This is a genomic window from Nonomuraea sp. CX421 (assembly GCF_059358955.1).
This window is the reverse complement of record NZ_JCADBK010000004.1, coordinates 453389-510517: the sequence shown is the minus strand read 5'-3', so window position 1 is coordinate 510517 and position 57129 is coordinate 453389. Positions and strand designations below refer to the sequence as shown.

General features: G+C 70.7%; 52 protein-coding genes (2 of these 52 only partly in view). 33 read left to right on the top strand and 19 right to left on the bottom strand.

Going from position 1 to position 57129, the window contains the following annotated elements:
• The 3 genes from AC5L3X_RS11085 to AC5L3X_RS11075 form a co-directional block, all read right to left on the bottom strand.
• On the bottom strand, positions 1–587 hold the 5' portion of the coding sequence (locus tag AC5L3X_RS11085; RefSeq protein WP_494856765.1) for a GNAT family N-acetyltransferase. The gene continues 244 nt to the left of window position 1, outside the view; the window shows 587 of its 831 coding nt (coding positions 1–587); the start codon lies at positions 585–587; the stop codon falls past the left edge of the window.
• Positions 588–697: 110 nt separating this feature from the next.
• Positions 698–1045: an STAS domain-containing protein gene (locus AC5L3X_RS11080; protein WP_494856763.1), complete on the bottom strand. Its 348-nt coding sequence runs from the start codon at positions 1043–1045 to the stop codon at positions 698–700.
• A gap of 34 nt (positions 1046–1079) precedes the next feature.
• Positions 1080–2531 carry an LCP family protein gene (locus tag AC5L3X_RS11075; protein ID WP_189126788.1) on the bottom strand — a complete coding sequence of 484 codons (1452 nt, stop codon included), beginning with the start codon at positions 2529–2531 and terminating at the stop codon, positions 1080–1082.
• Between the two features lie 80 nt (positions 2532–2611).
• Between AC5L3X_RS11075 and AC5L3X_RS11070 the strand changes: the two genes are divergently transcribed.
• Positions 2612–3631, top strand: a complete 1020-nt coding sequence (locus AC5L3X_RS11070; protein WP_494856761.1) for a glycosyltransferase family 2 protein — start codon at positions 2612–2614, stop codon at positions 3629–3631.
• A 16-nt stretch (positions 3632–3647) separates the two neighbouring features.
• Here AC5L3X_RS11070 and AC5L3X_RS11065 read toward each other — a convergent pair whose 3' ends face one another.
• Positions 3648–4922 carry an SDR family oxidoreductase gene (locus tag AC5L3X_RS11065; protein ID WP_494856760.1) on the bottom strand — a complete coding sequence of 425 codons (1275 nt, stop codon included), beginning with the start codon at positions 4920–4922 and terminating at the stop codon, positions 3648–3650.
• Between the two features lie 106 nt (positions 4923–5028).
• Between AC5L3X_RS11065 and AC5L3X_RS11060 the strand changes: the two genes are divergently transcribed.
• The 8 genes from AC5L3X_RS11060 (at position 5029) to AC5L3X_RS11025 (ending at position 13078) form a co-directional block, all read left to right on the top strand.
• The gene (locus AC5L3X_RS11060; protein WP_494856759.1) at positions 5029–6471 is read left to right on the top strand and encodes a CDP-alcohol phosphatidyltransferase family protein; all 1443 of its coding nucleotides are present in this window, start codon (positions 5029–5031) and stop codon (positions 6469–6471) included.
• Entirely contained in the window at positions 6468–7091 is a 624-nt protein-coding gene (locus tag AC5L3X_RS11055; RefSeq protein ID WP_494856757.1) for a DUF5941 domain-containing protein, read from the top strand. Before AC5L3X_RS11060 ends, AC5L3X_RS11055 begins: the two co-directional genes overlap by 4 nt.
• Positions 7092–7165: 74 nt before the next feature.
• Positions 7166–7744, top strand: a complete 579-nt coding sequence (locus tag AC5L3X_RS11050; RefSeq protein WP_189126783.1) for an IS607 family transposase — start codon at positions 7166–7168, stop codon at positions 7742–7744.
• Positions 7737–9398 (top strand): nuclease/transposase family protein, encoded by a 1662-nt coding sequence (locus tag AC5L3X_RS11045; RefSeq protein WP_494856755.1) that lies wholly within the window; start codon positions 7737–7739, stop codon positions 9396–9398. Before AC5L3X_RS11050 ends, AC5L3X_RS11045 begins: the two co-directional genes overlap by 8 nt.
• 61 nt (positions 9399–9459) lie before the next feature.
• Positions 9460–10194 carry a phosphocholine cytidylyltransferase family protein gene (locus tag AC5L3X_RS11040; protein ID WP_494856753.1) on the top strand — a complete coding sequence of 245 codons (735 nt, stop codon included), beginning with the start codon at positions 9460–9462 and terminating at the stop codon, positions 10192–10194.
• 27 nt (positions 10195–10221) lie between these two features.
• The gene (locus AC5L3X_RS11035) at positions 10222–11262 is read left to right on the top strand and encodes an iron-containing alcohol dehydrogenase family protein (protein WP_494856824.1); all 1041 of its coding nucleotides are present in this window, start codon (positions 10222–10224) and stop codon (positions 11260–11262) included.
• Positions 11240–12007 carry a CDP-alcohol phosphatidyltransferase family protein gene (locus tag AC5L3X_RS11030; protein ID WP_189126780.1) on the top strand — a complete coding sequence of 256 codons (768 nt, stop codon included), beginning with the start codon at positions 11240–11242 and terminating at the stop codon, positions 12005–12007. The genes AC5L3X_RS11035 and AC5L3X_RS11030 overlap by 23 nt, the downstream gene beginning before the upstream one ends.
• A gap of 186 nt (positions 12008–12193) precedes the next feature.
• Positions 12194–13078, top strand: a complete 885-nt coding sequence (locus AC5L3X_RS11025) for a glycosyltransferase family 2 protein (RefSeq protein WP_494856751.1) — start codon at positions 12194–12196, stop codon at positions 13076–13078.
• Between the two features lie 120 nt (positions 13079–13198).
• Here AC5L3X_RS11025 and AC5L3X_RS11020 read toward each other — a convergent pair whose 3' ends face one another.
• The gene (locus AC5L3X_RS11020; protein WP_494856750.1) at positions 13199–13864 is read right to left on the bottom strand and encodes an acetoacetate decarboxylase family protein; all 666 of its coding nucleotides are present in this window, start codon (positions 13862–13864) and stop codon (positions 13199–13201) included.
• Between the two features lie 140 nt (positions 13865–14004).
• Between AC5L3X_RS11020 and AC5L3X_RS11015 the strand changes: the two genes are divergently transcribed.
• Positions 14005–14460: an RNA polymerase sigma factor gene (locus tag AC5L3X_RS11015; RefSeq protein WP_308425870.1), complete on the top strand. Its 456-nt coding sequence runs from the start codon at positions 14005–14007 to the stop codon at positions 14458–14460.
• Positions 14457–15377 (top strand): hypothetical protein, encoded by a 921-nt coding sequence (locus AC5L3X_RS11010; RefSeq protein WP_494856748.1) that lies wholly within the window; start codon positions 14457–14459, stop codon positions 15375–15377. The genes AC5L3X_RS11015 and AC5L3X_RS11010 overlap by 4 nt, the downstream gene beginning before the upstream one ends.
• On the opposite strand, the gene AC5L3X_RS11005 is transcribed toward AC5L3X_RS11010, so the two are convergent.
• From AC5L3X_RS11005 to AC5L3X_RS10990, 4 genes are all read right to left on the bottom strand, one after another.
• Positions 15374–16342: a glycosyltransferase gene (locus AC5L3X_RS11005; RefSeq protein WP_494856747.1), complete on the bottom strand. Its 969-nt coding sequence runs from the start codon at positions 16340–16342 to the stop codon at positions 15374–15376. The two genes, AC5L3X_RS11010 and AC5L3X_RS11005, sit on opposite strands and share 4 nt — an antisense overlap.
• Positions 16343–16391: 49 nt before the next feature.
• Complete coding sequence (locus AC5L3X_RS11000) at positions 16392–17507, bottom strand: acyltransferase family protein (RefSeq protein ID WP_189126775.1); 1116 nt, start codon at positions 17505–17507, stop codon at positions 16392–16394.
• Between the two features lie 275 nt (positions 17508–17782).
• Complete coding sequence (locus AC5L3X_RS10995) at positions 17783–19396, bottom strand: LCP family protein (protein WP_494856746.1); 1614 nt, start codon at positions 19394–19396, stop codon at positions 17783–17785.
• Positions 19397–19534: 138 nt separating this feature from the next.
• Positions 19535–21082: a hypothetical protein gene (locus AC5L3X_RS10990; RefSeq protein WP_494856745.1), complete on the bottom strand. Its 1548-nt coding sequence runs from the start codon at positions 21080–21082 to the stop codon at positions 19535–19537.
• Positions 21083–21167: 85 nt separating this feature from the next.
• Here AC5L3X_RS10990 and AC5L3X_RS10985 point away from each other — a divergent pair, with 85 nt between their 5' ends.
• The 3 genes from AC5L3X_RS10985 (at position 21168) to AC5L3X_RS10975 (ending at position 25232) form a co-directional block, all read left to right on the top strand.
• Complete coding sequence (locus tag AC5L3X_RS10985) at positions 21168–23180, top strand: hypothetical protein (RefSeq protein ID WP_494856744.1); 2013 nt, start codon at positions 21168–21170, stop codon at positions 23178–23180.
• Positions 23181–23275: 95 nt separating this feature from the next.
• Complete coding sequence (locus tag AC5L3X_RS10980; RefSeq protein ID WP_225262682.1) at positions 23276–24169, top strand: glycosyltransferase family 2 protein; 894 nt, start codon at positions 23276–23278, stop codon at positions 24167–24169.
• Between the two features lies 1 nt (position 24170).
• The gene (locus tag AC5L3X_RS10975) at positions 24171–25232 is read left to right on the top strand and encodes a glycosyltransferase family 4 protein (protein WP_494856743.1); all 1062 of its coding nucleotides are present in this window, start codon (positions 24171–24173) and stop codon (positions 25230–25232) included.
• On the opposite strand, the gene AC5L3X_RS10970 is transcribed toward AC5L3X_RS10975, so the two are convergent.
• A complete protein-coding gene (locus AC5L3X_RS10970; RefSeq protein WP_494856742.1) occupies positions 25133–26092 on the bottom strand; it encodes a lysylphosphatidylglycerol synthase domain-containing protein in 960 nt (319 codons plus the stop codon). The two genes, AC5L3X_RS10975 and AC5L3X_RS10970, sit on opposite strands and share 100 nt — an antisense overlap.
• A gap of 1177 nt (positions 26093–27269) precedes the next feature.
• On the opposite strand from AC5L3X_RS10970, the gene AC5L3X_RS10965 reads away from it, so the two are divergent.
• The 8 genes from AC5L3X_RS10965 to AC5L3X_RS10930 all read left to right on the top strand — a co-directional run bounded on the left by AC5L3X_RS10965 (position 27270) and on the right by AC5L3X_RS10930 (position 37332).
• Positions 27270–27662 (top strand): hypothetical protein, encoded by a 393-nt coding sequence (locus tag AC5L3X_RS10965; protein ID WP_494856740.1) that lies wholly within the window; start codon positions 27270–27272, stop codon positions 27660–27662.
• Positions 27663–27737: 75 nt separating this feature from the next.
• Complete coding sequence (locus AC5L3X_RS10960; RefSeq protein WP_494856738.1) at positions 27738–28565, top strand: class I SAM-dependent methyltransferase; 828 nt, start codon at positions 27738–27740, stop codon at positions 28563–28565.
• Between the two features lie 32 nt (positions 28566–28597).
• On the top strand, positions 28598–29512 hold the full coding sequence (locus tag AC5L3X_RS10955) for a lysylphosphatidylglycerol synthase transmembrane domain-containing protein (protein WP_494856736.1): 915 nt from the start codon (positions 28598–28600) through the stop codon (positions 29510–29512).
• A 94-nt stretch (positions 29513–29606) separates the two neighbouring features.
• Positions 29607–30725 carry a glycosyltransferase family 4 protein gene (locus tag AC5L3X_RS10950; protein ID WP_494856734.1) on the top strand — a complete coding sequence of 373 codons (1119 nt, stop codon included), beginning with the start codon at positions 29607–29609 and terminating at the stop codon, positions 30723–30725.
• Positions 30726–30743: 18 nt separating this feature from the next.
• Positions 30744–31838: a mannose-1-phosphate guanylyltransferase gene (gene manB, locus AC5L3X_RS10945; RefSeq protein ID WP_494856732.1), complete on the top strand. Its 1095-nt coding sequence runs from the start codon at positions 30744–30746 to the stop codon at positions 31836–31838.
• A gap of 148 nt (positions 31839–31986) precedes the next feature.
• Positions 31987–32880, top strand: a complete 894-nt coding sequence (locus AC5L3X_RS10940; RefSeq protein ID WP_494856822.1) for a DNA-3-methyladenine glycosylase family protein — start codon at positions 31987–31989, stop codon at positions 32878–32880.
• Between the two features lie 53 nt (positions 32881–32933).
• Complete coding sequence (locus AC5L3X_RS10935) at positions 32934–35501, top strand: bifunctional FO biosynthesis protein CofGH (RefSeq protein WP_494856729.1); 2568 nt, start codon at positions 32934–32936, stop codon at positions 35499–35501.
• A 151-nt stretch (positions 35502–35652) separates the two neighbouring features.
• Positions 35653–37332, top strand: coding sequence for a substrate-binding and VWA domain-containing protein (locus tag AC5L3X_RS10930; protein WP_189126817.1), 1680 nt, complete (start codon positions 35653–35655; stop codon positions 37330–37332).
• A gap of 31 nt (positions 37333–37363) precedes the next feature.
• Here the strand turns inward: AC5L3X_RS10930 and AC5L3X_RS10925 are convergent, their stop codons facing one another.
• Complete coding sequence (locus tag AC5L3X_RS10925; protein WP_494856728.1) at positions 37364–38140, bottom strand: ABC transporter permease; 777 nt, start codon at positions 38138–38140, stop codon at positions 37364–37366.
• Positions 38137–39087: an ATP-binding cassette domain-containing protein gene (locus AC5L3X_RS10920; protein ID WP_494856726.1), complete on the bottom strand. Its 951-nt coding sequence runs from the start codon at positions 39085–39087 to the stop codon at positions 38137–38139. Before AC5L3X_RS10920 ends, AC5L3X_RS10925 begins: the two co-directional genes overlap by 4 nt.
• Positions 39088–39136: 49 nt before the next feature.
• On the opposite strand from AC5L3X_RS10920, the gene AC5L3X_RS10915 reads away from it, so the two are divergent.
• The gene (locus AC5L3X_RS10915) at positions 39137–39919 is read left to right on the top strand and encodes a TetR/AcrR family transcriptional regulator (RefSeq protein ID WP_189126763.1); all 783 of its coding nucleotides are present in this window, start codon (positions 39137–39139) and stop codon (positions 39917–39919) included.
• Positions 39920–39995: 76 nt separating this feature from the next.
• Here AC5L3X_RS10915 and AC5L3X_RS10910 read toward each other — a convergent pair whose 3' ends face one another.
• The 3 genes from AC5L3X_RS10910 to cofD form a co-directional block, all read right to left on the bottom strand.
• The gene (locus tag AC5L3X_RS10910; protein WP_494856725.1) at positions 39996–40727 is read right to left on the bottom strand and encodes a lytic polysaccharide monooxygenase; all 732 of its coding nucleotides are present in this window, start codon (positions 40725–40727) and stop codon (positions 39996–39998) included.
• Positions 40728–40818: 91 nt separating this feature from the next.
• Positions 40819–42276 (bottom strand): coenzyme F420-0:L-glutamate ligase, encoded by a 1458-nt coding sequence (locus AC5L3X_RS10905; protein ID WP_494856724.1) that lies wholly within the window; start codon positions 42274–42276, stop codon positions 40819–40821.
• On the bottom strand, positions 42273–43211 hold the full coding sequence (cofD, locus tag AC5L3X_RS10900) for a 2-phospho-L-lactate transferase (RefSeq protein ID WP_189126761.1): 939 nt from the start codon (positions 43209–43211) through the stop codon (positions 42273–42275). Before cofD ends, AC5L3X_RS10905 begins: the two co-directional genes overlap by 4 nt.
• 180 nt (positions 43212–43391) lie before the next feature.
• On the opposite strand from cofD, the gene AC5L3X_RS10895 reads away from it, so the two are divergent.
• Together AC5L3X_RS10895 and AC5L3X_RS10890 are read left to right on the top strand one after the other, a co-directional pair.
• Complete coding sequence (locus AC5L3X_RS10895; protein ID WP_494856722.1) at positions 43392–45860, top strand: hypothetical protein; 2469 nt, start codon at positions 43392–43394, stop codon at positions 45858–45860.
• Positions 45861–46179: 319 nt separating this feature from the next.
• Entirely contained in the window at positions 46180–46440 is a 261-nt protein-coding gene (locus AC5L3X_RS10890; protein ID WP_049564653.1) for a WhiB family transcriptional regulator, read from the top strand.
• 98 nt (positions 46441–46538) lie between these two features.
• Here the strand turns inward: AC5L3X_RS10890 and AC5L3X_RS10885 are convergent, their stop codons facing one another.
• Positions 46539–46979 carry a metallopeptidase family protein gene (locus AC5L3X_RS10885; protein ID WP_189126759.1) on the bottom strand — a complete coding sequence of 147 codons (441 nt, stop codon included), beginning with the start codon at positions 46977–46979 and terminating at the stop codon, positions 46539–46541.
• A gap of 135 nt (positions 46980–47114) precedes the next feature.
• Here AC5L3X_RS10885 and AC5L3X_RS10880 point away from each other — a divergent pair, with 135 nt between their 5' ends.
• The 5 genes from AC5L3X_RS10880 to AC5L3X_RS10860 are packed head-to-tail and all read left to right on the top strand — an operon-like array spanning position 47115 to position 51101.
• Entirely contained in the window at positions 47115–47483 is a 369-nt protein-coding gene (locus tag AC5L3X_RS10880) for a DUF3499 domain-containing protein (RefSeq protein ID WP_189126758.1), read from the top strand.
• Positions 47484–47523: 40 nt separating this feature from the next.
• Positions 47524–48873, top strand: a complete 1350-nt coding sequence (locus tag AC5L3X_RS10875; protein ID WP_189126757.1) for a phosphomannomutase/phosphoglucomutase — start codon at positions 47524–47526, stop codon at positions 48871–48873.
• Complete coding sequence (locus AC5L3X_RS10870) at positions 48870–49031, top strand: Trm112 family protein (protein WP_189126756.1); 162 nt, start codon at positions 48870–48872, stop codon at positions 49029–49031. Before AC5L3X_RS10875 ends, AC5L3X_RS10870 begins: the two co-directional genes overlap by 4 nt.
• Positions 49028–50134, top strand: coding sequence for an SIS domain-containing protein (locus AC5L3X_RS10865; protein WP_189126755.1), 1107 nt, complete (start codon positions 49028–49030; stop codon positions 50132–50134). Before AC5L3X_RS10870 ends, AC5L3X_RS10865 begins: the two co-directional genes overlap by 4 nt.
• Before the next feature lie 43 nt (positions 50135–50177).
• Complete coding sequence (locus AC5L3X_RS10860) at positions 50178–51101, top strand: cation diffusion facilitator family transporter (protein ID WP_189126754.1); 924 nt, start codon at positions 50178–50180, stop codon at positions 51099–51101.
• A gap of 40 nt (positions 51102–51141) precedes the next feature.
• Here AC5L3X_RS10860 and AC5L3X_RS10855 read toward each other — a convergent pair whose 3' ends face one another.
• Positions 51142–51612 carry a GerMN domain-containing protein gene (locus tag AC5L3X_RS10855; protein WP_494856720.1) on the bottom strand — a complete coding sequence of 157 codons (471 nt, stop codon included), beginning with the start codon at positions 51610–51612 and terminating at the stop codon, positions 51142–51144.
• Positions 51609–51968 carry a MerR family transcriptional regulator gene (locus AC5L3X_RS10850; RefSeq protein ID WP_189126752.1) on the bottom strand — a complete coding sequence of 120 codons (360 nt, stop codon included), beginning with the start codon at positions 51966–51968 and terminating at the stop codon, positions 51609–51611. The genes AC5L3X_RS10855 and AC5L3X_RS10850 overlap by 4 nt, the downstream gene beginning before the upstream one ends.
• Positions 51969–52069: 101 nt before the next feature.
• Here AC5L3X_RS10850 and ahcY point away from each other — a divergent pair, with 101 nt between their 5' ends.
• The gene (gene ahcY / locus AC5L3X_RS10845; RefSeq protein ID WP_189126751.1) at positions 52070–53497 is read left to right on the top strand and encodes an adenosylhomocysteinase; all 1428 of its coding nucleotides are present in this window, start codon (positions 52070–52072) and stop codon (positions 53495–53497) included.
• A 193-nt stretch (positions 53498–53690) separates the two neighbouring features.
• Positions 53691–54926 (top strand): adenosylhomocysteinase, encoded by a 1236-nt coding sequence (locus tag AC5L3X_RS10840; protein ID WP_189126750.1) that lies wholly within the window; start codon positions 53691–53693, stop codon positions 54924–54926.
• A gap of 36 nt (positions 54927–54962) precedes the next feature.
• Here AC5L3X_RS10840 and AC5L3X_RS10835 read toward each other — a convergent pair whose 3' ends face one another.
• Entirely contained in the window at positions 54963–55595 is a 633-nt protein-coding gene (locus AC5L3X_RS10835) for a DUF305 domain-containing protein (protein WP_494856719.1), read from the bottom strand.
• Between the two features lie 163 nt (positions 55596–55758).
• Here AC5L3X_RS10835 and AC5L3X_RS10830 point away from each other — a divergent pair, with 163 nt between their 5' ends.
• On the top strand, positions 55759–57129 hold the 5' portion of the coding sequence (locus tag AC5L3X_RS10830; RefSeq protein WP_494856718.1) for an LVIVD repeat-containing protein. The gene runs 54 nt beyond the window's last position; the window shows 1371 of its 1425 coding nt (coding positions 1–1371); its start codon is at positions 55759–55761; its stop codon lies beyond the right edge, outside the window.

The following is a 57129-nucleotide window of genomic DNA, read 5'->3' as shown; positions in this document are numbered from 1 at the left end:
GAGTCGCCGAGGTAGCCGATGACGAACCAGCTGGGCTTGGCCTTGCGGTTGACCAGGTCGTCATACATCCACCGGGCCTCGTGCTCGGCCCCCTCGGTCGCCACCTCGACTCGCGTGTCGTAGTCGAGTGAGCCGTGCGAGATGCGTACCAGCAGGTCGAGCACCTCGGCCGGGTCCAGTCGCCGGGCGGCGACGTATCGCAGCCTGCCCGGATCCTCTGGCAGGTCACTGCCGGCCTGCCATTCGAGCATCAGCCGCTCGACCTCCATCACGAACCCGGCCGCCGTCAGGGCCTCGTGCTCGACGGCCCGGTCGACGGTGGGGATCAGCCCAGGAGGAAGGGCGATGTCATGGATGATCTTGTTGAGCCGCATCGCCGCGAGGCTGTCCCGCAGCAGCCGGGCGGCCGTCTCCGGATCGGGGCCGGGGTCGAACTGCCAGGTGATCACCGGTGGCGCGTCGCGGAAGGGCGCCCAGAACGCGAGCCGCGCCTGGCCTTCCGTGAAGCACCACTCGGGCCGGGTCCTGCCCTCTTCGTACGCGGCGACCAGCTGGGATCGGGCAGGCTCGGGGAACTGATCGAACAACGTGAAAGCCTCCACCTGAAGGGCTCTCCCGGGCTCTACACGGCCGGAGGGAGGTGCGCACCGACTGACGTGACCATCGTCTCGCACGCCGCCGTCTTCTCGCGCGGGGCCTAGGCAGCCTCGCCGAGCGCCGTGCGCGCGTCGTCCATCGACGCGCTCGTCTCAAAGTGCCGGTCGAGGTTGGTGATCGTCAGCAGGTGGCTGATCATGCCGGGGGCCAGCACCAGGATCATCCGGCCGTGCCGGCGCTGGACGTGGTTGAGGCCGGCGACCAGCACGCCGAGCCCCACGGAGTCGCAGAACGGAACCTCGGTCAGATCGAGGACGAGATGAAGGGGATGGGGGACGGCGAGGGCCTGATCGAGCTCCGCCCGCAGACGGGGCGCGCCCGCCGCGTCGAGGTCTCCGACCACGCGGAGCACAGTGCAGGGATCCTCTCGCCAGCAGCTGACCACCATGGGTGTGACGTGCCCGTAGGCGGGATCATTATGCCTACTTTTTACATATGTTCTGGGTTGCCGTCTTGGTTTCCGGTGTAGCGCCGGTGGACGGCTTTGCGGTCGGCGTGGACGTCACCGAGACTTTCTTGATCTTCGGCTGGTCGCTGCCGAGGATCACCTCGATCCCCTTCGTGTCGACCTCGCGCAACTCGGCCCCCGGGATGGCGGCGGCGACCGTGCGGGCGGAGTCCTCGCGATCGGGTCCGTAGCGGATGAGCGTCTTCTTGTGGTCCTTACGCGTGGTGTTGCCCGGCTCGCCGGGCACCGCGAACCCGGCCGCGACCAGCGCCGCCTTGCTGCGCGCGCCGAGCCCGGTGATGAGCGTGCCGTTCTTGACCACGAGCGAGATGCGCTCCGGCGGGATCGTGAGGGCGGTCGGCTTGGCGGAGGCCGAGGCGCTGGGCGAGGGAGTGGGCTCGGCCAGGTCCTCGTCGGCGGCGATCCGGGCGAACATGTCGCGCGCCGCGTCCTTGTCCCACAGCACCGCGGACTCGCCGGTCGGGGTCTTGAAGTCGACGTTGGACAGCGGCACGTCGGCGAACTTCACGTCGTTCAGGGAGACGTCCCTGAGCTGGGTGGCGAGCCCCATCAGCCCGTCGTCGGGGTCAACCTTGACGGTGCGCAGCGTGGAGTTGACGAACGAGGCCAGCCGGGCCGGGTTGGCCAGCGTGCCGGCGCTCAGCGCGCGGTCGAGCATCGCCGAGATGACCTGCTGCTGCCGGTCGATGCGGTCGAGGTCGGAGCGGGCCGTGGCGCGGGTGCGGGCGTAGCCGAGGGCCTGCGCCCCGCGCAGCTCGTGGGTGCCGGCGGCGAGGGTGAGCCCGGTCTTGGGGTCGTTGATCGGCACCGGGGTGCACACCGTCACCCCGCCGAGCGAGTCGACGACGTCGATGAAGCCGAGGACGTTGACCTCGATGTAGCGGTTGATCCGCAGCCCGGTGGCGTGCTGCACGGCCTGGACCGCGAGCTTCGGGCCGCCGAACTGGTAGGCCGAATTGATCTTGTGTTCGCCCTGGCCGGGGATGGTCGTCCAGGTGTCGCGGGGCAGGCTCACCACGGTGATGCGGGTGTGGTCCTCGGACAGGCGGATGACCATCATCGTGTCGGTGCGCTGGCCCGACTCGCGGCCGAGCTTGAGTTGGTTCTGCTGCTTGCGGGTGAGGTCGTCGCGCTTGTCGATGCCGACGAGCAGGATGTTCATCGCGCCGCGCGGCGCCGACTCGGCCACGCCGGCGTCGACCGAGCCGATCTGCCGGGGAGTCGCCCACACCACGCCGGTGCCGACCAGCACTCCGGTGGACAACAGGCCGGCGATGATCACATTTCGGCGACGGGCTCTGGCGCCTCTGCCACGCCTTCGCCGGCGACCGCCCGCGAGCCTGACGCCGCCGTAGGCGTCCCCGCCCACGTGCACCCCAGCGTCCTCCTCGCCCGGGTCGCGCATCCCGTCCCCCTCTGTGCTGCCGGAGGATCGGGCCTTCGATTGCCCTCCTCCCCTGGTCGTACAGTAGCGTGAGCCCCGCCATGAAGCAGTTCCCCGACTCGCCGCACGCGCCAGCGGAGACACGTAGCTGGCCACCCATCTCCGTCGTCATGCCGGTCCTCAACGAGGAGCGGCACCTACGCGAGGCCGTGTCCCAGGTCCTCGCCCAGAGCTATCCCGGCGAGATCGAGGTCGTCCTCGCCGTGGGGCCCTCACAAGACCGCACCCAGGAGGTCGCCGAGGCCATCGCCCGGGCCGACCGCCGGGTCGTCGTGGTGCCCAACCCTACGGGCCGCACCCCCAACGCGCTCAACGCCGCGATCGCCGCCTCCCGCAACGGCATCATCGCCAGGGTCGACGGGCACGCCATGCTGCCCTCCGACTACCTGCGCGTCGCGGTCGAGACGTTGGAGGAGACCGGCGCCGACAACGTGGGCGGCGTGATGGCCGCCGAGGGCGTCACCGCCTTCGAGAAGGCCGTGGCGTGCGCCATGACGTCCAAGATCGGCGTCGGCGCGGCGGCCTTCCACGTGGGCGGCACGGCCGGCCCGGCCGACACGGTCTACCTGGGGGTGTTCCGCCGCACGGCCCTCGACCGGGTCGGCGGCTACGACGAGCACTTCCAGCGGGCCCAGGACTGGGAGATGAACCACCGCATCCGCCAGACCGGCGGGCTGGTGTGGTTCCAGCCGCGGATGCGGGTCTCCTACCGGCCCCGGCCCACCGTGAAGGCACTGGCCAAGCAGTACTTCCACTACGGACGCTGGCGGCACGTGGTCTCACGCACCCACGAGGGCACGATCAACCTGCGCTACCTCGCGCCGCCGGCGGCGGTGGTGGCGATGGCGCTCGGCCTGGTCGTCGCGCCGTTCTTCCCGCTGTCGCTGATCGTCCCGGGCGGCTACGCGCTGGCCATCCTCGCGGGCTCGGCCCTGACCAGCAGCGGGTATCCCGCGGCGGTCAAGCTCAGGCTCCCCCTCGTGTACGCCACCATGCACATCTCCTGGGGCTGGGGCTTCCTGACCAGCCCGCGCAAGCTCGCCCGCCCACCGGGTTCGTGAGACCGGGCGGCGTCCGTCAGGCGCCGCCCGGCACCCGCCCGGTGAGCCCGGACACCAGGATGTCGAGCCAGGTCTGAGCCGGCGCCCCGGGGTCGACGCAGTTGACCCGCACACCCTCGCCGGCCCACTCGGCGGCCAGGGCCCGGGTCAGGTCGGCGACCGCGGCCCGGGCCGAGGAGCGGAGGCTGTGGGCGGCCCCGCCTTCGGTGTGGCCGTGGGTGCCGATCAGCAGCCCGCCCCGCGTCTCGCGCAGGTGGGGATGGGCGGCCCGGGCCACGTTGACCGGGCCCAGGTAGCCGGTCCGCAGGGTCTCGTCGGCGGCGTCGGCGAGCCCGCCCAGGTGCGTGACCTCCGGCGCGTAGACCACGTGGTCGACCCGCCCCACCGAGGCCAGCGCCTTGACGACCGCGTCGTGGTCCTCGACGCGCACCTCCCCGGCGAACACGCGCGTCCGAGCCCCCTCCTGCTCGGCCAGGAGCGCCAGGTCGCGCCCGGGGCCGAAGACGACCACGGTCGCGCCGTCCAGGCCGGCCCGCCGGCCCGCCGGCCCCGGCGCGGGCACGCCCGCGTCGGCCAGGTGGAAGAGCCGCTCGGCGAGGTGCAGGTCGTCGGGGTGGGTGACCTTCATGTTGCGCTCGCTGCCCGGCACGAGGTGGATCGGCACGTCCGGCAGGTAGCGCAGCACCACGCCGCAGTCGTCGGTGGCGGGCCGCCGCTCGAACTCGGGGTCGGCGAGGGCCCGCTCGTAGGCCTCGCGAATGACCGACAGCCGGAAGCACTGCGGGGTCTGGGCACGCCTCAACAGCGACCTGTCAAGGACGTCGCCGATGATCTCGCCGCCGGGCCCCGGAGCGGCCACCAGGATCGTGTCGGAGCTCGGGATGGCCACCTCCACGGCCGTGTGGGTCTGGAGGGCCCGGACACACGCCGTGATGATCCGGGGCTCCAGGAGAGGGCGTACAGCGTCGTGCAGGAGCACGTCGCACTCCCGGTGGCCGATCGCTCGCAACGCCCGCCAGGTGCTCTCCGTGCGGCTCTCGCCACCGTCGACGATCTGGCCGACCTTGCCGAAACCGCGGCGCTCCACGATCTCCCGCACCTGGTCGGCGTAGCCGGGCGTCATCAGCACCACGATCTCGTCGATCTCGGGCGAGCCGTCGAACACGGCCAGGGTGTGCTCCAGGATGGATCGTCCGGCGATCGGGATGAGCTGCTTGGGCGTGCCGCGCCCGACACGCCGGCCGACACCGCCCGCCAGAATCACGCCCACAGTGGACAACCGGGAATTCATACGGCGAGCGTAACGGCCCGGTTCCGTGTTATCGCGTCGCCCTGTCGCTACGCTGTGTCCACGCACTCCCTCGCGACCGGGAGGACCTGCGCTTTTGACTGATTCCATGACGCGTGCCAGCGCGACCACCTCGGTGGTGCTGCTCGCCACGACCCCGGCCGGCCGGCTTCCCTGCGGCGACGGCACCCTGCTCGACCGGATCAACGACCAGCTCGCCACGCTTCCCGTCCGTGACGTCCACGTGCTCTCGCCCGGCGACGGGCTCGGCGCCGACCTGCGCGGCATCGCCAAGATCGTGAGGAGCGCGGAGGGCGCTGTCGTCGTGCTGCCGGCCGACCTGGTGGCGCACACCGAGGCTCTCGCGTCGCTGGTGGAGGACCCGTCTCGGGCCACGATGGCGCTGATCTCCCATGACACCGTCGAGGGCCCGTTGCGGCCGCCCGTCCGCGACGACAACGGCGTGGTCGGCGCCTCGGGAAGCTCCTTCCACACGGTTCCCGAGGCCAACGCCACGTTCCGGGGCGTGCTCCAGGTGAGCGAGGCCGATCTCGCCACGCTGGCCGACCTGGCCGAGGAGCTGGCCGACCTGGCCGAGGCGGGCAAACTCGGGCCCGTCACCACGGTCGAGGCGATCGACCTGCTGCTGGTCGGCCTGGTGCGGTCCGGCGTGCGGGTGCGCGCCGTCCGGCTCGGGCCCCTGCACGCCGACCGCGTCACCGGCCAGTCCTCCGCCGAGGCGGCGATCGGACGACTGGCCGAGGTGGACGAGGCCGAGGTCCGGCTCGACGGCGCGATCAAGTCCCGCGACGGCTTCTTCGCCACCTACTTCGTCTCGTCCTGGTCGCGCCACCTGGTGCGGCCCGCCGCCCGGCTCAAGCTCACGCCCAACTCCGTCACCGGCATCTCGGTCGCGCTGGCCGTGCTGTCGGCGGTCTGGTTCTCGGCGGGCGACCGCACCGCGCAGATCTGCGGGGCGGTGCTGCTCTACCTGTCGTTCGTGCTCGACTGCCTCGACGGCCAGCTGGCCCGCTACACCCGCACGTTCTCGCCGCTCGGCGCGTGGGCCGACGGCATGGCCGACCGGCTGAAGGAGTACATCGTCTATGTCGGCCTGGCCTTCGGCTACGCCGCCGGTGTGCCGTCCGGCCCTGGCGGGCCCGACGGCATCTGGTACCTCGCAGCCGCCGCGATGATCCTCCAGGTCGTACGCCACTCCGTCGACTTCTCGTACGGCGGGGCGCTGGCCGACGCGAGACGGGTCGGCGCGCTGTGGGCCAAGCCGGCGCGCTCGCTGCTGGAGCCGGCCGACGCGGCCCGCCACAACGTGCCGAGGCAGGGCGTGCTGCGGCTGGCCCAGCGGATGGAACGCGAGTCGATCACCCGCTGGGCCAAACGAATGATCGTGTTGCCGATCGGGGAGCGGATGGCGCTGATCGCGATCACGGCGGCGGTGTTCAACGCCCGCGTGACGTTCGTAGCCCTGCTGGGGTGGGGCGGGGTGGCGGCGGCCTACCAGCTCGCCGGCCGGATTGCGAGGTCGGCCCGATGATCACGGTGCACATGACGCCGGTTCCCGACAGCAAGGTCGTCGCCTACCGCGACGACGGACCGCTCTCGCGCGGCATGGGCCTGCTCGTGGCGGGCCAGTTGCCGCCGCTTCCGCCGGTGATCGCCGGGACGTTCGTCACCGGCGTGCTGCTGTTGCTCGGCGTGGCCGGGTCCGACGGCATCGCGTTCTTCGCGCCGCTCGTGACGCTCCTGCTGGCCGGACCGGGCAGCTCCCACCCGCACGACGGCCGGTTCGACTGGCTGGTGCCACCGATCCTGCGGATGATCGAATACTCGTTCATCGCGGCCTGCGGCTTCGCCCACGACGTGCATCCCGCGTTGATCTTCCTGCTGCTCGGCGCGCTGGCCTTCCATCACTACGATCTGGTCTACCGGTTGCGCCAGCACGTCTATCCGCCGCCGTGGCTGTCGACGGCGGCGCTCGGCTGGGACGGCCGGATGCTGGTGATCTCACTGACCGCCGTCGTCGGCTTCATGACCGGCGGGTTCGTGCTGCTCGCGGTCTACCTGTGGGCGTTGTTCGGCTGGGAGAGCCTCACCTGCTGGCTCGCCGCGCCCCGCTCCAAGGTGGAAGCCACCCCACCGGTCGCGCCAGACTAGGGGCTGGCAACTGCTGCTGATTGAGTGTTTGTTAGTGACCATTACTGTTCAAGGGTGGTGTAGCGTCTTGCCTTGTGAACCTGACGGAATGGGCGCGAGCGCAGGGAATTGCTCCTCGCACCGCGTACCGCTGGTTCCGTGAGGGCACGTTGCCGGTTCCCGCGGAGCGAGTGGGGCCACGCACGATCCTGGTCAACATCGACGCGAACACCTCACCGCCGGTGACCGGCGGCGTGGGTCTGTACGCCCGCGTCTCCTCCCACGATCAGAAGGCGGACCTGGAACGCCAGGTCGCCCGGCTGTCGCAGTGGGCGGCGAAGGCGGGGCACACGGTCGTCCGTGTCGAGTCCGAGATCGCGTCCGGTATGAACGGCGGGCGCATGAAGGCCCGTCGTCTGCTGGCCGATGCGAAGGTGACGACCGTGGTGGTCGAGCATCGTGACCGGCTGGGCCGGATGAACACCGAACTCGTCGAAGCCGCGCTGGAGGCCGCTGGTCGTCGTCTTGTCGTCCTGGATGACGGTGAAGTCGAAGACGACCTCGTGCGGGACATGGTCGAGGTGCTGACCTCGTTCTGCGCCCGCCTGTACGGTCGCCGCTCGGCGAAGAACCGGGCGAGGAAGGCCCTGAAAGCGGCGGCTGCCGATGAGTGAGACGCCGAAGAAGAGGAAGAAGGAGCAACTGCGCGCCATCGATGCGCCGTTCGTCGCCCTCGGCCCGTCCGGTGTGGCGATACGCGACCGTCTCAAGAACCTCACGATCGAGGACGACAAGGTGTTGCGGCTGATCGGTGATCACCTGGGCACGCTGGCGTCGCTGGACCTCAAGATACGCTGCGCGGACGGAAGCGATCACACCCCGGAGAAATGGGCGGCCCGTAAGCAGCGGCTGACCTGCGAGTCTTCGTCCCGATGGGCCGGGTCGATCACGAAGGCCACGCACGATCAGTGGGCTCTGTCGCGCCGTTGCCAGCTCGCCCACATCGAAACCCTCGAAGCCGGTGTGCGCATGCTGATGCACCGGCTGTCGCAGCCGCTCGGGGACAAGGGCACCAAACGGGCCGCGGGCGGCTACCGCTCGAAGGGCGAGTGGTTCCACAAGTCCCGTCGCCTGCACATCCTTCGGCACCGCCTCGACAGGGCCCGCACCGATCGCGAAGATGGGCGCGTGCATGTGGTACGCGGCGGCAGGCGACTCCTGGGCGCCCGCCACAACCTCGGCAAAGCCCAGCTCACCGAGCATGAGTGGCGGCAGCGGTGGGAAGCCGAGCGCTGGTTCCTCGCCGCCGATGGAGAGTCAGGCAAACGCTTCGGCAACGAGACGATCCGCCTCACCCCGGACGGCGAAGTCTCCATCAAGCTCCCAGCCCCGCTGGCGCACCTGGCCAACAGCGAGCACGGCCGGTACATCCTCGCCTCCAAGGTCGCCTTCGCGCATCGAGGACACGAGTGGCGCGACAGGATCGACAGCAACCGGGCCGTGGCCTACCGCATCCACCTCGACGTGGAACGCGGACGCTGGTACCTGACCGCATCCTGGCAACGCCCGGTCGTCACGACCGTCCCGCTGGAGACCGCCCGCGCGAACGGCATGATCGGTGTCGATACCAACGCCGATCACTTTGCCGCCTACCGGCTCGACCGGCACGGCAACCCGGTCGGTGAACCGCACCGGTTCTCCTACGACCTGTCCGGGCCGGCCGATCACCGTGACGCGCAGATCCGGCACGCCATCACCCGACTCCTGCACTGGGCCAAGAGCTGCGGCGTGGCCGCCATCGCGATTGAAGACCTCGACTTCACCGCCGCCAAGACCCGCGAGAAGCACGGCCGTAAGAAGCGGTTCCGCCAGTTGATCTCCGGCATGCCCACCGGCAAGCTCAAGGCCCGGTTGATCTCGATGGCCGCCGAGGCGGGTCTGTCCATCGTCGCGGTCGATCCCGCCTACACCTCTCAGTGGGGAGCCCGGCACTGGCAAAAGCCGCTGGTCTCCCCGCGCCGCACAATGTCCCGTCACGATGCCGCCGGTATCGCGATCGGGCGACGCGCCCTCGGGCACCCGATCCGGCGACGGACGGCACCGCCCCCACCCGACCAGAGCGATCGTGTGGGGCATCGGACCGTCCAGGCCGAGCCAGGTATCCGAGGACGTGAGGAAACCCGCCCACCCGTCACGGAGCGTGCACATGATGCACGTACCCGAACGGGGACCACACGAGGAACGCGGGAGACCAGTGCGTCCAAAACCGTTCGGGATGCGCGCAATGCCGGGACGTGGGTCCAAGACCCACTCCTGATCATTGATTAGGAACGGTCAAAGCCAGCTAACCTTTGGCCCTACGTAGTCATGTTCGACTGAGGAGTGCACGTTGCTGGGAATGGTGCTGGCCGCTGGAGCCGGAAGACGTCTGCGGCCCTACACCGACACGCTGCCCAAGGCGCTCGTGCCGGTCGACGGTGAGAGGACGATCATGGACATCTCGCTGCGCAACCTCGCCGCGGTCGACCTGCGCGAGGTCGTGGTCGTGATCGGCTACGCGGCGCAGGCCGTACACGACCGCAAGGAGGAGCTGGAGCGGCGGCACGGCGTCAAGCTCACGCTCGTGCACAACGACAAGGCCGAGGAGTGGAACAACGCCTACTCCCTCTGGTGCGCCCGCGACTACTTCGCGCAGGGCGCGCTGCTCGTCAACGGCGACACCGTGCACCCCGTCTCGGTCGAGAAGACGCTCCTGTCGGCCCCCGAGACCAGCGACATCCTGCTCGCGGTCGACGACGTCAAGAAGCTGGCCGACGAGGAGATGAAGGTGACCCTCGACGACGCCGGCGCGCTCAGGCGCATCACCAAGCTGATGGACCCGGCCGAGGCCCACGGCGAGTACATCGGGGCCACCCTGATCCGGCCGGGCGCCGCCGAGGGCCTGGCCGACGCGCTGCGGGCGACGTTCGAGCGCGACCCTCAGCTCTACTACGAGGACGGCTACCAGGAGATGGTCGACCGTGGCGCGCGCATCAACGTGGCGCCGATCGGCGAGGTCGACTGGGTCGAAGTGGACAACCACGACGACCTGGCGAAGGCTCGCACCATAGCCGTCCGCTACTGAGGAGGCGGGATGCCGCTTCTAGCGCGAATGTTGCCCGCGCCCCTGACCATGTCGGTCAGGCGCGGCGCGGTGGCGCAGCTCGGGGCCCTGCTGGCCGACAGCAGGGTCGCGACGTCCGGCAGGGTCGCGGTCGCCGTCGGCCCCGGCCAGGGTGACCACATCGAGGGCCTGATCGCGCCCACGCTGGGGGAGGCCGAGGTCTTCAGGGTGGCCGACGGGTCGGTCGACGCGGCCGTCTCGCTCGGCGCCGACCTGCGCAAGGGCGCCTACGAGGTGGTCGTGGGCGTCGGTGGCGGGCGCACCATCGACGCGACCAAGTACGCCGCGTCGCTGGCGGGCATCCCGATGGTCGCCGTGGCCACCAATTTGTCCCACGACGGCATCTGCTCGCCCACCGCTTCGCTGGTGTACGAAGGCGGCAAGGGCACGTTCGGCGTGCCGATGCCGCTGGCGATCCTGGTCGACCTCGACTTCGTGCACTCCGCGCCCCGGGTGCTGGTCAGGGCGGGCATCGGCGACGTGGTCAGTAACCTGTCGGCCATCGAGGACTGGCAGCTCGGCAACGTCGAGCACGGCGAGCCCCTCGACGGGCTGGCCTGCTCGATGGCGCGCACCGCCGCCGAGGCGCTGATCGGCCGCGCCGACTCCATCGAGTCCGACGCCTTCCTCATCGTCCTGGCCGAAGCCCTGATCCTGTCGGGCATGTCGATGGTGATCGCGGGCTCGTCCCGGCCCGCGAGTGGTGGAGATCATGAGATCCTGCATGCCGTGGATCAGCTCTTTCCCGGCACCTCCAACCACGGCGAGCTCGCCGGCATCGGTGCCGCCTTCTGCTTCTCCCTCCGGCAGGACACGGCCAGGCTGGCGCAGGTGACCGACTGCCTGCGCCGTCATGGGCTGCCGGTCGTCCCCGCCGACATCGGGCTGACCAGCGCGCAGTTCGCCGAGGCCGTGGCGCTGGCCCCGTCGACCCGTCCCGGCCGTTACACGATCCTGGAGCACCTAGACATGGGCGACACCGAGATTCGCGATCGGGTGGAGGACTATGTCCGGGCCGTCGGTCGCTGAGCTCCGGCGGGTCGCGCAGCCCGCCGGCACCATGGACCGTGAGAGCGGTGAGCACTGGGCGGGCTCCCTCTACATGCGCAAGGTGTCGCCCTACCTGACCTGGCTGCTCGCCAAGACGCCGATCTCGCCCAACCAGGCGACCTGGCTGATGATCGTGAGCGGCCTGGCCGCCGCGGTGGTGGTGGCGCTGCCGGGGCTCTGGGCGGCTGTGCTCGCGGCCCTGCTCATCCAGCTCTACCTGCTGCTCGACTGCTCCGACGGCGAGCTGGCCCGCTGGACCGGACGCACCTCGATCACCGGCGTCTACCTCGACCGGGTGGGCCACTACCTGTGCGAGGCGGCCCTGCTGGTGGGGCTCGGCTTCCGCGCCTCGGAGGTGCTGCCCGACTGGTACACCGTGCTGGGCCTGGCCACCGCGCTGGGCGCGATCCTGATCAAGGCCGAGACCGATCTCGTCGACGTGGCCCGGGCCCGCGCGGGCATGCCGGCCGCCACGGAGTCCGCCGCGGGCCAGATGAGGTCGGGCCTGCTGGCGCTCGGCCGCCGGATCGTGGGGGCGACCAAGTTCCACCGTCTCGTGCAGGCGGTCGAGCTGTCGATCCTCGTGGTGGTGGCCGCCGTGGTCGACGTCTTCACCGGCGACCTGCTGGCCACGAGGGTGTTGCTGGTGGCCTGTTTCGCGGCCGCGGCGCTGCAGACGGTGCTGCATCTGGTGAGCATTCTGGCATCGAGGCGGCTTGCGTGATCTCCTTCCGGAACCGTCAGCGCCTGTCGTCCGTCGTATTGATCGGACGTCCGCTGTTCGGTGGGGGTTCAACAGCGGTTCCGATACGCTTAGCTCCACCAAATCCAGGAAATGACAGACCAGCAGACTCGGTGATCATGAAAGAATGCTCCGCCCGTGCTCTCAACGCGTCAGGACGATGATTCGTTGAAGATCTCGTGCGTCATCCTCACCATGGGCAACCGGGTCGCGGAGCTGAACCGGGCGGTCGAATCCGCGCTCAACCAGGTCGACGGCGACGTCGAAGTGGTGATCGTAGGCAACGGCGCCGACGTGCCCGCGGTGTCGGCGACGCCACCCGAGGGCTCGGCCGCGACCGTGAAGACGATCCGGCTTGACAGCAACACCGGCATTCCGGCCGGCCGCAACCGCGGTGTCGAGGAGTGCTCGGGCGACGTCGTGCTGTTCCTCGACGACGACGGCTGGTATGCCAACCAGAAGGTCGTCGCGCACGTTCGAGACCGCTTCGCCACCGAGCCCGACCTCGCGGTGATCTCCTTCCGGGTGATGGATCCCGAGGGCGGCATCGGCCAGCGCCGCCACGTCCCCCGCCTGCGGGCGGGCGACCCGCAGCGCTCCTCGCCGGTCACCACCTTCCTCGGCGGCGCCTCGGCCATCCGGCGCTCGGCCTTCCTGCAGGTCGGCGGGCTCCCCGAACGCTTCTTCTACGCGCACGAGGAGACCGACCTGGCCTGGCGGCTGCTGGGCGAGGGCTACCGGATCGAGTACGACGCCGAGACGGTCATGTACCACCCGCAGGTCCCGCCGACACGCCACGCGGAGTTCTACCGGCTCAACGCCCGCAATCGCGTGTGGCTGGCCCGCCGCAACCTGCCGTGGCCGCTGGCGGTCCTCTACCTGCTCGACTGGATCGTGCTCACCCTGATTCGCGAGCGTGGCTCCGGTGTCGCCCTCAAAGCCTGGTTCACCGGCTTCTTCGAGGGGCTCCGCACACCCGCCGGAGAGCGCCGTCCGATGGCCTGGCGCACGGCCTGGCGCATGGTCAAGCTCGGCCGCCCGCCGATCGTCTGACGTCGACGGCCTGACCACTACGGCATGACCACTACGGTCTGACCGCCCCGGCTTGACCTGCGCGGTCCGACCTGCGCGGCCTGACCTGACCGCCATGGTCTGACCTGCGCGGCCTGGCCGTTACAGGCGCTCCGCGCCGCCGAACGTCATCGTGACGTGCGCGACCGTCGAGCTGAACAGCGCGCGTTTCGGCAGGCCCAGCTCGCTCAGCTCCTTGGCGACCGGGTGGTTGCCGAGCCTGATCAGCGCGCCGCCCGGGCGCGCTCGCACCCCGCGTGCCTGGACCGACCACGGCACGCGGCGCGTCACCCCCTCCTGGTGGGTGAAGGCGTCGAGCGGCATCATCGCTCCGGGCCCGATCAGCGGCACGCCGGGTTTGAGCAGCATGTCGAGCACCAGCCGACCGTCCTTGCGAACGATGCACCGTTTGTACGGCGAGTCGAGCCGCAACTCGATGTCGGCCAGCTCCTTCGGGAAGCCCCAGATGGTGCGCCCCGCCTCCAGCGTGAACCGCTGGTCGACGGGGAGCCAGTGAATGAACACCCCGGCCTGCCGCAGATCGCCCAGGCCGGGGGAGCCGGTCGAGCCGGGCGGCCGGATCAGGAACGCCACGCCGAACTCGTGGTAGGTGTCGAGGTCGCCGTCGAGGTAGTCGACGAACGTCAGCGCGCAGATCGCCTTGCCGGGGAGGAACTCGGCCACGTCCAGCCCCGAGTAGGCGATCACCGCCCTGGCGGCGTCGGCGCGCACGGGATACATCGCGCTGCAGACGCTGGCGTCTCTCACCCGGACAGGCATGCTGACCGTTCGGCCCTGGATCAGATGCGATGCCATGCGTCCAGTACATCAATCGGGAAGGGCTGTGACCATTCCTTCCTGGTACGCGTCTGTTCTGTTGTGACAATCGCTAGAGCGCGGAGGGCGACATCATCGAGGAGCTGTACCGCGAGCACTGGCCGCTCGTGTGCGGGTTCCTCCTACGCCGGACCCGCGATCCCCACCTGGCCGAGGACCTCGCGCAGGAGACCTTCGTCAAGGCGACCCGGGCGCTGCTCGGCTGGCGGGGCGAGAACGCCGCCGCCTGGCTGCTGGCCATCGCGCGCAACGTCCTCCTCGACCATGTCCGGCGCAGCCGCCACGAGCCGGCGCTGCCCGACCCGGACGAGCTCGGCGTGCCGCCGCTGCACGTCGAGGCCCTGGACGTGCACGACGTTCTGGACCGGCTGCCCGAGCGGCACCGCAGGCTGCTCACCCTGGTCTACCTCGACGGTTTCTCGATGGTGGAGGTGGCCGCGATGACCGGCAGAAGCCATTCGACGATCAAGACCGCGGTGTGGCGGGCCAGAGCCGCGTTCGCCGACAGCTACGGAGCCTCCCGATGACCGAAGACGATCTGCCGCCCATGCCGGACTTCGACCCCCGCAGGACCCGCCGGGCGGTCCGCAGGGGCCTGGTGCGGACCACGTCCATGGTGCTGGCTGCCCTGACCGTGGTCGCGCTGGTGGCGACGCTCGGCTCGGCCCTGGTGCAGAAACGCGGTGACCGGCAGCAACGGATGACCGACGTGCTCGGCACCGCGTTCAAGATCTACAACCCGGCCTACAACCTGAGCGTCGAACACTGCTGCGAGGCCACGCCGCTGTCGTTGTCGTTCACGGTGAGCGGCAGCCCGATCCGAGCGGCGGGAGGCTTCACCGGCTACGGCGGCTCCGGCCACACCATCACGCAGGACTTCTTCGGCCGGGTCGGCAGGCTGCCGCTCGGCAACTCGGCCAACACCACGCTGAGCACCGCGCTGGCCAACGTGCGGACCGGAAACCAGCCGGCGGACAGCAGCCGGAAGGTGCTGGCCAGGCTGCCCGAAGGGCTCAACGCGCTGGCGGTCGTCGAGTTCGACCGGCCTCTCACACCCGACGAGCTCGTACGCTTCGGCCGCGACCACGGCGCCTGCCCGGAGAAGGTCGTCTACGAGCAGCGGCCGAGGGCGATCCCCATCACCTGGGGCACGACCACCTGGGACAGAGCTCCGTTGCCGAACAGCGGCATGTGCTACGAGACGCCCCGGGACTACGTGAAGAACCTGCGGGCCTGGACCGGACTGCTGCGCGACCACGACGACGCCAACCTGCGCCACTTCGACCTGACCCTGGATCGGCTGCGCAAGGCGGCGGACGCCGGGCTGGCCTACGCGTACGTGGACAACCTGGTCACGGTCGGGAAGCTGCGCCGCCTCCTCGACGATCCGCGGGTCCGCACGGTCCGGGTGGCCGACGTGACCTACGACGTCGAACGGCCCTAGACGGTCAGCGGCTGGACCGGGGCGCCGAGCCCGGCCCAGGTCTCCATGAGGGCGACGAAGACCGGGGCGTGGTCGGGCCAGTGGTGGTGCAGGCGGGCCTCGGCGTGGCCGCGGGCGCCGAGCTCGGCCCGCCGTACGGGATCCTCTTTCAGGTCGAGCACGGCCCGTACGACAGCGCCCACGTCCAGGGGCACCACCACCCCGCAGCCGGCCCGTTCGACCAGCGGGGCGGCCGGCGGGGTGGTGACCACCGGCAGTCCCCGGCCCAGGTAGTCGAGCACCTTGGCGGGCATCCCGGACCCCGTGGAGGCGGTCAGTGACAGCCCGGCGAGCGCGCCCTCGGCCATGCGCAGCGCGTGCCGGCTGGGCACGTACCCGAACCAGTCGAGCAGCCCGGCCCGCTGGGCGTCGCGCAGCGACGGGCGCACGTCACGGTCGGCGGGCCCGATCAGGTCCATCCGGACGCCGTGCGGGACGAGCCGACGGGCCACCTCGATCAGCTCGGCCACGCCGTGTCCGGCGGACAGACGCCCGATGTGGACCACCCGGGTGTCGCCGGGAGGGGGCGGCGCCGCCGCCACCACGGTGGCCTCCGGCACCAGGGCGGGCGTGCAGAGCCGGTGCCGGCGCCCGGCCCGCGCGAGCCGCCTGGCGCCGGCGGTCTCGCGCACGTCCCAGACGACGGGCGGGCGGCGCGACGGCAGGACGCGCAGCAGGGCGTGGTCGTGCACGAGGAGCAGGTCCGCGTCTTTGCTCCCGCGCTTGAGCGCCGTGCGGGCGCGGCCGTATCCCGGGTCGCGGGGCACGTCGATCGCGGTGAGGCCCATCGCGGGCGTGACGTTGAAGTGGGTGAACGGGGCGACGTAGGTCACCTCGTGACCCGCGTCGAGCAGCGCCCTGATCTGCCGGTGCATGATCCGGGCGTCCTCGGGGTGGTGGACGATCGTGGCGACGCAAACCCGCATACGCCGATGCTGAGCGGCCAGCGGGTCAGGGGCGTGAACGCGGGCCGAACTACCGCTTAACTTCCCTGGAGGGCCGGCGGTACAGCCAGGTCAGGCGAGGTTCGAGGACCCACTTGAACACCGTGCGCGTCTCGGGCAGGCACAGCACGATCGCCAGCGCGAAACAGCTCGCGCTGATCGCCAGCACGCCGAGCGGGCCGTACAGCCACGGGAACTCCAGCCAGCCCATCTCCTTGGCGATGAGCACGGGCACGCCGTGCAGGAGATAGCAGTAGAGGGTGCGGGTGCCGAGGTCGGAGTACCAGGTCTCCTTGCGGGGGATCAGCGCCAGGACCGCGAAGCACATGGCCAGCGCGCAGACCAGCAGCCCGGTGCGCACGCCGAGGCCCATCCACCAGGACAGGTCCATGTCCTGGTAGCTGTTCTTGTAGTAGAAGGGCTTCAGGCTCGCCTTGGGCGCGATGAGGACGGCCACGGCGGCGGCGGCCAACAGGACCACCGCCGAGAGGATCTTGATCCAGCGGCGGTTGAGCATCTCGAAGTGCTCGGGCTGCATCACCAGCCCGATGACGAAGAACGGCATCAGACCGAAGAAGCGGTCCATGCTGAAGTCGCCGGAGATCTGTGAGAACCCGGCGAACAGATAGATCGCGATCGCCACCGGGATCGGATATTTCATCCGCTTCCACACCGGCGTGGACAGCCGCCAGAACAGCAGTGCCAGCAGGTACCAGTTGAGCCACGCCGGGTCGATGATCGTGAGAGACCACTTCTGGCCCAGCGCGAAGCGCAGCGCGGCGTAGCCGACCTCCACGATCACGTAGGGGACGAGGAACGTGTCGACCAGCTTGTTGGTCTTCGCGTTGGAGTTCCAGAAGTTGCGTGACAGGTAGCCGCTGATGAGCACGAACAGCGGCATGTGGAAGGTGTAGACGAAGATGTAGAGCGTCTTGGCGGAGTCGGCGCCGAGCGTGGGCACCAGCGAGTGACCGATCACGACCAGCGCGATCAGGATGAACTTGACGTTGTCGAGGTAGGGGTCGCGCTTGCGCTTGGGCGGCTCTGGCTCGGGCTCCGGCTCGGCGTCGGGCCGCTCCTGCTCCGTGTCGCCCGGCCGCACGCCGCGCGGATCGGTCTGGTCGCCCCAGAAGGTCTGCTCGGGCAACGGCCAGCTGGCTCCCGTGCTGGCGGGGCCGGAGCTCTCGCCAGGGGCCTCCGGGCGTGCGGGGGGCGTGACCGGGGGAGAGTGCTTGGTCTCAGACACTACGGAGTCGCTCAGCTTCGCTCGGGGCCGGGGGAACGCGACAACCGCCACGCCTGACGAGAACCCTTGACGACGCGGGCGAGAGGTGTCGCCGACCCGCATTACATTATCCCGGCCGGACGGGTCCTGTCTCTCGCCTCGGTCGCCAGACCCCTGTTACACAGGGAATCCGGAGGTCAGGTGCAGACATTCTTCTGATCTGCGGTGATCGTGCTGTTATTGACACTGTCGGGGAGCTTGGTCACCTTGACCGCCTTGAAGTCACCGCCGACGATCAGTTGGATCACCGGCGTGCCCTTGGCCTTGGCCCCCTCGGAGGGCAGGGGCACCGGGGAGACGTAGGCGTCGGTGGTGGACGGGGTGATCTTGCCTGCGGTGGGCGCGGGCTTGGGGGTGACCATCCCGGCGAGCACGTTGGCGTAGTCGGCGCCGGTCGCGGCCCGCTTCGCGTAGCGGATCTGGGTGGTCGGCTGGGGCCGGCCGTCGGGGGCCGTGTAGTTGCCCACCCCGGTGACCTTGAAGCCCTGTTTGCTCAGCATGTCGGCGACTTCCTTGGCCTTGCCCATCGTCGTCGTGCCGTTGAGCACCTGGACCTGCACCTGCTCGGGCTTGATGGCGACCTTGGGCTTGCCGGTGCTCGCCGACGGCTCGGGGGTGGCGACCTCGGTGTCGCTCTTGATCGCGTTGAACAGCTCGTTGGCGTCGGGCTGCTTCCACACCACGCGGTTGGCGTCCTCGGGGTCGGGCATCCAGGGGATCGTGGTGAACGTGACCCCGCCCGCGGTCATCTTCTGGGCGCTCTGCGCGATCTGGATGAGCTGCTCGGGGTCCTCGGCTAGGTCGGGGTCCATGGTCACCGACTGGGCGGCGGCCTTGACGAAGCCGGGGAGCTTGACCGGGTTGGTGAGCAGGTCGCTGCTGGTGGCCTTCTGCACCACCTTGGTGAGGAAGATCTGCTGGCGCTTGATGCGCTGGATGTCGCTGCCGTCGCCGTACTTGCGCAGTCGCACGTAGCCGAGTGCCTGCTCACCGTTGAGGAGGCTCTTGCCCGGGGGGAGCGTGAGCTTGGAGGCCTTGTCGTTGACGCCCGATTTGAGGCAGATCTCGATGCCGCCGAGCGAGTCGACGATGTTCTTGAAGCCGCTGAAGTCGACCTCGACGAAGTGGTTGATGCGGATGCCGGTGAGGGTCTCGAGGGTGGAGATGGTGCACGCGATGCCGCCCGAGTTGTAGGCGGAGTTGATCATGTCGCGGCGGGCCGGCATCTCCTGCTTGGTCGTCTCGTTCTTGCACCTGGGGATCTGCACCATCGAGTCGCGCGGGAAGCTGACCAGCCTCGCCTGATCGCGGTTGGGCGAGATGTGCATGAGGATCATGGTGTCGGTGCGCTTGCCGCCGGCGTCGGCCTGCCTGGCCGTCTCCTGGCCGTATCTGGCGTTGCCCGCACCCGCCCGGGTGTCGGAGCCGACCAGCAGCACGTTGAGCGCGCCGGTGGCCGGAGGCCGCGGGTTGATGATGTCGTCCTTGATGCCCTTCTGCTTGATCTCGCCGAAGGCGTCGCGGTAGAGCGTGTAGCCGGTCAGGGAGCCGACGACCATCAGGCTGGTGGTCGCGATGCTCACCCAGGCCAGGATCCGCATCTTGCCGTTGCCGTTGCCTCCCCCGCGGTGGCGGCGTGGCGGCGGGCCCTCGGGAGGAGGTGGCGGCGCCGCCCGACGGGCGCCGCGGTGGCCGGGATCGGTCTGGGCGGTCCTGCGGTCCTCCAAGGACGCGCTCCTGTAGTCGTTCATGCGCCCCCTCGCCCAGTCCGTCGCGCGCCGGCTCGGTCTCTCTTTGCGCCACGAGACTAGGTCACGTACGGCGTACCCGCAGCCAGGACTGAGAGATCAGTCGTGACCCGGGCGTGATGATTCAACGCCAGATCATACTCAGAGCTGGACATTTCGTGGAATATCATGGGCAAACTCTTTGCCGTTCTCTGGCTCGCGGCTCCCGGACAGCGCGGCCGCCAGGCAGGCCAGAGGCACGGCCGGCAGGACGTACCTGTAGTCGAACTCGGCCACCGCCGGGGGCACCACCAGCAGGACGACCGCCGTCGACCAGGGCAGCAGCCAGCCGCGCGGGGCCGGGGCGCGCCGCCGGCGAGCGATCGCGACCACGGGCGGGACCAGCAGGATCACCAGCAACGCGGCGCCGGGCAGGCGCGCCACGTCCTGGTAGGCGCGCATCCAGCCGGCGTAGGGCTCGGCCACCTCGGTGCCGATCGGGCCCGCCTCGTAACGCCGGCCCAGCTCGACGCCCAGCCGCGCGGCCCAGCGACCCGGCGGAGGAGGTGACGCCGACGGGAACTCGTAGTAGTCGTAGATCTCCTGGTCGGGGTAGATCGGGCGGCCCCAGACGAAGGTGCGGCCGAGCTCCGTCAGCACCGAGGCCGCGTAGTCGAGCGGCTGGCTGCGGATGGCCAGCGCCGCGAACCGGGCCGCCAGGTCGTCGGTCTCCTTGGTGAACGTGATGCCGGGCAGCACGACCAGCGGGGAGTCCTTGGCCCAGAGATACTCCTGCGAGGGCGGCCGCCGCTCGGCGGGCCGCGGATCGCACAGCACCCGCAGCTCCGGCGGCGGATCCATCTTCGCGCAGTCGGCGAAGGACATCGTCCGGGCGTAGAGGAACGCGCCGTTGGCCCCGACCAGGCCGACCCGCTGGTAGGTGGCGTGGAACCAGGCGCCGTAGACGAGCACCGGCACCAGCGCGGCGGCCAGCAGCACCCCGGCGAACCTGATCCGGCCCCCGACCCGCCCCCCGACCCGCCCGCGCAGCACGAACCAGCCCGCCAGCACCACGATCAGCGGTTGCCCGACCGTCCGCGTCAGCGTGGCGGCGGCGAGCAGCAGCCCGATGGCCACGGCCGAGCCTGTCACGGCCGGGCCTGTCACGGCCGAGCGTCTGCCCGCCAGGCTCAGCGTCACGGCCGCCACGACCAGGAACATGAACAGCGTGTCGGAGACGAGCAGGTGCTCGACCTCGATCTGGTAGGCGTCGAGCAGCACCGGCACGGTGGCGAGCGTGGCCGCCCACCTGGGCGACCGGCACGCGGCCCGGTAGATCAGCACGCCGGTGGCCAGCCCGAGCAGGTGCTGCACGGCGGTCACCATGGCGAAGGAGTGGAACGGCTCCAGCAGCTTGAGGAACGCCGAGTAGCCCGCCGGGCGCACCAGGTCGGGACGCGGCCGGAAGACGGTGACGATGTAGGTGTAGGAGTCGGGGAACCACAACGCCGGGCGGTAGCCCAGCATGGTGAGCACGCGCAGCGCCGTGCCGGCGGCCAGGATCACCAGGAACCAGCGGTGTCGCCGCAGCGCCGGGAGCGCCCGCAGCCACGGGCGGGGGCCGGCGGCCGGGCGGCGCCTGGGGCCGGGGGAGCCGGCACCGGCGGGGTCGAGCTCTCCCGTGACCACCCGCACGACCTCCTGTTTCACCGGCTCCTCGGGTACGGTACCCGCGTTTCGCACCGCCCCGCGTCACCCAGGCGCGCCTCCCGGTTGGATACCCTCGCGATCACCGATGGGATCCGACCGGCTCGACCAGGCGCGACGGCCATCGGCGGGCCGGGTGCTCGCCGTGGTCTCGGTGCTGCCCGCCCTCGTGGTGGCCGGCTGGCTGGCGTCGGGGCTGGCGCTGCTGCTCCTCGGCCACTACCGGCCGCTGCCCGCGCTGGCCCTCGGGCTGCCGGTCATCGCCGCGTTCTGCGTGGTCGCGCTGCGTCACCTCGGCGACGTGGTCGAGGCCACCGCGCGGCAGGTCGCCGCGGTCGTCGCCGTCGCCGCCGGATCGACGGCCTTCAACCTGGTCATGCACGCCGAGGCGCTGATCGTCCGGCGCGACCCGGCCACCTACGCCCAGTACGCCGTCTGGCTCGCCGGGCACGGCTCGCTGCCGATTCCGGCCCAGGCCGAGGCGTTCGGCGGGCCCGACCCGTGGCTGGTCTTCGAGAGCGTCGGCTTCTACGGAGTGGACGGCTCGGTGGTGCCGCAGTTCATGCCGGGGCCGCCGCTGCTGTACGCCGCCGGCGCCTGGCTCGGCGGGTTGCTGCTGACGCCGCCCGTGCTGGGCGGGTTCGCGGTGCTCCTGGTGGCCGGGGTGACGGCCCGGCTGGCGGGCGGGCGGTGGGCGGCGCCGGCCGCGCTCGTGTTCGCGGTGAGCCTGCCGATCCTCTACACCTCGCGCACCACGCTCAGCGAGATCCCGTCGCTGATCCTGCTGTTCGGCGGCATCGCGCTGCTGCACGACGCGATGGCCGGGCCCGTGCCGCGCCGGGCGGCGGGCGCGCTGGCCGGGCTGGTGTTCGGGCTCGCGGTCCTGGTCAGGATCGACGGGCTGCGCGACGTGCTGCCGGTCCTGGTGTTCGCGGGACTGCTCATCGGGATGCGCCGGCTCGGCCGGCCGCCGGGGGCGATCGGGGCGCCGCTGCTGGCGGGGGTGCTCGCCGGAGCGGGGGTGGGGCTGTTCGCGGCGTACGAGCTGGCCGCGCCGTACCTGACCTACCTGTCGCGCTCGGTCCGGCCGCTGCTGATGATCTGCGCCGCCGTGCTGGCGCTCACCCTCGTCGGCGCCGCCCTGGCGCCGTGGCTCGCGCGGATCCGGCTGCCGCGCCGGCTGCCGGAGATCGGCGCGGCGCTGGTCGTGCTCGTCATGGCCGTTCTCGCCGCCCGCCCGTGGTTCCAGACCGTACGCCGGACACCGACGACGCGCGAAGACCGGCTGAACAGCCTGTTCATCGAGCAGATCCAGCGGGACAACGGGCTGGCCGCCGACGCCACCCGGCTCTACTTCGAGCAGTCGCTGCAGTGGGTGTCCTGGTACGTCGGGGCGCCCGTGATCGTGCTGGCCACGCTGGCGGCGGCCGTGCTGACGCGCCGGCTGCTGCGGGACGGCCGGCCGTTCGCCTGGCTGCCGGCCCTGGCGATCATCGGCTTCACCACGGTCACCACGCTGCTGCGCCCCGAGATCACCCCCGACCATCCATGGGCCTCCCGCCGCCTCGTCCCCGTCGTCATCCCCGGCCTGATCCTGCTCGCGGTGTGGGGGCTGGGCCTGCTGCGCGACCGGGCGCCGGGCAGGCGCTGGGTGGCCGTGCTGGGCGTCGTGCTCCTCGTGGCGCCGCCGGCCGTGACCTCGATCGGCACCGCGTTCACCCCGGTCGAGCGGGGCGAGCGGGCGGCCGTGGCGGCGCTGTGCGAGCGCATCCCGGCCGACGCCTCGGTCCTGATCGTCGAGCGGGTCACCGCTGAGCGCTTCACCGAGGTGGTGCGCGGCACCTGTGGCTTCCCGTCCGCCCAGGTGCGCCGGGTGGTCGACGACACGGCGCCCGACGCCGAGGTGCACCGGCTGATCCGCCGGGTCCGGGCCGCCGGCCGGGTGCCGGTCGTGCTGGGCGCGGACGCGGAGCAGGTCTCGGCGTACGGGTCGCCCACGCAGGTGATGGGCCTGGTCACCCGCCAGGACGAACGCTCTCTCGTCAGCCCGCCGGACGGCACCTGGTCGTTGCGGATCAACGTCTGGATGGCCGTGGGCTGATCGGCGCGCGGCGGTGATGTGGGCTCGGGGCCCTGCCGGGCAGAGTAATCTCGACGCACGTGAACACGCCCGAGACCCCTCAGAGTGGAATCACCGTGGAAGAAGCGCCATACGTCACGATCGTCCTGCCCTGTTACAACGAGCAGGACCACGTCATCGACGAGGTCGAGCGCATCACCAAGGCGATGGACTCGAGCGGCTACACCTACGAGCTCGTCGCGGTCGACGACTGCTCGACCGACGCGACGCTGGCCCGGCTGCAGGAGGCGGCGGACAGGTTCCCCTACCTGCGGGTGCGCGCCTTCCACCGCAACGGCGGCTCCGGCACCGTGCGCCGGATCGGCACCCAGGAGGCCAGGGGCGAGATCGTCGTCTGGACCGACGCCGACATGACCTACCCCAACGAGCGCATCCCCGAGCTGGTGCAGATCCTGGAGAAGGACCAGACGATCGACCAGGTGGTCGGCGCGCGCACCAGCGAGGAGGGGTCGCACAAGCTGCTGCGGGTCCCGGCCAAGTGGGTGATCCGCAAGGTGGCCGAGAAGCTGGCCGGGCAGAAGATCCCCGACCTCAACTCCGGGCTGCGCGCCTTCCGCAAGTCGGTGGCCAGGCCCTACCTGCGGCTGCTGCCGCCCGGGTTCTCGTGCGTCACGACGATCACGCTGTCGTTCCTGTCCAACCAGCACGACATCTTCTACCTGCCGATCGACTACGCCAAGCGGGCCGGCACCTCGAAGTTCAGCTTCGTCTCCGACGCCTACCGCTACATCCTGCAGGTGCTCCGGATGATCATGTACTTCAACCCGCTCAAGGTGCTCATGCCGCCCGCGCTGTGGCTGGTGGCGATCGGCCTGGTCAAGGGTGTCTGGGACATGATCCAGCACCCGTTCTACTTCCCCGCCAACACCGTGATGATCTTCCTGTCCGGGATGCTGATCGGGTCGGTCGCCCTGCTGGCCGACCTGATCGTGCGGTCGCGGGGCGAATAGCGTGCGCATCGCCATCGTCGGCCCCACCTATCCGTACAAGGGGGGCGGGGCGCAGCACACCACCGAGCTCGCGCACCGGCTGGCCGCGCTGGGCCACGACGTGGTGATCGAGTCGTGGCGGGCGCAGTATCCGTCGTTCCTCTACCCCGGGCAGCAGACGATCTCCGCGCCCGAGGGCACGCCCTACCCCGCGACCCTGCGCGAGCTCGACTGGCGCCGGCCCGACGGGTGGTTCGCCGCCGGACGGCGGCTCCGGTCGGCCGACCTGGTGGTGCTCGCGGTGCTCAGCCCGGTGCAGGTGCCCGCCTACCTGGGCATCCTGGCCGGGCTGCGGCGCGGGGCGCGGACCGTCGCGCTCTGCCACAACGTGCTGCCGCACGAGCGCAAGCCGTACGACCGGCCGCTGATGAAGGCGCTGCTCAAACGGGTCGACGGCGTGCTGGCCCATTCCGAGCAGCAGGCCGCGCTGGCCCGCACGCTGACCTCCCGGCCGGTGAGCGTGGCGGGGCTGCCGCCGCACCTGCCGTCCACCCACGCCACCCCCGGCACCGGGGTCCACCACCGGTTGCTGTTCTTCGGCATCGTCCGCCCCTACAAGGGGCTCGACCTGCTGCTGCGGGCCCTGCCCGAGGGGGTCGGCCTGACCGTGGCCGGTGAGTTCTGGGGCGGGCTCGACGGTACGAAAGCGCTGGTCGACGAGCTGGGCCTGGCCGACCGGGTGGAGCTGCGGCCCGGCTACGTGGCCGCCGAGGACGTGCCCGAGCTGTTCGCGCGGGCCGACGCGCTGGTGCTGCCCTACCGGCAGGCGACCGCGAGCCAGAACGTGTGGCTGGGCCACGAGCACGGCGTGCCGGTGATCGCCACCCGGGTCGGCGCGCTCGCCGACCACGTCACCGACGGGGTCGACGGGCTGCTGGTCGAGCCGGGCGACGTCGGGGCGCTCCGCCGGGCGATCGAACGCTTCTACGCCTCCGGTGAGCCCGAGAGGTTGCGGTCGGGCGTCAAGGCGGTCGACCCCGAGCCCTTCTGGTCGGCGTACACGGGCGCGCTGCTCGGCGCCTGACGGCCCAGCAGCCACGCGACTCCCGCCGCCACGGCGTCGGCCAGCGTGAACGCCAGCCGCGACACCACGGCGACCGCCAGCGCCGCGGGCGTGCCGATGAGCGGGGTGAGCACCAGCACGAGGGCGCCCTCGCGCACCCCCACCCCGGCGGGCACCACGAAGAAGAGCAGCCCGGTGGCCCAGGCGAAGGCGTAGGCCCCGGTGGCGATCACGTAGAGGTCCCACCGGCCGGCGAGCAGCCAGATGTGCAGGCCGTACACGAACCAGCCGAGGGCGGTCCACGCGACGGCGACCAGCACCGTGCGGCCGGGCAGCACGCTCTCCAGCGGCTCCTTGCGGGCGAGCCGCAGCGCCAGGTTGAGGCCCCAGGTGAGCAACCGGGGATGCAGGCCGACGACGATCAATGGCAGGAGCAGCAGGAGATACCAGGCCTCGCGGACGGCCTGCTGGGAGGCGAGCGTCGCGGCCGCGATCGAGATGGCCACCCCGAGGTTGATCACCAGGGCCAGCGAGATGCAGGCGAACGTCCGCCGGGGCGGGCTGCCGTGGTCGCGCCCGAGCTCCATCATCGCCGCGTACGCCCAGACCGAGCCCGGGATGTACTTGCCCAGCTGGCCCACGAACATGATCCGACCCGTCACTCTCAGTGATAGCGGCGAGCCGAGCCCGGCCAGCACCTCACGCCAGGCCACGAGCATGCAGAACTGGCCCAGCAGCACCGCGCCGAACGCGCCGAGCACCGCCCACGGCGACAGCCCGCCGACCGCCGCCAGGGTGGCGTCCCAGTTGCGCGCCAGGCCGTAGCCGAGGAAGCCGAGGGCGACCAGCGCGAGCGATGCGCGCAGCAGGCGGCGAAACATCCGCCCAGGGTACGCGCGCACCCCTACCGGCGGGTAGGGCCCAGGTTCGGAAGTCATCCCGGGTCGTCGCGATGGAATTCCGGTGGACCGCATACTTACGCATGGTCGCTTTACGAATACGGAGAGTGAAAAGACTTCGACGGCCACCTTCCGGCGCCGCGACACGTGCCGGGCAACACGCCGGGCCGCGAAATTTTACCTTCCCCGCTTCCGCGGCCACGGAGGCCTGATCGATAATCCGTGGCCGGTTCTGTGCGGCGAAATGTAAATCAATGTCCGGGCGTAATCGGCCGACCGGTCGATTGTCTGTGAGAAGAGTTCTCGGTGCGCTGTGGTTCTATTTTTCGGGAGTGGGTCAGGGGGGCGCCGCAATGATCGGGAGGGCGCTCCTCGGGATCGACCCGAACTGCTCGGTAATTGAAATCTAGACGAAACTCGCGTGGTGTTTCGAGCCATCTGGGCGGCGATCGTGCGGATTGACGGTCGGGCTCCGTGCCGCCCTGTTGTGCTTCGGCGTACTTTTATGCGATTTATTGGGAATTGGAGTCTGGGGCAGGGGGATCAAACTGGTGCATAAGCCGTCAAGTGGGTGCCGAGATCCCTACCTTCCGTAGGCGGACACCTACTCCTAGCAGGGGGTTTGGCCTCGTCGGGCTGTTCTGGGCCCTTCGGGCCGGTTGGGAGATGTACGATTAAGTGATTCGACTTGCGACCGCCGCCCGGTGGTCGTGGTCGGACAGGGGCGTGGCGGAGTCGCCGCTCATTGTGCGACGCGACGCCGTCCCTTCCCGATTCCGAGGCGACTATCTGTTGAGTCCAGGTGGGCATCGGAATGAAGAGGTCTTCCGCGGCAACGGGAGGCCTCTTCGCATTTCCGGCCCTAAGTCGACCGGTCCGAAAGCGACTTCGCGCGAAAGAAAGTCCGCCGACATCCACGCGACTTTCATCATGGACCGGCGGATCCTCGGCGCTCCGGTCATGTGGCGCGAGGCGGGCCGAAGGTGTCACACTCCCTACAAGGAACTTCCGCGAATCGTTCTTGTTTGCCGACAGGCGTTCCACGGGATTCCGCAGGCCAGTGCCGACGGCCATGACCAGCCGTGTCAGGTGCCCACCTGGACTCAACGCATACACCACCACCCATCGTCGTTTCGGTATTCGCGGAAAGGACAACACGATGACCGCGTCGACCACGCCTGCCTCGGGCAGGGACCAGAAGTGCGACAGGCCCCGGAAGTTCGGCGGAGCCCGGAAGTTCGGCAGGATCCGTAAGTCCGGCGAGGGCGGGAGCCCGGCCGGCCGGTCGTCCGGGAGATCGCGTGCCTCCCGGGCGATCGTGTTCGCCAGCGTGCTGCTCACCCACGTGGCCTTCGTGGTCACGCTGCTCCCGCACGGCTACGACCTCTGGATCGTCCTCGGGGCGGCCACCACCACCTGCGTGGCCGCGGGCCAGGTGACGCGTACGGTCACCCTGGGTCAGGACGTGGCGGAGGCGCCCGGCTCGCTGCTGAGCCGGATGGTGGCCTGCTGGATCCGGGCCGTCGTGGCGAACGTGCCCACCGCCGAGTGAGGGCCGGCGTGCGCCGGGCGATGCCGCGGCCGGTTCGACGGCCGGGGGCGCCCGGCGCAGGTACTGTTGGGCGGCGTGGGTAAGGAACGCGTCGCGCAGCTCGAATACTCCGAGTTCCAGTCGGCCATGCTCGACGAGGACAAACGCCGGCGCAAGGCCGCGAAGATCATCGCGGTCCTGGAGCACTTCCACGGGCCGCTCACCGGGCTGACCGTCGGCGACGTGGGCTGCTCCGCCGGGTTCATCGCCGACGAGCTGGCCGGAGCCGGCGCTGCCCGCACCCTCGGCATCGACATCGACGTGCCGGGGCTGCGCCGGGCGGCCGACCGGTTCGGCGGGCGGGTGGCGTTCGTCTGCGGCGACGGCACCGCGCTGCCGTTCCCCGACGGCTCGATCGACGTGCTGGTGTTCAACCACATCTACGAGCACGTGGTCGACCCCGACGGCGTGGTGGCCGAGATGCACCGGGTGCTGTCCGACCGCGGGGTGCTCTACCTGGGCCTGGGCAACCGGCTGGGCGTCATGGAGCCCCACTACAAGCTGCCGTTCCTGTCCTACCTGCCGCCGGCGCTCGCCGACCGCTACGTGCGCGCCTCCGGTCGCGCCGACCACTACTACGAACGCTTCCGCACCCGCCGGGGCCTGCGCCGGATGCTGCGCGCCTTCCACGTCTGGGACTACACGTTCCCCGTGCTCGCCACGCCTGCCCGCTTCGCCGGCTCCGAGTTGTTCCCCGGCGCGCTCGGCCGGGTGGCGCGGGCCGTGCTCGGCCGCACTCCGCGGGCCGTGCTGCGGCTGCTGCTGCCGCTCGTGCCGACCTACCTGTGGGTGGCGACCAAGACGCCGCACGCTCCGGCGGGCGCCGCGCTGCCCAGGCCGCCCGAGCGGGTCCGCCCGCTGTGAGCGCGGCCGGACCTCCAGGGCCGCGCCCGGCCGTGAGCGGCGGACACGAAGCCCTGCCCGCGGGTCCGGCCAGGGCCCGGCGCCCGCTCCTGCGGCGGGTCCTGCGCCTCGGGTTCCTGCTGGTCGCCCTCGGCTTCGGCGGGTGGGCCGTGGCGAGGCAGTGGGACGCCGTGCTGGCCGGGTTCGCCAGGCTCAGCCTGCCGATGGTCGCCGCCTCGCTCGGCGCGGTCATCGCCGCGCTGCTCGGCGCCATGCTCACCTGGCGCACCCTGCTGGCCGATCTCGGCTCGCCGCTGCCGTTCCGCCCCGCGACCAAGGTGTTCTTCGTGGGCCAGCTCGGCAAGTACATCCCCGGAGCCGTGTGGCCGGTGATCGCCCAGATGGAGATGGGGCGTGACCTGGGCGTGCCCCGATCCCGCAGCGCGGCGGCGTTCTTCCTGATGATGCCGGTCCAACTGGCCAGCGGGCTGCTCGTCGCGCTGGCCACGCTCGGCTGGGACCGCTACGGCTGGTTGCTGCTGCTCATCCCGGTGCTGCTGGTGCTGCTCGAACCCAAGGTGATCAACGGCCTGATCGGCTTCGGGCTGCGCAGGCTCAAGCGCGAGCCGCTGGAGCGCCCGCTCACCCGGCGGGGGATGCTGACCGCGCTCGGCTGGGCGCTGGCGGGCTGGATCTGCTACGGGCTGCATCTCTACTTCGTCTTCCCGCAGGGTGGCCTGATCTTCGCCGTCGGGGCGTTCGCGCTGTCGTGGTGCCTGGGCATCATGACCTTCGTGGTGCCGGCCGGTGCGGGGGTGCGCGAGGTGGCGATGGTGGCCGTGCTGTCACCCGTGCTCGACGCCGGCTCGGCGATCGCCGTCGCCCTCTGCTCGCGCATTGTCATCATCATTGGGGACCTGATCTGCGCTGGTTTGGCGGGGATGGCGGCTCGTCGCCGCCATGGGTGATTTAAGCCACGATTTGGGGGAGGCTGGTCATAAGCTGAACCCCAGAGGGGGACGCCGGATCCCACGTTGATCTTGAGGGGAGAAGATCTACGTAATGCCTCGAGTGCTCGTCGACGCGGCGGCGGTCCCCGCGGACCGTGGCGCACTGATCAGATATGTGGACGGGCTGGTCTCCGGGCTCGACCGCGCGGGAGCCGACCTCGTGGTCGTCTGCCAGCGGGCCGACGCCGGAAAGTACGAACGGCTGGCGCCGTCGGCCCGTGTCATGCCGGGCCCGGTCGCGATCACCAACCGGGCCGCCCGGCTCGCCTGGGAGCAGACCGGTGTGCCGTTGCTCGCCCGCCAGGCCGGGGCCCAGGTCATCCACGCGCCCTACTACTCCATCCCGCTCCGCTCCGGCCTGCCCACGGTCGTGACGGTGCACGACGTCACCTGGTTCACCGACCCCGAGCAGCACGGCGCGGTCAAGGCGTCGTTCTTCCGCTCGGCCACCCGCACCGCCGTCCGCCACGCCAACCGGGTCATCGTGCCGTCCAAGGCGACCAGGGAAGAGCTGGTGCGGGTGCTCGCCGCCGACCCGACCCGCATCGACGTCGCCTACCACGGCGTCGACCAGACGCTGTTCCACCCGCCCACCGACCTGGAGAGGCGGCGCTCGGCCGAGCGGTGCGGGCTGCACGGCCGGCCGTACGTCGCCTTCCTCGGCGCGCTCGACCCCCGCAAGAACGTCCCCAACCTGATCCGCGGCTTCGCCGCCGCCGTCAAGAACCTCGACGAGCCGCCCGCGCTGGTGCTCGGCGGCGGCGTGCACGAGGACGACGTCGACGCGGCCTGCCGCGAGGTGGAGGCCACGGTCAAGGTGGTGCGCCCCGGCTACCTCGGGGTGCCCGACCTGGCGGGGTTCCTCGGCGGGGCGGTCGTGGTGGCGTTCCCGTCGCGCGGCGAGGGCTTCGGGCTGCCGGTGCTGGAGGCGATGGCCTGCGGGGCGCCGGTGCTCACCACCCACCGCGCGTCGCTGCCCGAGGTGGGCGGCGACGCCGTGGCCTACACCGAGCCCGACGCCGACAGCATCGCGACCGCGCTCGGGCAGCTGCTGGCCTCTCCCGACAGGCGCCTGCGGCTGCAGGAGGCGGGGCTGGCCAGAGCCCGTGAGTTCACCTGGGAAGCCTCGGTCGAAGCCCATCTCAGCTCCTATCAACGAGCCATCGAATAGTTCGGTAGCCTCACCGGGATGATGGAGAGTTCACTACCGGCCCTTGAGGCGATTCTGCTGGTCGGAGGGCAGGGCACACGCCTGCGTCCGCTGACGCTGGGCACGCCCAAGCCCCTGCTGCCGACCGCCGGGGTGCCGTTCCTGGCGCACCAACTGGCTCGTGCCCGCTCGTTCGGGGTGCGCCGGATCGTCTTCGCCACGTCGTACAAGGCGTCGATGTTCGAGCCGGTCTTCGGTGACGGCGCGGCGTTCGGGCTCTCCATCGAGTACATGACCGAAGAGACGCCGCTCGGCACGGGCGGCGCGATCCGCAACGCCGCCGAGGCGCTGACGTCGGCGCCGTCCGACCCCGTGCTGATCCTCAACGGCGACATCCTGTCCGGCCACGACATCGGCCTGCAGGTGCGCGAGCACCTCAGCCGCGACGCGGCCGTCACGCTGCACCTCACCGAGGTCGACGATCCCTCCCGGTTCGGCTGCGTCCCCACCGACGACGAGGGCCGGGTGACGGCCTTCCTGGAGAAGACTCCCCACCCGGTGACCAACCGGATCAACGCCGGCTGCTACGTCTTCACCCGTTCGGTCATCGACCGGATCCCGCGTGGAGAGGTCGTCTCGGTGGAGCGGGAGACGTTCCCTGGGCTGATCGAGTCGGGCGAGCTGGTCCTGGGCTACGCCGACCGCACCTACTGGCTCGACGTCGGCACCCCGGCCGCCTTCGTCCGCGGCTCCAGCGACCTGGTCCTCGGGCGGCTCGGCTCGCCGGCGCTGCCCGGCCCGCCGGGGGAGTTCCTCGCGCTCGACGGAGCGTCGATCTCCCCGGAGGCCAAGGTGCACGGCGGCTCGGCGGTGGGCTCCGGCGTCGTGGTCGAGGCCGGGGCCGTCGTCTCGGGCAGCGTGCTCTGCGACGGCAGCGTGGTCCGCTCGGGCGCCACCGTGGCCGACTCCGTGATCGGCGTCGGCGCGCGGGTGTGCTCGGGGGCCGTGGTGCGTGACGCGGTGATCGGTGACGGCGCCGTGGTGGGTCCGGGCAACGAGTTGCGGGCCGGGATCCGGCTGTGGCCGGGCGTCGAGCTGCCGGAGTGCGCGGTCCGCTACTCCAGCGACGTCTGACCTGCCCTCAAGACTCCAGTGACGTTCTGACCTGCCTTCAGGGCTCCGGCGGCCCCTGACCTGCCCGCGGGGCCCCGGCGGCGGCTGATCCGGCCTTCGGACTCCGGCGTCTGGTCCGGGTCCCGGGGCGGGGCACACTGGACACGTGATGGAGCGCAGGTGGACGCCCGAGGGGCCGCTGGACGTGGAGCTCGCGCTGAGCCCGCACCGGCGCGGTTCCGGTGACCCCGCCTGGCGCAGGACCCTCGACGGGGCCGTGTGGCGCACCTGCCGCACTCCCGACGGGCCCGGCACGCTCAGGGTGAGCGTGGCGGCCGGCACCGTGGCCGGGCAGGCGTGGGGGCCAGGAGCCGGGTGGCTCCTGGAGACGCTGCCGGCGCTGCTCGGCGCCGATGACGACGTCTCGGGATTCCGGGTCGAGCACGAGGTGCTGGCCGACGTGGCCAGGAAGCACGCCGGGCTGCGCATCGGCAGGACCGGCCGGGTCATGGAGGCCCTGGTGCCCGCCGTGCTCGAGCAGAAGGTCGTCGGCCGTGAGGCGTGGCGGGCCTGGCGCTGGCTGCTGCACCGCTACGGCGAGCCCGCCCCCGGCCCGGCGCCCGACGGCATGCGGGTGATCCCCGAGGCGGAGGTGTGGCGGCAGATCCCCTCCTGGCACTGGCACAGGGCGGGGGCCGAGGCCGTACGGGCCCGTACGATCGCCACCGCCGCCTGGCACGCCGCCAAGCTGGAGGCGGCCGGCACCACCGAGGAGCTCGACCGGTTGCTGCGGGCGTTGCCCGGGATCGGCGTGTGGACGTCGGCCGAGGTGCGGCAGCGGGCCGTCGGCGATCCCGATGCCGTCAGCGTGGGCGACTTCCACCTGGCCAAGATCGTCGGCTATGCGCTGACCGGTGAGACGACCGACGATCCCGGGATGCTGCGGCTGCTGGAGCCCTACCGGGGACACCGGCACCGCGCCGCGGTCCTCATCACGCTCACCGGCCTGCGGGCGCCCGCGCGGGGGCCGAGGATGCCCGCGCGCGACTACCGCTCCTTCTGACGACCGCCCCCTGAGTGCGCTCGGCGAATTCAGACACACGTAGTGTTCCGTACATGAGTCTCGTCAGTGATTCCGCCCTCCGTCGTGCGCTGGCCCGCGCGCGAGACGGGAAAACCCTCGACGTCACCGAGGCGACCGTGTTGCTGCACGCCCGAGGCGCGCACCTGGACCCGCTTCTCGACCACGCCTCCCGGGTGCGGGACGCCGGGCTCGCCGCGGTCGGGCGGGAAGGGGTGATCACCTACAGCCGCAAGGTGTTCATCCCGCTGACCAGGCTGTGCCGCGACCGCTGCGGCTACTGCACCTTCGCCACCGCGCCGCACAAGCTGGAGGCGCCCTTCCTGAGCCCCGACGAGGTGCTGGAGATAGCCCGGCAGGGCGCCGCGATGGGCTGCAAGGAAGCGCTGTTCACGTTGGGGGACCGGCCGGAGGACCGCTGGCACCAGGCGCGGGAGTGGCTCGACGCGCACGGCTATGACGACACGCTCTCCTATGTGCGGGCGATGGCGATCAGGGTGCTGGAGGAGACCGGGCTGCTGCCGCACCTCAACCCGGGCGTGCTCGGCTGGCGTGACCTGCAGCGGCTGAAGCCCGTGGCGCCGTCGATGGGGATGATGCTGGAGACGACCTCGCGGCGGTTGTTCGAGGAGAAGGGCCAGCCGCACTACGGCTCCCCGGACAAGGACCCCGAGGTGCGCCTGCGCGTGCTGGAGGACGCCGGGCGCTCCAACGTGCCCTTCACGACCGGGATCCTGATCGGCATCGGCGAGACCGTCGAGGACCGCGCCGAGTCGATCTTCGCGATCCGGCGGGTGGCGCGGGAGTACAACGGCGTCCAGGAGGTCATCGTGCAGAACTTCCGCGCCAAGCCCGACACGGCCATGCGCGGCCTGCCCGACGCCGACCTGCAGGAGCTGGCGGCCACGATCGCCGTGGCCCGGCTGGTGCTCGGGCCGCGGACGCGCCTGCAGGCGCCGCCCAACCTGGTGGACTCCGAGTACGAGCTGATGATCCGCGCCGGGATCGACGACTGGGGCGGCGTCTCGCCGCTGACGCCCGACCATGTCAACCCCGAGCGCCCCTGGCCGCAGATCGACGACCTGGCCGCCCGCACCGAGGCCGCCGGGTTCCGGCTGCGCGAGCGGCTCACCATCTATCCCGAGTACGTGCTGGCCGGCGAGCCCTGGCTGGACCCGAGGCTGTTCGGTCACGTCCGGGCCCTGGCCGACCCCGACACCGGGCTGGCCCGGGAGGACGCGGTGCTCGAAGGGCGGCCGTGGCAGGAGCCGGACGGCGGCTTCGCCCCCTCCGGGCGGGTGGACCTGCACGTCGAGGTCGACACCTCGGGACGCACCGCCGACCGCCGCGACGACTTCGACCACGTCTACGGCGACTGGGACGCCCTGCGCGACCGTCTGGACCCCGCCGCGAAGGGGAGCGTCACCGCGAGCACGCCCGCCGAGGTGCGTCAGGCGCTCAGGAAGGCCGGCAGCGACCCCGCCGGGCTCACCGACGCCGAGGCCGTGGCGCTGCTGTCGGCCGAGGGCGAGGCGCTGGAGGAGCTGGCCGGCCTCGCCGACGAGTACCGCAGGCAGGCCGCGGGCGACGACGTCACCTACGTGGTCAACCGGAACATCAACTTCACCAACGTCTGCTACACCGGCTGCCGGTTCTGCGCGTTCGCCCAGCGCCGCACCGACGCCGACGCCTACACGCTGAGCCTCGACCAGGTGGCCGACCGGGCCGAGGAGGCCTGGCTGGCCGGCGCGACCGAGGTGTGCATGCAGGGCGGCATCCACCCCGACCTGCCCGGCAGCGCCTACTTCGACATCGCCAGGGCGGTCAAGGCCAGGACACCGGACATGCACGTGCACGCCTTCTCCCCGATGGAGGTCATCAACGGCGCCAGCCGTACGAACCTGTCGATCGAGGAGTGGCTGCTGGCCGCGAAGGAGGCCGGGCTCGACTCTCTGCCGGGGACCGCCGCCGAGATCCTGGACGACGACGTGCGGTGGGTGCTCACCAAGGGCAAGCTGCCCACCAGGGAGTGGATCGACGTCATCACCACCGCCCACCGGGTGGGCCTGCCGACGACGTCCACGATGATGTATGGCCACGTCGACACCCACCTGCACTGGGTCAGGCACATCAAGTTGATCAGGCGGTTGCAGGAGGAGACCGGCGGGTTCTCGGAGTTCGTGCTGCTGCCGTTCGTGCACACGAGCGCGCCGATCTACCTGGCGGGCGTCGCCCGGCCGGGCCCCACCGCGCGGGAGAACCGCGCCGTGCACGCGCTGGCCCGCATCCTGCTGCACGGCGCGATCGGCAACGTCCAGTGCTCCTGGGTCAAGCTCGGCGACGACCTGTGCCGCCAGGTGCTCCAGGGCGGGGTGAACGACCTCGGCGGCACGCTCATGGAGGAGACGATCAGCCGGATGGCCGGGTCGGAGAACGGCTCGTACAAGACGATCAGCGAGCTGCGCGAGATGGCGGAGCTCAGCGGGCGGCCGGTCACGCAGCGCACCACCGGGTACGGCCGGCCGAGCGCCGAGCGACTGGCCGCCTCCGAGGCGAGTGACGGCGTCTGCCAGAGCGTCCGAAGGGTCCTGCCGATGGCGTAGGTATAACATGTTCTAGATTGCACTTGCGCCCGCTATGGGAGTCGCTGGAAGAATCGTCACTCCCCTGGAGAGAGGTTCACCCGTGCGGTTGGGTCGACACCGCGCCGCGTTAAGTCCAGAGCTGCGGCGAAGGAAGGCACTCCAGCGAGGCATGCTGGCCGGGTTCACCGTCGTGGCCGTCGTCGCGGGCACGCTCGTGGTCGTGTTCGGCGGTGGCGGCGCGCTGTGCTCCACACGAGAGCCTGTTCTGGTCAGCGTGGCCGCCGCGGTCGACGTGGCGCCGGTGGCGATGGAGGCCGCCGCGCGCTTCAACGAGACCAAGGCCACGACCGGCGGCAGGTGCGTGCTCGTACAGGTCACCGAACAGCCGCCGGCCACCGTGCTGCGCACGCTGATCGGCGATCGGGCGGGCGTGCTGCGCGAACGGCCGGACGGCTGGATCGCCGACTCCTCGGCCTGGATCCGGCTGGCCCGAAAGCAGGGCGCGAGCGCGCTGCCCGCGGGCGAGAGCGTGGTGGCCACCTCGCCGCTGGTGTTCGCCACCCGGGGCTCGCTGGCGCAGCGCTTCTCCGTCGGCAAGACCGAGATGAACTGGCGGATGGTCTTCCCCTCCACCGTGCGGGGACGGCTCAAGCCCAACGAGAGCGAGCCGGACGTCGTGCGCGTGCCCGACCCCTCGCTGGCCGGCGCGGGCATCGCCACGGTCGCCGCCGCCCGGGACGTCGTGGGCACCGGCCCGGAGGCGGACAAGGCGCTGACCGCGTTCGTACGCTGGGCCCAGGCCGGTTCGGCGCCCGACTACCGCACGATGCTGACCGCCGTCGACGACCGTGCGTTCTGGCAGCGCCCGGTGGTCATCGTGCCGGAGCAGTCGGTGTGGGCGCACAACCAGCGTCTGTCGCCCGACCCGGTCGTGGCGCTGCACCCGCGTGAGGGGACGATCAGCCTCGACTACCCGTACGTGGTGACCGCGACCGACCCGGTGGTGGCCGAGGCTTCGACGATCTTCGCCGACTGGCTGAGCGGCGCGGAGGCGCAGGAGATGGTGCGCCGGGCCGGGTTCCGGTCGGGCGACGGTCTGCAGGGCCCGATCTCGCCGGGGCCGCAGATCCCGGCCGAGACGCCCAAGACCCGCTCCTCGGTCTCCCCGGAGGACATCGACGAGGCGCTGCGCGCCTGGAGCCGGTTGGCCCCGCCGACCAACATCCTGGTGCTGGCCGACACCTCCAAGCACATGGCCGAGCCCATGAAGGGGACCACCCGGGTGGGCGTCGCGCTGGAGGCGGCCAAGATCGGGCTTCAGCTCTTCCCCGACTCCACGCACATGGGGTTATGGGAGTTCGCCCACAAGGTGGGCCAGATCAGGGACTACCGGCAGTGGGTGGGGCTCGGCCCCATCAACCAGCCCGAGACGGGCCAGCTCGTCCGTCGGGGCGTCCTCACTGAGCTGACCAAAACGATCAACGCGCACCCCCGGCTGGAGAGCTCGCTCTACGACTCGATCCTGAGCGGCTTCCGCGAGGTCTCCAGCGAATTCCGCGAGGAGATGAACAACACGCTCCTGGTGATCACCGCGGGCAAGGACGACGGGCGCGGCGTCAAGCTCCAGACGTTGCTCGACCGGCTGGAGGGCGAGTGGGATCCGGACCGGCCCGTCCAGATCGTCGTCATCGCGTTCGGCAGCGGCGTCGACCGGGACAGTCTGACCAGGATCACGACCGCCACCAACGGCTCCCTGCACGTGGCCCAGCAGCCGGACGAGATCATCGACGTCTTCCTCGCGGCGCTGGCGCGCCGCCTGTGTCACCCCACCTGCAAGCCGGCGGCGTGAGGACCGGCGCGCACCGGCGGGTCGAGCGGAGCTAGGCGGAGGTCCTGCGGCGGAACAGCAGTGCCGCGATCGGCACGCTGACCAGCACCATGCCCGCCAGCCAGGCTGCCGTCACCGCCCCGGAGGAGCCCATCGGCTGGTTCAGGAGCAATGACCGGAGCGTCGCCACGATCGGAGTGATCGGCTGGTTCTCGGCGAAGTCGCGCAACACGTCCGGCATGGTCTCGGCCGGTACGACCCCATCCGACAGGTACGGCAGGAAGAGCACGACGAAGCTGAACGCGCCGGCCGCCTGGGTCGACCTGACCAGCAGCCCCCAGAGCACCGCCAGCGACGACATCGCCAGGACGTACCCCGTCACCACGGCCAGCGCCAGGGCCCAGTCGGCCGGCGTGGCATCCGGGCGAAAGCCCAGCGCGACCGCCGCGAGCAGGGCGAATCCGGACGCCGCCACGTTGCGGATCACCGAGGCGACCACATGCCCGGCGGGGACCGTCCAGCCGCCGATCGGCAGCGTGCGCAACCGGTCGATCATGCCCGCTGTCAGGTCGTCGGCGATGTTCACGGCGGTCAGCGCGGCGCCGTACCCGCCGGACATGAGCAGCACGGCGGGCACCACGAAGTCGATGTAGGCCAGCCCGCTGGAGCCGGTGGTGATCGCCCCGCCGAAGACGTACACGAACAGCACCATGATGATCACGGGCAGAGCGGTGTTCACGATGAGGCCGTCGAGGATGCGCAGCTCGCGGCGTAGATTGCGGACGACGAGGCGGTGCAGGTCGCCCCCGGCGGTCAGGGCGGCGCTCATGCCGCGACCGCCGTGAGCTCGAAGAAGACGTCGTTGAGGGTCGGGGTGGACAACGCCACGTGCTCGACGACGACGCCCGCGCGATGCAGCAGGTCCAGCGTGTGGCGCAGGTGGTCGGGGCCCTGGACGGCCAGGGTGATCTCGCGTTCGCCCGCGCCGGGACGCGTTTCGGCCTCACCGAGCGCCGATCTGGCGCGAGGGACGTCCTCGGTACGGGACAGGCGCAGTATCAGGCGTTCGGCGCCGACCTGGCGCTTCAGCGCGGCGGGAGAGTCGTCGGCCACGACGCGGCCGCCGTTGATCACCGCGATGCGGTCGGCGAGTTGGTCGGCCTCCTCCAGGTACTGCGTGGTGAGCAGGATGGTGGTGCCGCCCGCCAGCAGTTCGCGGATCACCGACCACAGCTCGGCCCGGCTGCGGGGGTCGAGCCCGGTCGTGGGCTCGTCGAGGAAGAGGATCCGTGGCGCTGACACCATGCTCGCCGCGAGGTCGAGACGGCGCCGCATCCCGCCGGAGTAGGTCGCGACCCGCCGGTTCGCGGCCGTGGCCAGATCGAAGCGCTCCAGGAGCTCCTGCGCCCGTCGCCGCGCCTGCCGCCGGCCCAGGTGGTAGAGGCCGGCGAACAGCTCCAGGTTCTCCCTCCCGGTCAGCAGGCCGTCCACGGTGGCCTGCTGGGAGGTCAGGCCGATCAACCGGCGCACCGCGACGCCCTCGCGGGTGACGTCGTGTCCGCCCACCGTGGCGGTGCCGCCATCAGGGGCGAGCAGTGTGGTCAGGATGCGCACCGTGGTGGTCTTGCCGGAGCCGTTGGGGCCGAGCAGAGCCAGCAGCGAGCCGGTGGGCACGGTCAGGTCGATCCCGGCCAGCACCTGCGTGCTGCCGAAGGACTTCGTCAGTCCTCGGACGAGTACAGCATCTGTGAATGACGTACTGTGTATGACGTTCATAGTTTTAACTTAATGCACAATCCAAGGAGTGGGTCAAGGAGGGGATTCGATGGAGCAGGAGCGGCCGCTGCCGTCCGTGGTGGAGCGCATGTGGGGGCGTGAGCCGGTGCCACGCCGGGGGCCCCGGCCTCGGCTGGATCTGGCCACGATCACCACCGCCGCCATCGAGATCGCCGACGCCGAAGGCTTGGGCGGGGTCTCGATGGCCAGCGTGGCCTCGCGGGTCGGGGTGGCGGCGACCGCGCTCTACAGGTACATCGGCAGCAAGGACGACCTGCTCACCATCATGGCCGACGGTGTCGCCCCGCCGCCGCCCGAGCCGGAGGGCAGGTCCTGGCGGGACTACCTCGCCCTCTGGACCCGGATCCAGCGCGACCTCCTGCTGGAGCACGCGTGGCTGCTGTCCGTCGGCCGGCTGAGTCCGCCGCTGGGCCCACGGCGGCTGCTGTGGTTCGACCGGGCGCTGGCCGCTCTCGACGGCACGGGGCTCGATCACGGAGAGAAGATCAATGTGGCGAGCACCCTGACGGGCTACGCGCTCACCGATGCCGCACTCGTCCACGGCATCGGCGGCGGGGCCCCGCAGCCGGAAGAGCACGCGATCGGCGGAGCCGCCGAGTACGGCGAGGTGCTCGCCGGCTTGCTCGACCCCGCCGCCTACCCGGCCCTGTCGGCCGCGATGCGCTCGGGCGTCATGCGCGGCGCCGAGGGGTGGGTGGAGGACGAGGACTTCGTCTTCGGACTCAATCTGCTGCTCGACGGCATCGAGGCGCTCATCGGGCGACGGGCCTCAGAGGAGCGGAGCTGCTGTGGCGAGGGTGTCCCGGAGTGACGGACCTCTTCCACGGCGGCTCCGCTCCCTCGTTCACGGGCCCTGACGAACAGGCCCTGACCGAACGGCGCCGGTTCTAGAGGCGCTGCCAGAGCGCCGGGACGTTCGGCGGCTCCCAGCCGGTGAGGGCGGTGTGTGCCTGGATGCACCGGTAGGTCAGGCCGGCGTAGGTGACCTGGGAGCCGACGGCGTAGGCGGTGCCGGCCTTCCAGGTGCCTCCGGGCGTCGAGGTCGGGGTGGGTGTGGGGGTCGGCTGCGTGGGCGTGGGCGTCGGAGTGGGGGTCGGGTTTCCGCCACCGCCGCCGATCTGCAGGTCGACGCAGGCGTAGAAGGCGTTGACCGTGTCGGCGATGTTCCAGATGGCGAGGACCTTCTGCCTGCCGGAGAACCCGGACAGGTTCACGGCGTGGGAGACCGTCGCGCCGGGTTGCCGGCCGCCGTCGTTGAACACCGCCACCCGGGTGCCGCCGATGTAGTACTCCCACGTGCTGGTGGCGTGCCGGGCCGTGAGGGTCCAGTTGAAGGTGACCGAGGTGCCGACCGAGGTCGCGGGCCAGGGCTTGCTCTCGTCGCTGAGCTGGGCGAAGCGGGCGACGCCGCCGTGGCAGTTGCGCTGGCCCTTGGGGCCTTCCACGCTCTGCGGCTCGTAGATGATGTCACCGCAGCCGCTCACCTTGCCCTGGGCGCAGAGCGCCTGCCGGCTGGGGGGTGAGTTGATGTAACCGTGGGCCAGCGCGGGCTGCGCGACGATCATCGTGCCGGCCATGGCGATCACCGCCGCGGCGACTAACGTGAGGGTTCTTCGCATGCGAGTGCTCCTCTACATGGGGGGTTCGCCCTAATGTAAAGGAAAGTTTCCTAACGGTAAATGGGTTCTTGACCGCTCCGGGTTGATCGTGTCAGCGCGTCAGGATGAAGTCGCCCGGGTCGCGCGGGGCCCGATCACGGGGCGGGGCGGCGGCGCGGCCGACCGCGACGCACCCCATCGGATCCCACGACCCGGGCAAGTCGAGCACTTCGCGGACCACCGGGCGGCAGAACATCGTGGACGACACCCACGCCGAGCCGAGCCCCTCGACCGCGAGCTGGATGAGGAGGTTCTCGACGCCCGCGCCGGTGGCCACCACGAACATCTCCCGCTCCGCCGCGCCCCGCCGATCGTCGCGGTAGGTGTGGGAGCCGTCCATCACCAGGCAGGGGACGATCAGATAGGGGGCGCGGCGCAGCACGTCGCCGCGTCTGACCCGCTTGGCGATCGACTCCTCGGTGAAGCCGTCGCCGCGCAGATCGGTGATCCAGGCCTCGCGCATCGCGTCGAGCAGCCTGCTCCGGGTCTCGGCCGACTCGACCAGGACGAACCGCCACGGCGTCGTGTGATGGGGAGCCGGGGCCGCGATGCCCGCCGCCACCGCCCGCCGCACCGCCGCGGGATCGACGGGCTCGGCGGAGAACTCCCGGATCGTACGGCGGGCGAACACCACGTCGCGCGCCCCGTAGCGGAACATGTCCTCGTCGGCGGGGCGGAGCAGCGGCCGGACCCCCGGGCCGTCGCCGGCCGTGACGAGATGGGCGAGACCCCGCACGATCGCGGCCGGGACGCCGGCCAGCTTGCCCTTGACCAGCTCGGCGGCCGAGGCGATCTCGTCGGCCAGCGCGGTCACGGTGGCGCTGAGCGGGTTGCCGTAGGAGTCGACGGCCCCGCGGAGGTCGTCGACCGGAGTCACTCCCGCGGCGCCGATGGCCACGTCGGTCAGGCCCTGGCGCCACGGGCGGCCGAACGTGTCGGAGACGATCACGCCCACGCCCGCAGGCAGGCCCGCCCGGATGCGCCGGGCCGAGGCGTCGGGGTCCTCGGGGAGCAGCAGGACGGTGCCGGGGTCGGTGTTGGAGGCGTCGACCCCGGCCGCGGCCATCACGAAGCCGTGGCGGGTCTGGGAGATCACGGTGTCGCCGCGCCTGGCGACCACCCGCTCGGTCTCCTCCTCGATCGCCGCGGCGCGGTCGGGGGCCTGCCGGATCCGGCCCTCGGCCTTGCTGACGATCTTGGAGGTGATGACGACGATGTCGCCCTCACGCAGATCGGCGCCCTTCAACAGGGCGGCCACGTCGTCGCCCGGCCGTACCTCGCCGATGCCGAGCACGGGGATCACCTCGACGGTCCCGCCGACGAACGGCACGGCGCGAGCCGGGTCGGTCTCGGTCGATGTGCCGTCGGGTGGGTCGTGCGGGCCGGACTTGGACGGTGTGTTGTCGTGCGGGGTGGTGTGGGGCGATGTGGGGGTGGTGTCGCGCGGTGCGACGTCGTGCGGTGGGATGTCGTGCGGGGTAGTGTCACGCGGGGTGGTGTCGGGGGTCATCGGGCGAGCTCCTGGGCAAGGTCGAGAGCGGTGCGGGCGATGTCGGCGGCCGCGTCGACGTCGTGCATGATGATGGGCCCGGCGACCACGCGGACGCCGTCGAGGGCGACCCCCTCGTCCTCGGGCGCCACCAGCCATCCGTCGATCAGGTCGGCGCCGTAGAGGTCGAGCACCGCCTGGGCCGTGGTCTCGACGCCGATGGCCGTGAGGCAGGCGTCGGCCATGCCGCGCACCGGCGCGCCGCCGACGATGGGGGAGACGCCCACCACGGTCTTCGGCAGCAGCGCGTCGCGGATGCCCGGGACCTGCAGGATCGTGCCGATGCTCACCACCGGGTTGGACGGAGGCAGGATCACCACGTCGGCCTCTTCGATCGCCTCCAGCACACCAGGGGCGGGTCGTGCGGTGTCGACGCCCACCAGGGCGATCGACTCGGCGGGGACCGAGGCGCGCAGGCGTACCCACCACTCCTGGAAGTGGATCGCGCGGCGGCCCTGCTCGTCACTGATCACCACGTGGGTCTCGCAGCGGTCGTCGGACATCGGCAGCAGGCGGACGCCGGGCTGCCAGCGGACGCACAGCGCCCGCGTGATCTGCGACAGCGGATAGCCCGCCTCCAGCATCTGCGAGCGGACGATGTGCGTGGCGAAGTCGCGGTCGCCGAGCCCGAACCACTGCGGCTCGACCCCGTAGGCCGCCAGCTCCTCCTTGACGACGTGGGACTCCTTGGCGCGACCCCAGCCCTGCTCCTCGTCGATGCCGTGGCCGAGGGTGTACATGACCGTGTCGAGGTCGGGACAGACCCGCAGGCCGAACAGGGTGATGTCGTCGCCGGTGTTGCCGATCACGGTTATCTGGGCATCCGGGGCGGTCGCGCGCAGACCACGCAGGAAGCGGGCGCCGCCGATGCCGCCTGCGAGGGAGACGATGTGCATGCGGCCCAGTCTTCCACCGGCCTCCGACACGCCTGTCTGGGGAGTCAGCTTTACCGCCAAAAAACCCGTCATAGTGGTCGAAGTGCGGCTTTTGGGGTTGAAGAGGTTCCAGGTACCTCCGTCGTGACAGTCAGCGATGTGGCAAACTCCCTTCGGGCTAAAGGGTCGATGGGGGTAGTTGTGAGCAAACTTGACGTCGCCCGGCTGAGAGAGCCGGCCGCCTGGCTGATGCTCGCGGCCGGCGGACTGAACGTGCTGGTGGCGATCGGCAGAGTGCTGATCGGCCCATCGGGCATGGCCGGCGTCGGCCTGTCATTCGCCGACCGCGCCGCCATCGGTTTCGGCGCCTTCACCAGCCCGGTCACGACCGCGCTCCTCCTGGGATCGGTGCTGCTGGTCACCAAGGTCGGGCCGCCCTCGTCCAAGGCCAGGCCCATCACCTCCATCGCGGCCGGGGCGCTCGGCCTCGCCACGGTGTTCGGCGCCCTGTCGTTGCTTCTCGGCCTCTTCTCCGGCGACGGTGCCCGGTCGCTGGTGGAGTTCCTGCTCACCGGGGTGCCCCTGCTCGCGCTGACCGCCGTCGCCCTGGTCTACCTGCTGCCGCAGGTCCTGCCCGAACGGCCCGCCTACCCGCAGAGCCAGGGCCAGCCGCCGCACGCCGCCCCCGCGTACGGCCAGCAGCCCGGCTACGGCCAGCAGCCGCCCGGCCAGGGCCCGCCGTCCTACGGCCAGCCCGGTTACGGCCAGCCCGGATATGACCAGCCGGGCTACGACCAGCCGGGCTACGACCAGCCGGGCTACGACCAGCCCCCCGGTCAGGGCCCCGCCCCCTACGGCCAGCAGCCTGGTTACAGCCCGCAGCCGCCGAGTTTCGGCGGCCACCCCGACGGCCCCGCGCGTGACCAGCAGTCCCAAGTCCAGGCCGGACACGGGCAGCAGGAGTCCTACCAGCAGCCCGCGCCCCAGCCCAGGGCCGCGCTGCCCGCCGCCCCGGCCGACCAGCACCACCCTCAGCAGGACCCATCGTTCGGGCCCGACCCCCAGGGCTACGGCCAGCCGGATGCGCCTCAGGGCTCCATCGACACCTCGCCGGGTCAGCATCATCTGCCGTCGGGTCAGCCCGGTTACGGGCAGACCGATCCTGCGGTGGGCCGGCCGGACGCGTTCGGCCAGCCGGATCAGCGCGGTTACGGCCAGCCCGACCCCTCACAGGGCTATGGCCAGGCCGACCCCTCGCTGGGCTACGGCCAGGCCGACCCTTCGCAGGGGTACGGTCAGCAAGGTTCCTCCTATGGCCAGCTCGAGCCGCAGGGCCATGGTCAGCCGGATCAGGGATCCAGTGACACGTCGCCGGGTCAGCATCATCTGCCGCCGGGTCAGCCCGGTTACGGGCAGACCGATCCCGCGGCGGGCCGGCCGGACGCGTTCGGCCAGCCGGACCAGCGCGGTTACGGCCAGCCCGACCCCTCGCAGGGCTACGGTCAGGCCGACCCTGCGCAGGGTCACGGTTACGGCCAGGCCGATCCCTCGCAGGGGTACGGTCAGCAAGGTCCCTCCTATGGCCAGCCCGACCCCCAGGGCTACGGTCAGCCGGATGCGGCTCAGGGCTCCATCGACACGTCGCCGGGCCAGCACCATCTGCCGTCCGACCAGCGCGGTTACGGGCAGGCCGATCTTCCGGCGGGCCGGCCGGACGCGTTCGGCCAGCCGGACCAGCGCGGTTACGGCCAGACCGACCCTTCGGGCGGCCAGTCGAACTCCTCGCCCGGCCGGGCGGACCAGCAGGGCTATGGCCAGTCCGCGGCCCCGCTCGGCCAGCACGGCTCGTCGGCGGGCCAGCCCGACCAGCGCGGCTACGGGCAGCCCGACCCATCCCCGGGACACAGCCCGCAGGGAACGTCCTACGGTCAGGCCCCATCCTCGGAGCACAGCCCGCAGGGGACGCCCTACGGGCAGCCCGACCAGGGCTACGGGCCGACCAACCAGACCCAGGTGTACACCCCGTCGGAGACGCTCCCCAACAGCGGCTATCAGCCGGCCCCCTACGTCCCCGCGGACAGCCAGCCCAACGCCTACAGCCCGGCGGCGCACTCCTACGCGCCGTCCCAGGACAGCGGCGGGTTCGGGGCGCCGGCCGGGCAGCAGCCCAACGCCTTCAACGCCCCCGCCGACCCGGTCTACCCGGCCGCCGAGACGGCGCCGAGCGTGCCGTACCCGCCGGCCGCCGGGCAGGGCGGCCAGCCCTTCACCGGCTACTCGGGACACGAGTACGCGACACCCGCGTACCAGGAGCCCGACCCGCCGGTGGACCCGCGCTCCCAGCAGCTCCTGGACGCCTACCAGCAGGCCGAGACCTACCAGCACTCCCTGTCGGGCGCGCAGGGAGACCTGCGCGTACCCGACTACTCGGGTCAGCCGCCCAGGCCGCACGACGATCCGTTCGGCCACCCGCAGCAGCCTCAGCAGGGCCAGTACGAGCCGCAGGCCTACCGGCCGCAGCACCAGTCGGGCGGCTGGGAGCCGGCGCCGGACTCCACGGTCAGGCTGGACCAGCAGCTCGGCGGCGACGCGCTGGGCGAGCGGCCCAGGCACGGTGACGACCCGATCGACCCCACAGCCATATACACCCCCAACGAGCCCCGCAGGTAACGGACCCGCAAAGCACGGCTAGAGAGAAGGTGGGCCACGGGCGGGCGTCTATACCGCCCTGGTACGGTTCCGACCGCTGACAGCGAATGACCACGCCAGGCCGATGCGCCGGATTCGGGGCGGAGGCCGGGTGCGAACATCACATGCCGAGCACACCGGGGCGAGGGCTGGCCTTTCCCCGGATACCGGCATGCCGCTTGACGCCGCGCACGACACGCGCGTGTAATTACAACCATGTTGTTACGCCTTCCTGTGGGTGGGTAATAAGGAAGGCGTCCATGGGGGGCTCCATTGCGGGCGGGCGGCAGGGAGGTGTGCAGTGACCGATCTGGTCATCGCACAAGATCAGCTTGACGCTGAAGAACTCGGATGGCAGGAGCGCGCACTGTGCGCGCAGACTGATCCGGAAGCGTTCTTCCCGGAGAAGGGCGGCTCCACCCGAGAGGCCAAGAAGGTCTGCCGATCGTGCGAGGTTCGTGCCGAGTGTCTTGAATACGCACTCGAGCACGACGAGCGGTTCGGCATCTGGGGTGGGTTGTCCGAGCGGGAGCGCAGAAGGATCAAGCGCCAGGCCGTTTAGGGATATCTGCGAAGGGGTCACGCGGGCTGCCGCGTGACCCCTTTCCGCAGGTACGGCGGCTTGCCTGATCATCAGCCAGCAAGCCGCGGGTGTCGCCCCTAGCGCCGGTCGTCGTAGCCGGGGTCGACCGTCTCGGGTGACAGGCCCAGCAGCGCGGCCACCTGCTCGACCACCGTGTCGTGGACCAGCGCCCCCAACGTGTCGCGGTCGCGGGCGCGGGCTTCGAGCGGCCGGCGGTAGATCACGACCGAGGCGGGCTCGGCGCCCGTGGCGGCGAGGGCGCGGCCGAACGGGATGGGCTCGGCGCCGATGCGCGGGCCGTCGCCCAGCTCGCTCAGCGGCGGCACCTCCTCCACCGCGAACTCCACCACCGACAACTGCCGGCCCCACTGCGGCCGGAGCCGGTCGACGGCGTCGAGCACCAGGTCGTCGAACCGCTCGCTGCGCGACCGGGCGAGCGGGACGTGAGAGGGCGCCAGCGGGCCCCGCAGGCCACGGCCGTGCCGGTCACGACGCCTCGGCCCGCGCTTCTCAGTCACCTGCCAAGTCTAAGCGGAGACCGCATCGGTGCATGTGGGTGGAAAGGCTGCGACAGGTGTCCGAATTGTGGCGACACGCTCGTTAAGAGCGCTCAGATAGTGGCGCCTCGCACTCTTACCAGATACGGTCCCTCCGTGAGCCCCGTCCGCCGCTGTTCCCGCACCGCTTGCAGCCAGCCTGCCGTCTTCACGCTCACGTACGTATACGCCGACTCGACCGCAGTCCTGGGCCCTCTGGCGACGTACGCCGAGCCACACTGCTACGACCTGTGCGCCGAACACGCCGAGCGGCTGACCGCTCCCCGCGGCTGGGAGGTGGTCCGTCTCCCCACCGACGGCGGCTCCCCGAGTTCCGACGATCTGGAGGCGCTGGCCAACGCCGTCAGAGAGGCCGCCAGGCCGACCCCCACCGGTGGCGCGGAGCCGGTCGGACAGGGGGTCGAGGTCGGTCGCCGGGGCCACCTGCGGGTTCTCCGGTCCGCCCAGCAACATCGTGACCGGTAGGCTCGTCCTGACGTAGTCGACCTAGGGGCGGAGCTGGAGAGTGGGCGACCTCGCCAAGATCTTCAAGGCCTACGACGTTCGCGGTGTGGTGCCCGACGAATTCGACGAGGCGGCCGCCGAGGCCGTAGGAGCGGCCTTCGTGGAGGTGACCGGGGCCGGCGCGGCCGTGGTCGCGCACGACATGCGGGAGTCCTCGGGGCCGCTGGCCGCCGCGTTCATCCGGGGCGCCCGCTCGCGTGGAGCCGACATCGTGCACGCCGGGCTCGGCTCGACCGACCTGCTCTACTACGCCAGCGGCAGCCTCGGCCTGCCGGGTGTGATGTTCACCGCCAGCCACAATCCCGCCCGCTACAACGGCATGAAGATGTGCCGCGCGGGCGCGGTGCCGATCGGCGGCGACTCGGGCCTCACCGAGATCCGCGACCGGGCCGCCGAGCTGGTCGGCGTCACCGCGCCGCCCGTCGGTGACCTGGTCGAGAGAGACCTGCTCCAGGGCTACGCCGACCACCTGCGCAGCCTGGTCGACCTGTCCGCCGTCCGGCCGCTCAAGGTGGTCGTCGACGCGGGCAACGGCATGGCCGGTCACACCGTGCCCGCCGTCTTCGACGGGCTGCCGATCGAGCTCGTCCCGCTCTACTTCGAGCTCGACGGCTCCTTCCCCAACCACGAGGCCAACCCGATCGAGCCCGCCAACCTGGTCGACCTGCAGCGGGCCGTCGTCGAGACCGGCGCCGACCTGGGCCTCGCCTTCGACGGCGACGCCGACCGCTGCTGGGTGATCGACGAACGCGGCGCGTCGGTCTCGCCGTCCACCGTCACCGCGCTGGTGGCGGCCCGTGAGCTGGCCAAGCACCCGGGTTCGACGATCATCCACAACCTGATCACCTCGCTCGGGGTCCCCGAGATCGTCCGCGAGCACGGCGGCGAGCCGGTGCGCACCCGGGTCGGCCACTCGTTCATCAAGGCCGAGATGGCCCGCACGGGCGCGGTCTTCGGCGGGGAGCACTCCGCCCACTACTACTTCCGCGACTTCTGGTTCGCCGACTCGGGCATGCTGGCCGCGATGCACGTGCTGGCCGCGCTCGGCGAGCAGGACGGTCCGCTGTCGCAGGTGGTGGCGGCCTACTCCCGCTACCACGCCTCGGGTGAGATCAACAGCACCGTCGACGACCAGGACAAGGCGCTGCGCCAGGTGCGTGAGGCCTTCGAGTCCCGGGGCCGGTTCGACGAGCTCGACGGCCTGACCGTGACCGGGTCCGGCTGGTGGTTCAACCTGCGCGCGTCCAACACCGAGCCGCTGCTCCGGCTGAATGCCGAGGCGGCCGACCAGACCACGATGACGGCGATCAGGGACGAAGTCCTCGCCATCGTCAGAAAGGTGTCAGTGTGAAGATCGACGACTGGCTGCTGGAGATCCTGGCCTGTCCGGCGTGCAAGTCGCCGCTGCGCGCGGAGGCCGAGGAGCTGGCCTGCACGGGCTGCGGCCTGATCTATCCGGTCAGGGATGACATTCCCGTCCTGCTCGTCGACGAGGCCAGGAAGCCGTGATCTGGGAGCCCGAGCGGCTCGACGACCAACAGCACCTGACCGACGGCGATCCCGGTGGCATGCTGCTCGCGGTGGCCGCCTCGGCGGCCCAGGTGCGCACCGGCTACCGGACCGCGATCGAAGCGGGCATCGACCGATTGGCGGCGCAGGGCCGGCCGCGCGCGATCGTGGTCGCCGGCATGGGCGGATCGGCGATCGCCGGCGACCTCATGGCGGCGGTCTGCGGCCGGGGCGCCCCGACGCCGTTCGTGACCCTGCGCTCCTACCAACTGCCCGGCTGGGTCGGCGCGACCGACCTGGTCGTCGCGGTCTCCTCCTCGGGGCGCACCGAGGAGACGCTGTCCGTGGCGGCCGAGGCCGTCCGGCGGGGCTGCTCGCTGCTCGCCGTGGGCGGCGCGGGGTCGCCCCTGGAGGCGGTGGCCACGCAGTCCTCGGCCCTTTTCGTCCCCGTCCCCACGAGCGGTCAGCCGAGGGCCAATCTCTGGCTGCTGACCGTGCCGCTGATCGTGGCCGCCGCCTCGCTCGGCCTGGTCCAGGCCGACGCCGCGTTGTTCGAGGACGTGGCCACGGCGCTGGAGAACATCGCCCACCAGTGCCGCCCGTCCAGCGAGTCGTTCGTCAATCCCGGCAAGACGCTGGCCATGGAGCTGGCCGAGAGCCTGCCGATGATCTGGGGCACCTCGCCGCTCGCCGCCGCCGCCGGCTACCGGCTGGCCTGCCAGCTCGGCGAGAACGCCAAGTATCCGGCCGTCTTCGGCGAGCTGCCCGAGGCCGGCCACAACCAGCTGGTCGCCTTCGACGGGCCGCTCGCCCAGCGCGACCTCTTCGCCGACACCCCGTCCCGCACGCTGCGGCTTGTGATGCTGCGCGACGCCGACGAGCACCCGCAGGTGACCCGGCAGCGCGAGGTGTCCCTACGGCTCGCGCGTGACCGTGACGTGCCGGTCACCGAGCTCGCGGGTGAGGGCGCCCACCCCCTGCAGCGGGTGGCGACGCTGATCGGGCTCGGCGACTACGCGAGCACCTACCTCGCGCTCGGCTATGGAATCGACCCGACACCAGTGGCGGCGATCACAGAACTGAAGGCCAGGATTTCGCAATAGGATCCCTTTTCATGCCATTAATGCTTATGAGTGGAGTGCGTCGGTGAGTGCGAGCGGCGGTACCAAAGCGATCGTTGCTGCCCTGATCGCGAACATGTCCATCGCGGTGGCCAAGTTCGTGGCGGCGTTCTTCACCGGGTCGTCGTCGATGCTGGCCGAGGGCATTCACTCGGTCGCCGACTCGGGCAACCAGTTGCTGCTGCTGATCGGCGGCAAGCGGGCCCAGCGGGCGCGCACCAGGGAGCACCCGTTCGGCTACGGTCGTGAGCGCTACTTCTACGCCTTCGTGGTGGCCGTCGTGCTGTTCACGATCGGCGCGGCCTTCTCGCTCTACGAGGGCGTGCACAAGATCGCAGACCCGCACCAGGTGGAGGCGCCGATCTGGGCGTTCTCGGTGCTGATCTTCGCGATCATCGCCGAGGCGTTCTCGTTCCGCACCGCGATCAAGGAGTCCAACGCGGTGCGCGGCACGCAGTCGTGGACCTCCTTCATCCGCCGGTCCAAGTCGCCGGAGCTGCCGGTCATCCTGCTGGAGGATCTGGGCGCCCTGCTAGGTCTGGTCTTCGCGCTGTTCGGCGTGACGATGGCCGTCGTCACCGGCGACGGCGTCTGGGACGGCGTCGGCACCCTGATGATCGGCGTGCTGCTCGCGGTGATCGCGGTCGTGCTGGCCATCGAGACCAAGTCGCTGCTGGTCGGTGAGGGCGCCACCCCGCAGATGGAGGCCGACATCCGCGCCGCGCTCGAAGCCGCCGACGAGGTCGACCGGGTGATCCACATGCGCACGCTGCACCTGGGGCCGGAGGAGCTGCTGGTGGCCGCCAAGATCGCGGTGTCGCACGACGACACCGCGGCCGAGGTCGCCCGGGGCATCGACGAGGCCGAGCGCCGCATCCGCGAGGCCGTGCCGATCGCCCGGGTCATCTACCTGGAGCCCGACCTCGACCGGTCACGGGCCACGGTCTGACCGACGCCGCACCGAGTGACTCCCCGCCGTGGCCGGGGAGTCACTCGCGCCCGGTCAGGCAGGACGTGCCGGCGTCGGTCTGGTCGAACAGGCACCGGCCGTCCTTGTCGAGCGTGACGACCTTACGTACGGTCCCGAACTGCTTCAGCGTGGTGTCGAGCATGTGCAGCACCCGCGCGTCGGAGCCGATCCCGTTGCCCAGGACGGTCCGGCAGAAGCGCAGCGTGGCCCGGCTCTTCTTGATCTTGATGGTGAAGTCGGCCCCGCCGCAGTTGGAGCGGCCGCGCAGCTGACCGGTCAGCTCCGAGTGGAGCCCCCTGCGCCGCTCGGCCTTGGTCGGCCCGGCGATCAGCTGCTCGACGGCGAACCTGGCGACGCCCCGATCGGGCGCCTTCCTGGTCACCGCGACCACCTTGCCGGGAATGTCGTGTCCCTTGGAGAAGTAGACCTTGACGTCGGTCGCCTGGAGCGGCGAGACGGCGAGCACGGTGGCGATCAGCAGCTCCTTCATGCCCTCTTTGACGTCTGGCCGGGAGTCGAGGTTCGGAGCAGGCGCAGGGCTTTCTCCTTCTCGAAGTCGAGGGCCCGGCGGGGGACCTGGATGCGGCCGATCCGTACGCCGAGGTCGCGCACCGCGGCGGCCACGGCGGGATCGCTCAGCACGCGCACCGCGAAGGCCAGCTCGGCGGGGGAGACGTCGAACCGCTTCTCCAGCTCCACGCCCTGCGCGACCGCCGACAGCTCCTCGGGGCCGAACCTTCGGTGCGCTCCCTGCTCGCGTACGGGGGGCAGCAGGCCCAGGGCCTCGCGGTATCGGAGCATTCGAGGGGACATGCCCAGCCGCCGGGCGGCTTCGGTGATGCGCATCCTTACATTATTGCGTTAGATTCCGGCCTTGCGAGGTGCGAGGGCGTTCGGGTGACGCCTAAACTCGTGCGCGACACACATCGTCACGCGAGGGGTAACAGATGGACTTCAAGGTCGCCGACCTGTCACTTGCCGACTTCGGCCGCAAGGAGATCCGGCTCGCCGAGCACGAGATGCCCGGCCTCATGGCGATTCGCAAGGAGTACGCGGCCGCACAGCCCCTTCGCGGCGCGAAGATCATGGGCTCCCTGCACATGACGATCCAGACCGCCGTCCTCATCGAGACGCTGGTCGCCCTCGGCGCCGAGGTGCGCTGGGTCAGCTGCAACATCTTCTCCACCCAGGACCACGCCGCCGCCGCGGTCGTGGTCGGCCCCGACGGCACCGTCGACGACCCGCGCGGTGTGCCGGTCTTCGCCTGGAAGGGCGAGACCCTCGAGGAATACTGGTGGTGCACCGAGCAGGCGCTCACCTGGCCCGGCGGCGACGCCCCCAACATGATCCTCGACGACGGCGGCGACGCCACGCTGCTCGTTCACAAGGGCGCCGAGTACGAGAAGGCCGGTGCCGTCCCCGCCGCCACCGCCGACGACCCGGAGGAGTGGCACGTCATCATCGACCTGCTCAACCGCACGGTCGGCGACGACAAGCGGTGGACCACGATCGCCGAGGCCATCAAGGGCGTCACCGAGGAGACCACCACCGGCGTGCACCGCCTCTACGAGATGCACAAGAACGGGCAGCTGCTGTTCCCGGCGATCAACGTCAACGACTCGGTCACCAAGTCCAAGTTCGACAACAAGTACGGCTGCCGCCACTCCGTCATCGACGGCCTCAACCGTGCGACCGACGTGCTGATCGGCGGCAAGGTGGCCGTGGTCTGCGGCTACGGCGACGTCGGCAAGGGCTGCGCCGACGCGCTCCGCGGCCAGGGCGCCCGCGTCATCGTGACCGAGATCGACCCGATCTGCGCGCTCCAGGCGGCGATGGACGGCTTCCAGGTCACCACGCTGGAGGAGGTCGTCGGCATCGCCGACATCTTCGTCACCTCGACCGGCAACTTCAACATCATCACCGCCGACCACATGGCGCGGATGAAGCACCAGGCGATCGTCTCCAACATCGGCCACTTCGACAACGAGATCGACATGGCCGGCCTGGCCAAGCTGCCCGGCATCGAGAAGCGCAACATCAAGCCGCAGGTCGACGAGTGGGTCTTCGCCGACGGCCACTCGATCCTCGTGCTCGCCGAGGGCCGCCTGATGAACCTCGGCTGCGCCACCGGCCACCCGAGCTTCGTGATGTCCAACTCGTTCACCAACCAGGTGATCGCGCAGATCGAGCTGTTCACCAAGACCGACGAGTACCCGATCGGCGTCTACACGCTGCCCAAGCACCTCGACGAGAAGGTCGCCCGGCTGCACCTCGACGCGCTCGGCGTCAAGCTCACCGAGCTCACCAAGGAGCAGGCCGAGTACATCGGCGTGCACATCGAGGGCCCGTACAAGTCCGACCACTACCGGTACTGAGTCCGTCGGGCCTTTCACCGCACGACCACTTGCACGACCACTTGCACGACCACTTTTTACGGCCACGCACGGCCGGCGCCGCCCGCCGTGCGTGGCCGGGTCCCGCGGATCGTCGGGTTCCAGTGAGCGGGGCTGAGCACCATAACGGATCTCCGGTGGGCCGTGGCCTTCGGCGATCGTGGGGGGAAGGGCGTTGGAGCGTTCGGAGAGCGGCGAGCGGCAGATCAGCTGGGCAGCCAGGTCGATGCCGGTGTTGACGGCCATCGGCGAGCGGTTCGCCGCCGACCGGCCGCTCGACGGGCTGCGGATCTCCGCGTGCCTGCACGTGACGGCGGAGACCGCGGTGCTGATGGGCGCGCTCAGGGCCGGGGGCGCCGAGATCGCGCTGGCCGCGTCCAATCCGTTGTCCACCCGGGATGACGTGGCCGAGGCGCTGCGTGGTTACGGCGTCGCGGTGCACGCGAGGGCGGGCGTCGATCGGGCCACCTACTACCGGCACATCCACCAGGCGCTCGACCTCGGGCCCGATCTGGTGCTCGACGACGGGTGCGACCTGGTCAACATCCTGCACACCGAGCGGACCGACCTGCTGGAGGGCGTGTCCGGCGGGTGCGAGGAGACCACGACCGGCATCATCCGGCTGCGGCAGATGGCCGCCGAGGGGGCGCTGCGCTTTCCCGTCGTCGCGGTCAACGACACGCGGACCAAGCGGATGTTCGACAACCGCTACGGCACGGGGCAGTCGACGCTCGACGGGATCATGCGGGCCACCAACACGATGCTGGCGGGCCGGACCGTGGTGGTGGCCGGGTTCGGGTTCTGCGGCCGGGGTGTGGCCGAGCGGGCCAAGGGGCTCGGGGCTCGGGTGGTGGTGACCGAGATCGACGCGGTCAAGGCGCTCGACGCCACCCTGCAGGGCTACGAGGTGCGGCCGATGGCGGAGGCGGCGGCGCTGGGTGACCTGTTCATCACGGTGACGGGCAATCGTGACGTGGTCCGGGGCGAGCATCTGGCCGCGATGAGGGACGGCGCGATGCTGGCCAACGCCGGGCACTTCGACGTGGAGATCGACGTGCGGGCGCTGGACGAGCTGGCCGTGGAGGTGCACCGCGGCGTGCGGCCCAACACCGACGAGTACGTCCTGGCCGACGGCCGGAGGCTGCTCCTGCTGGCCGAGGGTCGCCTGGTGAACCTGACGGCCGCCGAGGGGCATCCGGCGGCGGTCATGGACATGTCGTTCTCGGCCCAGGCGCTCGCCGTCGCCTGGCTGGCCGGGGAGCGGGCCCGGCTGGCGCCGGGTGTCTACGACGTGCCGGAGGAGATCGACCACGAGGTGGCCCGGCTCAAGCTGGCCGCGGCGGGCATCGGCATCGACACGCTCACCGGCGACCAGGAGGACTACCTGCACTCCTGGCGCGTCGGCTCCTGAGCGAGCCGGAGCGGCCCGCGTCCACCCGCGCCCGGCTCAGGCCGCGGCCTGCATCTCCCGCATGCGGCGGATCTCGGCCGTCTGGGTGACGCTGACGTCGCTGGCCAGCTCCTCGATCTGGATGTGCGAGCCGTGGGTCAGCACCTCCGTCGACATCTTGATGGCTCCCTCATGGTGGGCGATCATGAGCTGCAGGAACAGCGCGTCGAACGCCTTGCCCTTCGCCGCCTTGAGGGCCTCCATCTGCTCGGGGGTGACCATGCCGGGCATCCCGTCGTGGGCCGCGTGATGGCCGGGCACCTTCTGGCCGAGGTCCTGCAGCCAGTTGGTCATCCACTGGATCTCCGGCCCCTGGGCGTCCTTGATGCGCGAGGCCAGGCCCTTGAGCTTGGTGGACTCGGCCCGGTTGGGAGCCAGGATCGCCATGTCGAGGGCCTGCCGGTGGTGGACGACCATGTCCTGGACGTAGGTGATGTCGGCGGCGTTCGCGGTGGCCGAGGGAACGGCGGTGGCCGCCTCGGAGGGGGAGAGGGTCCGCGCCTCCTCGCCGGGCTTTCCGGGGGCGATCACCGGAACGGTCGAGTCGGCGCGCGGGGCGGGCGGGGGCGTGCTGGAGCAGCTCGTGAGGGCAATGACCGTGCCCGTGATGACGATGAGCGCGGCGCGCACCCGGCCTCCCTGTGAACTCGGTCGAGAGTGGGCACTCTAGGCGAAAACGCCCACGGGCGAAAGACTGCAAAGTTGTACAAGATTTAACAGCTTGCACTCTGGTACCGCGTACCTCCGAACCGTGACCATGTGCTTGATTTATGCCGGTTATAGGAGGTTCTTAGTGTTAACTCTCCGCAGGACCCTCGTCCTGGTGGGGGCCGCCGTCGCTCTCGTGGGCGGCGCGTTGCCGGCTCAGGCAGCGATGGACATCCCGGCGCCCGGCGAGATCGTCATGAGCTCCAACATCCAGCACGTGACGAACGTCCCCAAGCCTGAAGCGCTGAACGACATCCACACCGACATGGCCTTCCAGGGCGACTACGCCTATGTCGGCAACTATGCGGGCTTCTCCATCTACGACATCAAGAACCCCAAGAAGACGTCGCTGGTGAGCTCGGTGGTCTGCCCCGGCGGCCAGATGGACATCTCCGTCTACGGCAACCTGCTGTTCGGGTCCGTCGACTCCTCCCGCAACGACGACTCGTGCAACAGCACCGGGCAGTCGGCCGCGAACAAGAGCTCGTGGGAGGGCATGCGCATCTTCGATATCTCCGACAAGCGCAACCCCACCTACATCAAGTCCGTCGAGACGAACTGTGGGTCGCACACCCATACGCTCGTGCCGGACAAGCAGGGCGAGAACGTCTACGTCTACGTCTCGTCCTACTCGCCCAGCGCGAGCTTCCCCGACTGCCAGCCGCCGCACGACCTGATCTCGATCATCAAGGTCCCGCTGCAGAACCCGACGGCGGCCGAGGTCATCTCGACGCCGGTCCTGTTCCCCGACGGTGGTTTCCCCGGCATCCCGGGCTCCTACCCGAACGGCAAGTCCGCCACCAGCGGCTGCCACGACATCACCGCCTTCCCGGAGAAGGGCATCGCGGCCGGCGCCTGCATGGGTGAGGGCATCCTGCTCGACATCTCCGACCCCGAGCAGCCGAAGGTCACGGCCACCGTGCGCGACGAGGTCAACTTCGCCTTCTGGCACTCGGCCACCTTCAACAACAAGGGCACGAAGGTCATCTTCACCGACGAACTCGGTGGCGGCAGCCGGGCGACCTGCAACGCGGCGATCGGCCCTGACAAGGGCGCCAACGCCTACTACGACATCGCCGGCGGTCAGCTCGCGTTCAAGAGCTACTTCAAGATCGCGCGGCACCAGGCCGACACCGAGAACTGCGTGGCCCACAACGGCTCGCTGATCCCGGTCAAGAACAAGGACATCATGGTCCAGGCGTGGTACCAGGGCGGCATCTCGGTGGTGGACTTCACCGACTCGGCCAACCCGCAGGAGATCGCCTACTTCGAGCGTGGCCCGGACAACACCGCGCCCGCGCTCAGCGGTGGCTTCTGGTCCGCGTACTACTACAACGGCTACATCTACGGCTCGGACTTCAACCTGGGCCTCGATGTGTTGAAGATCAACGACCCGCGTACCAACCAGGCCAACAGCGTCAAGATGGACTCGTTGAACGCGCAGACCCAGGGTTCC

What these genes read in the sequence shown, in the direction of transcription:
- AC5L3X_RS11080 (WP_494856763.1), bottom strand. Translation starts at nt 1,045, where the DNA reads ATGGTGGTCAGCTGCTGGCGAGAGGATCCCTGCACTGTGCTCCGCGTG.
- AC5L3X_RS11075 (WP_189126788.1), bottom strand. Translation starts at nt 2,531, where the DNA reads ATGCGCGACCCGGGCGAGGAGGACGCTGGGGTGCACGTGGGCGGGGAC.
- AC5L3X_RS11070 (WP_494856761.1), top strand. Translation starts at nt 2,612, where the DNA reads ATGAAGCAGTTCCCCGACTCGCCGCACGCGCCAGCGGAGACACGTAGC.
- AC5L3X_RS11065 (WP_494856760.1), bottom strand. Translation starts at nt 4,922, where the DNA reads ATGAATTCCCGGTTGTCCACTGTGGGCGTGATTCTGGCGGGCGGTGTC.
- AC5L3X_RS11060 (WP_494856759.1), top strand. Translation starts at nt 5,029, where the DNA reads ATGACGCGTGCCAGCGCGACCACCTCGGTGGTGCTGCTCGCCACGACC.
- AC5L3X_RS11055 (WP_494856757.1), top strand. Translation starts at nt 6,468, where the DNA reads ATGATCACGGTGCACATGACGCCGGTTCCCGACAGCAAGGTCGTCGCC.
- AC5L3X_RS11045 (WP_494856755.1), top strand. Translation starts at nt 7,737, where the DNA reads ATGAGTGAGACGCCGAAGAAGAGGAAGAAGGAGCAACTGCGCGCCATC.
- AC5L3X_RS11035 (WP_494856824.1), top strand. Translation starts at nt 10,222, where the DNA reads ATGTTGCCCGCGCCCCTGACCATGTCGGTCAGGCGCGGCGCGGTGGCG.
- AC5L3X_RS11030 (WP_189126780.1), top strand. Translation starts at nt 11,240, where the DNA reads ATGTCCGGGCCGTCGGTCGCTGAGCTCCGGCGGGTCGCGCAGCCCGCC.
- AC5L3X_RS11010 (WP_494856748.1), top strand. Translation starts at nt 14,457, where the DNA reads ATGACCGAAGACGATCTGCCGCCCATGCCGGACTTCGACCCCCGCAGG.
- AC5L3X_RS11005 (WP_494856747.1), bottom strand. Translation starts at nt 16,342, where the DNA reads ATGCGGGTTTGCGTCGCCACGATCGTCCACCACCCCGAGGACGCCCGG.
- AC5L3X_RS10995 (WP_494856746.1), bottom strand. Translation starts at nt 19,396, where the DNA reads ATGAACGACTACAGGAGCGCGTCCTTGGAGGACCGCAGGACCGCCCAG.
- AC5L3X_RS10985 (WP_494856744.1), top strand. Translation starts at nt 21,168, where the DNA reads ATGGGATCCGACCGGCTCGACCAGGCGCGACGGCCATCGGCGGGCCGG.
- AC5L3X_RS10970 (WP_494856742.1), bottom strand. Translation starts at nt 26,092, where the DNA reads ATGTTTCGCCGCCTGCTGCGCGCATCGCTCGCGCTGGTCGCCCTCGGC.
- AC5L3X_RS10965 (WP_494856740.1), top strand. Translation starts at nt 27,270, where the DNA reads ATGACCGCGTCGACCACGCCTGCCTCGGGCAGGGACCAGAAGTGCGAC.
- AC5L3X_RS10950 (WP_494856734.1), top strand. Translation starts at nt 29,607, where the DNA reads ATGCCTCGAGTGCTCGTCGACGCGGCGGCGGTCCCCGCGGACCGTGGC.
- manB (WP_494856732.1), top strand. Translation starts at nt 30,744, where the DNA reads ATGATGGAGAGTTCACTACCGGCCCTTGAGGCGATTCTGCTGGTCGGA.
- AC5L3X_RS10940 (WP_494856822.1), top strand. Translation starts at nt 31,987, where the DNA reads ATGGAGCGCAGGTGGACGCCCGAGGGGCCGCTGGACGTGGAGCTCGCG.
- AC5L3X_RS10935 (WP_494856729.1), top strand. Translation starts at nt 32,934, where the DNA reads ATGAGTCTCGTCAGTGATTCCGCCCTCCGTCGTGCGCTGGCCCGCGCG.
- AC5L3X_RS10930 (WP_189126817.1), top strand. Translation starts at nt 35,653, where the DNA reads ATGCTGGCCGGGTTCACCGTCGTGGCCGTCGTCGCGGGCACGCTCGTG.
- AC5L3X_RS10925 (WP_494856728.1), bottom strand. Translation starts at nt 38,140, where the DNA reads ATGAGCGCCGCCCTGACCGCCGGGGGCGACCTGCACCGCCTCGTCGTC.
- AC5L3X_RS10920 (WP_494856726.1), bottom strand. Translation starts at nt 39,087, where the DNA reads ATGAACGTCATACACAGTACGTCATTCACAGATGCTGTACTCGTCCGA.
- AC5L3X_RS10915 (WP_189126763.1), top strand. Translation starts at nt 39,137, where the DNA reads ATGGAGCAGGAGCGGCCGCTGCCGTCCGTGGTGGAGCGCATGTGGGGG.
- AC5L3X_RS10910 (WP_494856725.1), bottom strand. Translation starts at nt 40,727, where the DNA reads ATGCGAAGAACCCTCACGTTAGTCGCCGCGGCGGTGATCGCCATGGCC.
- AC5L3X_RS10905 (WP_494856724.1), bottom strand. Translation starts at nt 42,276, where the DNA reads ATGACCCCCGACACCACCCCGCGTGACACTACCCCGCACGACATCCCA.
- cofD (WP_189126761.1), bottom strand. Translation starts at nt 43,211, where the DNA reads ATGCACATCGTCTCCCTCGCAGGCGGCATCGGCGGCGCCCGCTTCCTG.
- AC5L3X_RS10855 (WP_494856720.1), bottom strand. Translation starts at nt 51,612, where the DNA reads ATGAAGGAGCTGCTGATCGCCACCGTGCTCGCCGTCTCGCCGCTCCAG.
- AC5L3X_RS10850 (WP_189126752.1), bottom strand. Translation starts at nt 51,968, where the DNA reads ATGCGCATCACCGAAGCCGCCCGGCGGCTGGGCATGTCCCCTCGAATG.
- ahcY (WP_189126751.1), top strand. Translation starts at nt 52,070, where the DNA reads ATGGACTTCAAGGTCGCCGACCTGTCACTTGCCGACTTCGGCCGCAAG.